The organism is Glycomyces algeriensis (assembly GCF_027622855.1).
Taxonomy (GTDB): domain Bacteria; phylum Actinomycetota; class Actinomycetes; order Mycobacteriales; family Micromonosporaceae; genus Glycomyces; species Glycomyces algeriensis.
This window is the reverse complement of sequence record NZ_JAPZVR010000001.1, coordinates 363814-420533: the sequence shown is the minus strand read 5'-3', so window position 1 is coordinate 420533 and position 56720 is coordinate 363814. Positions and strand designations below refer to the sequence as shown.

General features: G+C 71.3%; 48 protein-coding genes, 1 pseudogene and 1 riboswitch (1 of these 50 running past the window's edge). Of the genes and pseudogenes, 17 read left to right on the top strand and 32 right to left on the bottom strand.

Features of this window, described 5'->3' with window-relative positions; translation table 11 throughout:
- On the bottom strand, window positions 1-333 hold the 5' portion of the coding sequence (locus tag O2L52_RS01690; protein ID WP_270113562.1) for a TetR/AcrR family transcriptional regulator. The gene continues 267 nt to the left of window position 1, outside the view; 333 of the gene's 600 nt are visible here — the first part of the coding sequence; it begins with the start codon at window positions 331-333; its stop codon lies beyond the left edge, outside the window.
- Window positions 334-432: 99 nt separating this feature from the next.
- Between O2L52_RS01690 and O2L52_RS25375 the strand changes: the two are divergent.
- Window positions 433-1329: pseudogene (locus O2L52_RS25375) on the top strand (NADP-dependent oxidoreductase); the annotation flags it as partial.
- Between the two features lie 66 nt (window positions 1330-1395).
- Here O2L52_RS25375 and lhgO read toward each other — a convergent pair.
- The 5 genes from lhgO to O2L52_RS01660 form a co-directional block, all read right to left on the bottom strand.
- Window positions 1396-2613 (bottom strand): L-2-hydroxyglutarate oxidase, encoded by a 1218-nt coding sequence (lhgO, locus tag O2L52_RS01680; RefSeq protein ID WP_270113560.1) that lies wholly within the window; start codon window positions 2611-2613, stop codon window positions 1396-1398.
- A gap of 109 nt (window positions 2614-2722) precedes the next feature.
- On the bottom strand, window positions 2723-3496 hold the full coding sequence (locus O2L52_RS01675; protein ID WP_270113559.1) for a sulfite exporter TauE/SafE family protein: 774 nt from the start codon (window positions 3494-3496) through the stop codon (window positions 2723-2725).
- The gene (locus O2L52_RS01670) at window positions 3493-4995 is read right to left on the bottom strand and encodes an aldehyde dehydrogenase (NADP(+)) (RefSeq protein ID WP_270113557.1); all 1503 of its coding nucleotides are present in this window, start codon (window positions 4993-4995) and stop codon (window positions 3493-3495) included. The genes O2L52_RS01675 and O2L52_RS01670 overlap by 4 nt, the downstream gene beginning before the upstream one ends.
- A 1-nt stretch (window position 4996) precedes the next feature.
- Window positions 4997-5797 (bottom strand): IclR family transcriptional regulator, encoded by an 801-nt coding sequence (locus O2L52_RS01665; RefSeq protein ID WP_270113556.1) that lies wholly within the window; start codon window positions 5795-5797, stop codon window positions 4997-4999.
- Entirely contained in the window at window positions 5794-7032 is a 1239-nt protein-coding gene (locus tag O2L52_RS01660) for an L-talarate/galactarate dehydratase (RefSeq protein WP_270113555.1), read from the bottom strand. Before O2L52_RS01660 ends, O2L52_RS01665 begins: the two co-directional genes overlap by 4 nt.
- A gap of 209 nt (window positions 7033-7241) precedes the next feature.
- Window positions 7242-7306: riboswitch (guanidine-III (ykkC-III) riboswitch) on the top strand.
- A gap of 17 nt (window positions 7307-7323) precedes the next feature.
- Here O2L52_RS01660 and O2L52_RS01655 point away from each other — a divergent pair.
- Together O2L52_RS01655 and O2L52_RS01650 are read left to right on the top strand one after the other, a co-directional pair.
- Window positions 7324-7638 (top strand): DMT family transporter, encoded by a 315-nt coding sequence (locus tag O2L52_RS01655; protein WP_270113554.1) that lies wholly within the window; start codon window positions 7324-7326, stop codon window positions 7636-7638.
- Between the two features lie 2 nt (window positions 7639-7640).
- Window positions 7641-7985 (top strand): DMT family transporter, encoded by a 345-nt coding sequence (locus tag O2L52_RS01650; RefSeq protein ID WP_270113553.1) that lies wholly within the window; start codon window positions 7641-7643, stop codon window positions 7983-7985.
- Window positions 7986-8012: 27 nt separating this feature from the next.
- Here O2L52_RS01650 and O2L52_RS01645 read toward each other — a convergent pair whose 3' ends face one another.
- A complete protein-coding gene (locus O2L52_RS01645; protein WP_270113552.1) occupies window positions 8013-8642 on the bottom strand; it encodes a dihydrofolate reductase family protein in 630 nt (209 codons plus the stop codon).
- A 149-nt stretch (window positions 8643-8791) separates the two neighbouring features.
- Here O2L52_RS01645 and O2L52_RS01640 point away from each other — a divergent pair, with 149 nt between their 5' ends.
- From O2L52_RS01640 to O2L52_RS01625, 4 genes are all read left to right on the top strand, one after another.
- The gene (locus tag O2L52_RS01640) at window positions 8792-9442 is read left to right on the top strand and encodes a CGNR zinc finger domain-containing protein (protein WP_270113551.1); all 651 of its coding nucleotides are present in this window, start codon (window positions 8792-8794) and stop codon (window positions 9440-9442) included.
- Window positions 9443-9673: 231 nt separating this feature from the next.
- A complete protein-coding gene (locus tag O2L52_RS01635; protein WP_270113550.1) occupies window positions 9674-10123 on the top strand; it encodes a VOC family protein in 450 nt (149 codons plus the stop codon).
- Window positions 10124-10192: 69 nt separating this feature from the next.
- Entirely contained in the window at window positions 10193-11092 is a 900-nt protein-coding gene (locus O2L52_RS01630) for a pyridoxamine 5'-phosphate oxidase family protein (protein ID WP_270113549.1), read from the top strand.
- The gene (locus O2L52_RS01625; RefSeq protein WP_270113548.1) at window positions 11089-11274 is read left to right on the top strand and encodes a ferredoxin; all 186 of its coding nucleotides are present in this window, start codon (window positions 11089-11091) and stop codon (window positions 11272-11274) included. The genes O2L52_RS01630 and O2L52_RS01625 overlap by 4 nt, the downstream gene beginning before the upstream one ends.
- 71 nt (window positions 11275-11345) lie before the next feature.
- Here O2L52_RS01625 and O2L52_RS01620 read toward each other — a convergent pair whose 3' ends face one another.
- From O2L52_RS01620 to O2L52_RS01580, 9 genes are all read right to left on the bottom strand, one after another.
- A complete protein-coding gene (locus O2L52_RS01620) occupies window positions 11346-12434 on the bottom strand; it encodes a DUF4185 domain-containing protein (protein ID WP_270113547.1) in 1089 nt (362 codons plus the stop codon).
- 40 nt (window positions 12435-12474) lie between these two features.
- The gene (locus O2L52_RS01615; protein WP_270113546.1) at window positions 12475-13626 is read right to left on the bottom strand and encodes an SGNH/GDSL hydrolase family protein; all 1152 of its coding nucleotides are present in this window, start codon (window positions 13624-13626) and stop codon (window positions 12475-12477) included.
- A complete protein-coding gene (locus O2L52_RS01610) occupies window positions 13623-15758 on the bottom strand; it encodes a glucosidase family protein (RefSeq protein WP_270113545.1) in 2136 nt (711 codons plus the stop codon). Before O2L52_RS01610 ends, O2L52_RS01615 begins: the two co-directional genes overlap by 4 nt.
- A gap of 7 nt (window positions 15759-15765) precedes the next feature.
- A complete protein-coding gene (locus O2L52_RS01605) occupies window positions 15766-16593 on the bottom strand; it encodes a carbohydrate ABC transporter permease (RefSeq protein ID WP_270113544.1) in 828 nt (275 codons plus the stop codon).
- A gap of 1 nt (window position 16594) precedes the next feature.
- Complete coding sequence (locus O2L52_RS01600) at window positions 16595-17545, bottom strand: carbohydrate ABC transporter permease (RefSeq protein ID WP_270113543.1); 951 nt, start codon at window positions 17543-17545, stop codon at window positions 16595-16597.
- Window positions 17546-17551: 6 nt separating this feature from the next.
- Window positions 17552-18814, bottom strand: a complete 1263-nt coding sequence (locus tag O2L52_RS01595) for an ABC transporter substrate-binding protein (protein ID WP_270113542.1) — start codon at window positions 18812-18814, stop codon at window positions 17552-17554.
- Window positions 18815-18853: 39 nt separating this feature from the next.
- Window positions 18854-20665 carry a class I mannose-6-phosphate isomerase gene (locus tag O2L52_RS01590; RefSeq protein ID WP_270113541.1) on the bottom strand — a complete coding sequence of 604 codons (1812 nt, stop codon included), beginning with the start codon at window positions 20663-20665 and terminating at the stop codon, window positions 18854-18856.
- An 11-nt stretch (window positions 20666-20676) separates the two neighbouring features.
- Entirely contained in the window at window positions 20677-21561 is an 885-nt protein-coding gene (locus tag O2L52_RS01585; RefSeq protein WP_270113540.1) for an ROK family protein, read from the bottom strand.
- A 96-nt stretch (window positions 21562-21657) separates the two neighbouring features.
- Window positions 21658-22674, bottom strand: a complete 1017-nt coding sequence (locus O2L52_RS01580) for a LacI family DNA-binding transcriptional regulator (protein ID WP_270113539.1) — start codon at window positions 22672-22674, stop codon at window positions 21658-21660.
- Window positions 22675-22969: 295 nt separating this feature from the next.
- On the opposite strand from O2L52_RS01580, the gene O2L52_RS01575 reads away from it, so the two are divergent.
- Entirely contained in the window at window positions 22970-23920 is a 951-nt protein-coding gene (locus O2L52_RS01575; protein WP_270113538.1) for a threonine/serine dehydratase, read from the top strand.
- 5 nt (window positions 23921-23925) lie between these two features.
- Here O2L52_RS01575 and O2L52_RS01570 read toward each other — a convergent pair whose 3' ends face one another.
- From O2L52_RS01570 to O2L52_RS01560, 3 genes are all read right to left on the bottom strand, one after another.
- Window positions 23926-24528 (bottom strand): hypothetical protein, encoded by a 603-nt coding sequence (locus O2L52_RS01570; RefSeq protein ID WP_270113537.1) that lies wholly within the window; start codon window positions 24526-24528, stop codon window positions 23926-23928.
- A gap of 339 nt (window positions 24529-24867) precedes the next feature.
- On the bottom strand, window positions 24868-25476 hold the full coding sequence (locus tag O2L52_RS01565) for a dihydrofolate reductase family protein (protein WP_270113536.1): 609 nt from the start codon (window positions 25474-25476) through the stop codon (window positions 24868-24870).
- On the bottom strand, window positions 25464-26036 hold the full coding sequence (locus O2L52_RS01560; protein ID WP_270113535.1) for an Lrp/AsnC family transcriptional regulator: 573 nt from the start codon (window positions 26034-26036) through the stop codon (window positions 25464-25466). The genes O2L52_RS01565 and O2L52_RS01560 overlap by 13 nt, the downstream gene beginning before the upstream one ends.
- 98 nt (window positions 26037-26134) lie before the next feature.
- On the opposite strand from O2L52_RS01560, the gene O2L52_RS01555 reads away from it, so the two are divergent.
- Window positions 26135-27352, top strand: coding sequence for a trans-sulfuration enzyme family protein (locus tag O2L52_RS01555; RefSeq protein WP_270113534.1), 1218 nt, complete (start codon window positions 26135-26137; stop codon window positions 27350-27352).
- 312 nt (window positions 27353-27664) lie between these two features.
- Here the strand turns inward: O2L52_RS01555 and O2L52_RS01550 are convergent, their stop codons facing one another.
- From O2L52_RS01550 to O2L52_RS01525, 6 genes are all read right to left on the bottom strand, one after another.
- A complete protein-coding gene (locus O2L52_RS01550; protein ID WP_270113533.1) occupies window positions 27665-30175 on the bottom strand; it encodes a glycoside hydrolase family 2 protein in 2511 nt (836 codons plus the stop codon).
- Between the two features lie 62 nt (window positions 30176-30237).
- Window positions 30238-31143 (bottom strand): ABC transporter ATP-binding protein, encoded by a 906-nt coding sequence (locus O2L52_RS01545; protein ID WP_270113532.1) that lies wholly within the window; start codon window positions 31141-31143, stop codon window positions 30238-30240.
- On the bottom strand, window positions 31140-32021 hold the full coding sequence (locus O2L52_RS01540) for an ABC transporter ATP-binding protein (protein WP_270113531.1): 882 nt from the start codon (window positions 32019-32021) through the stop codon (window positions 31140-31142). Before O2L52_RS01540 ends, O2L52_RS01545 begins: the two co-directional genes overlap by 4 nt.
- Window positions 32018-33058, bottom strand: coding sequence for an ABC transporter permease (locus O2L52_RS01535; protein ID WP_270113530.1), 1041 nt, complete (start codon window positions 33056-33058; stop codon window positions 32018-32020). Before O2L52_RS01535 ends, O2L52_RS01540 begins: the two co-directional genes overlap by 4 nt.
- A gap of 12 nt (window positions 33059-33070) precedes the next feature.
- Complete coding sequence (locus O2L52_RS01530) at window positions 33071-34060, bottom strand: ABC transporter permease (protein ID WP_270113529.1); 990 nt, start codon at window positions 34058-34060, stop codon at window positions 33071-33073.
- Window positions 34061-34093: 33 nt separating this feature from the next.
- The gene (locus O2L52_RS01525) at window positions 34094-35761 is read right to left on the bottom strand and encodes an ABC transporter substrate-binding protein (protein ID WP_270113528.1); all 1668 of its coding nucleotides are present in this window, start codon (window positions 35759-35761) and stop codon (window positions 34094-34096) included.
- Window positions 35762-36112: 351 nt separating this feature from the next.
- On the opposite strand from O2L52_RS01525, the gene O2L52_RS01520 reads away from it, so the two are divergent.
- The 3 genes from O2L52_RS01520 (at window position 36113) to O2L52_RS01510 (ending at window position 39926) form a co-directional block, all read left to right on the top strand.
- Complete coding sequence (locus tag O2L52_RS01520; RefSeq protein WP_270113527.1) at window positions 36113-37327, top strand: ROK family transcriptional regulator; 1215 nt, start codon at window positions 36113-36115, stop codon at window positions 37325-37327.
- A 302-nt stretch (window positions 37328-37629) separates the two neighbouring features.
- Window positions 37630-38835, top strand: a complete 1206-nt coding sequence (locus tag O2L52_RS01515) for an MFS transporter (protein ID WP_270113526.1) — start codon at window positions 37630-37632, stop codon at window positions 38833-38835.
- 89 nt (window positions 38836-38924) lie between these two features.
- The gene (locus tag O2L52_RS01510) at window positions 38925-39926 is read left to right on the top strand and encodes an NAD-dependent epimerase/dehydratase family protein (protein WP_270113525.1); all 1002 of its coding nucleotides are present in this window, start codon (window positions 38925-38927) and stop codon (window positions 39924-39926) included.
- On the opposite strand, the gene O2L52_RS01505 is transcribed toward O2L52_RS01510, so the two are convergent.
- Complete coding sequence (locus O2L52_RS01505; protein ID WP_270113524.1) at window positions 39927-40889, bottom strand: helix-turn-helix transcriptional regulator; 963 nt, start codon at window positions 40887-40889, stop codon at window positions 39927-39929.
- Window positions 40890-40998: 109 nt separating this feature from the next.
- Here O2L52_RS01505 and O2L52_RS01500 point away from each other — a divergent pair, with 109 nt between their 5' ends.
- On the top strand, window positions 40999-41394 hold the full coding sequence (locus tag O2L52_RS01500) for a RidA family protein (protein ID WP_270113523.1): 396 nt from the start codon (window positions 40999-41001) through the stop codon (window positions 41392-41394).
- A 47-nt stretch (window positions 41395-41441) separates the two neighbouring features.
- Here O2L52_RS01500 and O2L52_RS01495 read toward each other — a convergent pair whose 3' ends face one another.
- From O2L52_RS01495 to O2L52_RS01475, 5 genes are all read right to left on the bottom strand, one after another.
- Window positions 41442-42185, bottom strand: a complete 744-nt coding sequence (locus tag O2L52_RS01495) for an alpha/beta hydrolase family protein (protein ID WP_270113522.1) — start codon at window positions 42183-42185, stop codon at window positions 41442-41444.
- Between the two features lie 115 nt (window positions 42186-42300).
- Window positions 42301-45036: a beta-L-arabinofuranosidase domain-containing protein gene (locus tag O2L52_RS01490; RefSeq protein WP_270113521.1), complete on the bottom strand. Its 2736-nt coding sequence runs from the start codon at window positions 45034-45036 to the stop codon at window positions 42301-42303.
- An 89-nt stretch (window positions 45037-45125) separates the two neighbouring features.
- On the bottom strand, window positions 45126-46751 hold the full coding sequence (locus O2L52_RS01485; RefSeq protein ID WP_270113520.1) for a glycoside hydrolase family 43 protein: 1626 nt from the start codon (window positions 46749-46751) through the stop codon (window positions 45126-45128).
- A gap of 10 nt (window positions 46752-46761) precedes the next feature.
- The gene (locus O2L52_RS01480; protein WP_270113519.1) at window positions 46762-47661 is read right to left on the bottom strand and encodes an alpha/beta hydrolase family protein; all 900 of its coding nucleotides are present in this window, start codon (window positions 47659-47661) and stop codon (window positions 46762-46764) included.
- Window positions 47662-47745: 84 nt separating this feature from the next.
- Complete coding sequence (locus O2L52_RS01475) at window positions 47746-48360, bottom strand: RICIN domain-containing protein (RefSeq protein WP_270113518.1); 615 nt, start codon at window positions 48358-48360, stop codon at window positions 47746-47748.
- A 230-nt stretch (window positions 48361-48590) separates the two neighbouring features.
- Here O2L52_RS01475 and O2L52_RS01470 point away from each other — a divergent pair, with 230 nt between their 5' ends.
- Window positions 48591-49628 (top strand): LacI family DNA-binding transcriptional regulator, encoded by a 1038-nt coding sequence (locus tag O2L52_RS01470; protein WP_270113517.1) that lies wholly within the window; start codon window positions 48591-48593, stop codon window positions 49626-49628.
- A 23-nt stretch (window positions 49629-49651) separates the two neighbouring features.
- Here the strand turns inward: O2L52_RS01470 and O2L52_RS01465 are convergent, their stop codons facing one another.
- Entirely contained in the window at window positions 49652-51451 is a 1800-nt protein-coding gene (locus O2L52_RS01465) for an RICIN domain-containing protein (RefSeq protein ID WP_270113516.1), read from the bottom strand.
- A gap of 247 nt (window positions 51452-51698) precedes the next feature.
- On the opposite strand from O2L52_RS01465, the gene O2L52_RS01460 reads away from it, so the two are divergent.
- The 3 genes from O2L52_RS01460 to O2L52_RS01450 all read left to right on the top strand — a co-directional run bounded on the left by O2L52_RS01460 (window position 51699) and on the right by O2L52_RS01450 (window position 56630).
- Entirely contained in the window at window positions 51699-52388 is a 690-nt protein-coding gene (locus O2L52_RS01460) for a hypothetical protein (RefSeq protein ID WP_270113515.1), read from the top strand.
- 254 nt (window positions 52389-52642) lie between these two features.
- Complete coding sequence (locus O2L52_RS01455; RefSeq protein ID WP_270113514.1) at window positions 52643-54706, top strand: alpha-galactosidase; 2064 nt, start codon at window positions 52643-52645, stop codon at window positions 54704-54706.
- Window positions 54707-54938: 232 nt separating this feature from the next.
- Window positions 54939-56630, top strand: coding sequence for a type 2 periplasmic-binding domain-containing protein (locus tag O2L52_RS01450; RefSeq protein WP_270113513.1), 1692 nt, complete (start codon window positions 54939-54941; stop codon window positions 56628-56630).
- Window positions 56631-56720: the final 90 nt, after the last annotated feature.

The following is a 56720-nucleotide window of genomic DNA, read 5'->3' as shown; positions in this document are numbered from 1 at the left end:
GCTCGCCTCGGCCAGGAAGGACAGGTCGCGCTCCTGCCGCTGCATCGCTGCGGCCGTGAGGAACTCGCGCAGGGCCTCCCCTGCGTCGGCGGCCTCGCAGAGCCGCTCCCCCAGGTCGCTCAGCGCCTCCATGCGGTCGATGAGGATCGCGGCGATCAGGTCGTCCTTCGTCGGGAAGTGCCGGAACACCGTGCCCTTGCCGACCCCGGCCCGGCGGGCGATGTCCGTGACCGAGGCGTCGAGGCCGTGCTCGGCGAACTCGTCCGCGGCGGCGGCCAGCAGGAGCCCCCGGTTGCGGGCGGCGTCGGCGCGGAGCGGGCGGGTGTCGGGCATGGTCCCACCATACCAAGTTGACCGGCCGGTCCGGTTAGTGCTAGCGTTCCGACACGAAGGTGACCGCACGGTCCGTTTACCGCACCCCAAGGAGCGCACATGAAGGCAGTCGTCGCCAACGACTACGGCCCGCCCGAGAGCTACACCGTCGCCGAGATCCCGGCGCCGCGGCCCGGCCCCGGCCAGATCCAGGTGCGCATCGCCGCCGCCTCGGTCAACCCCGCCGACGTGCAGGTGCCCAGCGGCGACTTCCGCGAGCAGTTCCCGCTCGAGTTCCCCCACGTGCCCGGCAACGACTTCGCCGGCACCGTCAGCGAACTCGGGCCCGGCGTCACCGCCTACGCGGTGGGCGACGAAATCTTCGGCCAAGCCGTGCCGCGGGCCCTGCGGGCCATGGCCGGCACCGGCAGGCCCTCACTCACCACCGGGACGCTCGCCGAGTACGCGGTCTTCGAAGCCGACACCCCGTTCATCGCCCGACGGCCGCAAGGGCTCAGCGTCGAGGACGCCGCGGCGCTCCCGACCGCGGGCCTCACGGTCCGCGCCATGCTGGCCACCGCCGAGATCGCGCCCGGTTCGTCGGTGCTCGTCGTCGGGGCCACCGGCGGCGTGGGCACGGCGCTGCTGCCCGCGCTGGCGGCGGTCGCGACGGTGACCGCGACGGCGAAGCCGGAGGACGCGGACCTGGTGCGCGGGCTCGGTGCGGCGGCGGTGATCGGCTACGACGCCGCCGAGTACCCCTCCGATGTGGATGCGGCGTTCAACCTGGTACTGCCCGGCGACCGGCTCACCGAGGTGGCGGCGGCGCTGCGTCCGGGCGGCCGCCTGGTGAACATCACGTTCCCGGTCACCCAGCCGGAATGGCTCGGGCGCGACGATGTCGACCTGCGGTTCGTGCTCGACATGGACGGGCGGCTCGGCGGGATGGCCGAGGTCGCCGAAGCGGCCGCGGGCGGCGAGCTGGCCGCGCACATCGGTCGCCGGTACACGCTCGACCAAGGGCCGCAGGCGGTCGCGGACTTCGCGCGGCGGCACACCTTCGGGAAGCTCGTGGTCCGGGTGTTACCAGCCGAACCCGGAGGCCGGTTCGAGGACCTGCTCCACCACGTGCTCGGCGATCGCCATCGACGAGGTGGCCGCGGGCGAGGGCGCGTTGCGGACGGCCGTGACGGGGCCGAGGCGGTGGATCCGGAAGTCGTCGACCAGGCCGCCGTCCCGGTCGAGGGCCTGGGCCCGGACGCCGGCGCCGTCGCGTTCGACGTCCGCGAAGCCGATCTCCGGGAAGTACTGCTGCGCGGTCTCCATGTAGGCGCGCTTGGAGACCGAGCCGTAGACCTCGAGGGCCCCCATGCGCCAGTGCCGGGCGGCCATCCGCCAGGCCCCGGGCCAGGCGGCGAGCCGGGCGATGTGGGCGGGGCTGAGGTCGCGCCAGCGGTAGCCCTCGGCGGCGAGCGCGAGGACCGCGTTCGGTCCGATCTCCACCGTGCCGGAGTCGATGCGGCGGGTGAAGTGGACGCCGAGGAACGGGTACCCGGGCACCGGCACGGGGTAGACGAGGCCGCGCAGGAACTCGGCCTTGGCGTTCTTCACGCGCAGGTACTCGCCGCGGAAGGGCACGATGCGGGGGCCGGGCTCGTCGCCGGCGAGCGCCGCCACGCGGTCGGCCTGGAGCCCGGCGCACAGGACCAGGTGGTCCACGGTGACCCGCTCCTCCCCGGAGGCGACGCGCACGCGCGACCCGGCCGGTTCGATCCCGTCGACGGGGAAGCCCAGGCGCACTTCGCCTCCGGCGGCGGTCACCTCGGCGGCGAAGGCGCGCGCGACGGCGGCGTAGTCGGTGATGGCGCTCCCCGGGGAGTGGATCGCGCCGAGGCCGGTCGCGTGCGGCTCGATCTCGCGCAGCTCCTCGGGGCCGACGCGGCGCAGGCCCGGCACGCCGTTGGCGACAGCGCGCCCGTAGAGGGCGTCCATGCGCGGCACCTCTTCCTCGCGCACCGCGACCACGAGCTTCCCGCACTCCACATAGGGCAGCTTGTGCTCGGCGCAGTACGCCTTGAGGAGGGCCACGCCGCGGGTGCACAAGCGGGCCTTCAGACTGCCCGGCACGTAGTAGATCCCGGCGTGCACCACCCCGGAGTTGTGGCTCGTCTGGTGGGCGGCGACGCGGTCCTCCTTCTCGAAGACCACCACCCGCGCCCCCGGGCGGCGCCGCGCCAGTTCCCGCGCGACCGCCAGACCGACGATCCCCGCGCCTACGACTCCCAGTACCTCGTCAGCCATAACGGACCTCCACGATTGCCTAAAGCGTTCCCAGCGGTCCCTTTTATAAACGCCGCCTTCGCGATCGGTGTCGACTTCAGCCGACCCTATCGTTCACTTCCGTTGCCGCTCAACCGGTCAGGGCCGAGAGCATGAGCAGGCCCGCGCCCGCGCCCGAGAGCACGAGGGTCGCGAGCTCGAACTGCCGCTGGTTCACCCGGTGCACCACCGCGCGGCCGACCAGCGCCCCGACCGCGACGGCCGGGATGAGGATGACCGCCATCAGGAGGGTGTGCCAGGAGATGAGGCCGAGGCCCCAGCTGAATGGGACCTTGAACAGGTTGACCGCGAAGAAGAACCACGCCATCGTGCCCAGGAACCGCAGCTTCGGGAAGCCCGAGAGCATCAGGTACAGGACCATGACCGGGCCCGCCGCGTTCGCCATCATCGTGGTCGCGCCCGCCGCGACGCCCGCCCCCGCGGCGGCGCTCCGGCGGGCCAGGCCGCTCGGCGGTTTCGGGTCGATCGCCTTGGGCCGCAACCGGTTCCACACCTGGATTGCGAGCATCGCCAGGAGGACGGCGCCGATGACCAGCCGCATGAGCGTGTCGTCGACGAACCACAGCACGACCGCGCCCATGACGGTGCCGACCACCACCCAGGGGGCGAGGCGGGCGAGCACCCGCCACTCCACGTGCCGCGAGTAGAAGCGGATCGCGAAGAGGTCGGCGAGGATCAGCACCGGCAGCAGCGCGCCCGTCGACTCCTTGGCCGGCAGGACGGTGGCGAACAGCAGGATCGGCAGCGAGCCCATGCCGCTGAAGCCGGTCTTGGCGACGCCGACGAGCACCGCCGCGAGGGCCAGCATGGCCCAGGCGGCGGCGCCGTCCGGGAGTGCGGTCACGGCCGGAGCCGGCCGTCCACGCGCTGCGGGACGGCGGCGTCGTCTCGCAGTTCGGGCGGCAGCACCGACTCCGGCGCGTTCTGCCAGGTCATCGGGCGCAGGAAGCGGCGGATCGCGGTGGCGCCCACGGAGGTGTGGAGCGTGTTCGTCGAGGGCCACGGGCCGCCGTGGTGCTGCGCCCACGAGACGAGGACCCCGGTGGGGAACTGGTCGAAGACGAGGCGGCCGGCCAGCGGCGTGACGAGTGCGACGAGCGCGTCGAGGTCCGGGTCGCCTTCGGCGGTGTGGAGGGTCGCGGTGAGCGAGGCCGGGAGGGCCGCGAAAGCGCGGGCGAGTTCGGCGGCGTCGCCGTAGCGGACGGCGATCGCGCTGGGGCCGAAGCACTCTTCGGCGACGGCGGGCGTGAAGTCGGCGGCGTCCACTTCGAGCAGTCGCGGGCTGCCGAAGGAGCCCTCCTGCGGGGCGGCGGCGCCGACCGCGAGCTCCTTCACGCCGGGTGCGGCGGTGTAGGAGTCGGCGATCGCGCGGTAGGACTCGGCGATGCGGGCGTTCAGCAGCGGGTGCGCGGCGGTCTCGGTGATGAGGGCCGCGGCGGCGCCGAGGAGCTTGTCGCCTTCGGTGCCCTTGGGCACGAACACGATGCCGGGCTTGGTGCAGAGCTGCCCGCCCGATCCGGTGACGGAGGCGACGAGGCCGCTCGCGATGGCCTCGGGCCGCTCGGCGGCCGCGGCGGCGGAGACGACGAGCGGGTTGACGCTCGCGAGCTCGCCGTAGAACGGGATCGGCTCGGGGCGGCCGTTGATGATGTCCAGCAGGGCCTTGCCGCCGGTGAGCGAACCGGTGAAGCCGACCGCCTTCACCGCGGGGTCGGCGACGAGGGCCGCGCCGGCCTCGGTGCCGAAGACGATGCCCACGGTCCCCTCCGGCGCGTCCACGTCCGCGCAGGCCTGCACCAGCGCCTCATAGGACAGTTGCGAGAGGCCGAGGTGCGAGTCGTGCGCCTTCACGATCACCGGGTTCCCGGCGGCCAGCGCCGAGACGGTGTCGCCGCCGGGGACGGAGAAGGCGAGGGGGAAGTTGGAGGCGCCGAAGACGGCGACGGGGCCGAGCGGGATGAGGAGGCGGCGCAGGTCGGGGCCGGGTCCCATCGGGGTGTCGGCGGCGTGGTCGATCGTGGCTTCGAGGTAGCCGCCGTCTTCGATGACGCTCGCGAAGAACTCGGCCTGGTAGGCGGTGCGGGTGAGTTCGCCGTTGAGACGGGCCTCAGGGAGCCCGGTCTCGCGCTGGCCGAGGGCGACGATGGCGTCGCGGCGCTCTTCGAGGCGGGCGGCGACGGCGCGGAGGAGGCGGGCGCGGAAGGCGCGGCCGCGGCGGTCGAGTTCGGGGGCGGCGGCCGCTGCGGCGGCGGTGATGCGGCGGACCTCGACGGGCGAGGTGGGCGCGGCTTCGGCGACGGGGGCGCCGGTGCGCGGGTCGGTGCTGGTGATCTGGGCGTTCATGTCAGGCTCCTTGGTGTGCTCGGGCCGCTTGCGGCGGCGTCCGGTCGCTGTAGCCGAGGCGGCGGGAGAGGGCGGCGGCGGTCTCGGCCACGAGGGGGCCGAAGGGGTCGCGGGCGGCGTCCATGCGGTCGGTCGGCCCAGCGATGCTGATGGCGGCGACGACCGCGCCGCTCTGGTCGAACACGGGTGCGCCGAAGCAGGTGCTGCCGGCGTCGAACTCGCCGTGCTCCTCGGCCCAGCCGCGGCGGCGCGCTTCGGTGACGGCCTCGCGGAGGCGGTCGCGGTCGCAGACGGTGGCTTTGGTGAAGGCCTCCATCGGGAGTCGCGCGATGGTCTGCTCGCGGTGCTCGGGGGCGAGCCCGGCGAGGTAGGCCTTGCCCACGGAGGTGGCGTGCAGCGGCCGGCGCGCGCCGAGCTCGGAGCGGACGTGCACGGCCTGGTGGCCGATCTCGCGGAAGACGAACACGATCTCGTCGCCGCTGTGCACGCCGAGGCTGACGGTCTCGCCGGTGCGGTGCGCGAGGTCGCGCAGGATCGGCGGGGCGATGGCGTGGACGTCCATGTTGTGCAGGGCGGCCATCGCCATCCGGGCGGCGGCCGGGCCGAGGCGCCACTGGCCCTCGGCGAGGGTCAGGTACTCGGCGGTCTCGAGGCGTTCGACGAGGCGGTAGACGGCGCTGCGGCTCACGCCGACGGCTTCGACGAGTTCGGAGGTGGTCGCCTTGCCGCGCATGGTGAGCACTTCGAGGATCTCCAGGGCCCGGTCGAGTGCGCCCTTGGGGCCCTCGGCGCGGGGTGTCATGCGGCGCCCTCGAACTGTGCGGAGCCGAACCGTTCGGTGGCCTGGGTCCAGGCGCGGGCCTGCTCGCTGAGACTGAACCCGAGGCCGGGGCGGGCGGGCACGATCATGCGGCCGCCCACGGTCTCGAGGCGTTCGTTGAACAGCGGCTCGAGCCATTCGAAGTGCTCGACCCACGGGTCGTGCTCGTAGGCGGCGGCGAGGTGGAGGTGGATCTCCATGGCGAAGTGGGGTGCCATGCGGACGCGGGCGTGCTCGCCGAGGGCCATGATCTTGAGGAACGGGGTGATGCCGCCGACGCGGGGCGCGTCGGGCTGGATGAAGTCGACGCTGCGGTGGCGGATGAGCTCGGCGTGCTCGGCGGCGCTGGTGAGCATCTCGCCGGTGGCGATGGGGGTGGCGAGTTCGCGGGCGAGGTCGGCGTGGCCTTCGGCGTCGTAGGCGTCGAGGGGCTCCTCGATCCAGGTGAGCTCGAACGGTTCCAGGTTGCGGCCCATGCGGATCGCGGTGCTGCGGTTCCACTGCTGGTTGGCGTCGACCATGAGCGGGAAGTCCTCGCCCAGGTGCTCGCGGACGGCGGCGACGCGGCGCAGGTCGATGCGAGTGTCGGGCTGGCCGACCTTGATCTTGATGCCGCCGATGCCGTTCGCGATGGCCGCGTCGGTGTTCTCCAGGACCTCTTCGATGGAGGAGGAGAGGAAGCCGCCGGAGGTGTTGTAGCAGGCCACGGAGTCGCGGTGGGCGCCGAGGAGTTTCGCCAGGGGCAGGCCGGCGCGCTTGGCCTTGAGGTCCCACAGGGCGATGTCGAACGCGGCGATGGCCTGAGTGGACAGTCCACTGCGACCGACGGAGGCGCCGGACCACACGAGCTTGGTCCAGATGCGCTGGATGTCGTTGGGGTCCTCGCCGATGAGATCGGGGGCGATCTCGCGGGCGTGCGCGTACTGGCCCTTGCCGCCGGCGCGCTTGGAGTAGCCGTAGCCGACGCCTTCGAGGCCGGACTCGGTGCGGATCTCCGCGAACAGGAACGCGATCTCGGTCATCGGCTTCTGGCGGCCGGTCAGGACCTTCGCGTCGCTGATGGAGGTCTTGAGCGGGAGGATCGCGTGCGAGATCCGCACGGAGGCGATGCGGTCGACGCTCGCCTCGCCCCGCTGGAGGGCGCTGAAGTGGCGCTCGTTGACCGCGCTGGTCTCGGTGGCGCTCGTTCGCTCGATGAAGGTGGATTCACTGGACATGGCGGCTCGCTTTCCGGTGCGGGACAGTCCCATTCATTGGGAATTCATATCGATGAATGGGACGTGACGAGCTTAGGCCAGGGCCGCGGAGCGACGCAAGGGGCCCGGTTCCGGCGCCCGGACCGAAGGCGCACGTCAGCCGCGCGGGCGGACCTCGCGGTGTGACCGCTCTGGCATTGACGTTCCCGGCGGGGCGACTACCATCGGAAGTGGGATCCGGTGACCGGGTCCGCGGACGAGGGAGCTGTACCCGCACCACGACAAGACGGCCGGAAAGTCGAGGCTGTCGTCATGGCATGGATCGTCCTGGTCGCCGCGGGGATGATGGAGGCCGTCTGGGCCACCGCACTCTCCGAATCCAAGGGTTTCAAACGGCGCAAACCCACCATCCTGTTCATTCTCGCCCTGGCGCTGAGCATGGCCGGCCTGGCCTGGGCGATGCTCTCGCTCCCCACCGGCACCGCCTACGCGGTGTGGGTCGGCATCGGCGCGTCCCTCACCCTCGTGTGGGGCTTCATCAGAGGCGAGGAGCGGTTCACCGTCGCGCGCTCGCTCCTGCTGGTCCTGCTGCTCGGCTCGGTCGTGGGCCTGAAGGCGGTGAGCTGACCATGCCTTGGATCGTCCTGGTCGCCAGCGCCGTGCTCGAAGCCGTGTGGGCGACCGCGCTCGGCGAGTCCGGCGGGCTCGCCGAGCCCGTGCCCACGCTCGTGTTCTTCACGGCCCTCATCGGCAGCATGCTCGGACTCGGCTGGGCCGCAAAGCACCTGCCGATCGGCACCGCGTACGCGGTGTGGGTGGGGATCGGCGCGGCCCTGACCGTCGCCTACGCGATGGCCACCGGCGAAGAGGCCGTCTCGGTACTGAAGGTGGTGTTCCTGATCGGCGTCATCGGGGCCGTGATCGGTCTGAAGCTGGTCTCGCACGGGCCGGAGGAGCGCGAGGCCTCCGAATAGCGCCCTTCCGGGTCCACCGGGCAGGCCCTACGTGAGGCGGTCGACGTCCGCGTCGATGTCGCCCACCGCGGGCTCGCCCGCGGTCTCGTACTCGAGCTTGACCGTGCCGTTCGCGAACACCCGCGATTCGGTCAGGCGCAGCGCGGTGGGCACCGCGCCGTCCGCGAAGACGCGCTTGCCCTGGGCGAGGACGAGCGGGTAGACCCACAGGTTGAGATGGTCGACGAGGCCGAGCCGCAGGAGCGACTGCACCAGCTCGAGGCTGCCGATGACGTGGACGTGCCCGAAGCGGTCCTTGAGGTCCGCCACGGATTCGGCCAGGTCGCCCTGCAGGAGGCTCGCATTGTCCCAGCTCAGCGGCGATTCGAGCGTGCGGGAGGCGACGAACTTGGGGACGCGGTTGATGAGCGCGGTGAAGTCGAACTCCACGGGGGCCGTGGGCCAGTAGCCGGCGAAGATGTCGTACGTGCGGCGGCCGAGCAGGAGCGCGTCCATGCCCTTGGCCTGCTCGAAGATGAAGTGCTCCTCATCGCGGTCGATGAGCGGGGCCTGCCAGCCGCCGTAGGCGAAACCGCCCTCGGGGTCCTCCTCGGGCGCGCCGGGGGCTTGGCCCACGCCGTCGATCGACATGAACTCGGTGACGATGAGCTTGCCCATCTGCTGCTCCTCTACTCGGTGGTCCTCAGGTATACCGACGACGCTACGGGCCGAAACTCATCGGGACGGCGGCATCGGGGCGACGCGGGCCCGGCGGACTCGCGGTCGCACCGGACGCAATGCTTGGAGGGTGCTGTTACCGTTAGAACATGCCTGCGCTGCTGCTTCCCGGCGAGCCGGCGCCGGTCCGGTTGATGAACACGACCTGGGCCGACCGCTCCGGCCTCCACGACGACCTCGAGTCCGCCGCCGACCTCCGCACCTGGATCGACGCGGTCGGCACCACCGCCGAGACCGGCGATGCCGACCTCGCGCGCTTCCGGTCCCTGCGCGACGCGCTGCGGCGCCTGGCCGCGTTCGCCACCGAGGACACCCGGACCGCCGCCGCCTCCCCGATGCGGGAGGTCACCGAGGCCGTGGCCGAGGTCAACCGGGCGGCCGCGCTGGCGCCGGCCTGGCCGGTGCTCGCACTCGGCTCTGCTCCCGAGTCCGGTCCCGACGCTGCACCCGACTCCACACTCGACCCTGCACCCGACCCTGCATTCGAAGGCGGCGCACTGGTGCGTCGCTACTCCAGCGAGGCCGATCCGGTGTCGCAATGCCTTGCCGCCCTTGCCGTCCAGGGCATCGAGCTGCTCACCGGCCCGGGCCGGGAAGACCTGCGCGCCTGCTACGGGCCGGGCTGCGTGCTGTATTTCGCCAAGGACCACCCGCGCCGCGAGTGGTGCTCGGCCGGGTGCGGCAACCGCGCCCGCGCCGCCCGGTACTACGCCCGGCACCGCACCGCTCCCGAGGGCTGACGCCCACCGCCTCCACACCGCACGACCATCGGTCGTGCGGTGTTTTCGCCTGCCCGCCAACAGATGGCGAGGGGCAGCGACGACCGTCACAGAATTCTAATGGTTGCACGCGTTGCAATCATTAGGAACGCATGGGAAGCTTCTTCTAACGGATCAACCGTTAGACAATCGAAGCGCGTCTGACCGCGTTCAGTCCCTTCGCGACAGTTCCTTCTCACCCGTGGAGCACCCATGACCGCAACGGCACTCAAGACCGGCCACGTAGGCATCAATGTCACCGACCTCCCCCGGTCGGTCGCCTTCTACCGCGAGATCTTCGGCCTCGGCCTCATCGGCGAGAAGACCGAGGGCGAGGACCGGTTCGCCTTCCTCGGCGACGACGACATCGTCCTGGCCCTGTGGGAGCAGAGCGAAGGCGCCTTCGACACGCGCCGCCCCGGCCTGCACCACCTCTCGTTCGAGGCGCCCGACATCGAGACCGTGCGCCGGGCCGAGGCCGCCCTCAAGGCCGCCGGCGTCGAGCTGTACTACGACGGCGTCGTCCCCCACGGCGAAGGCGCCGCCTCCGGCGGCGTGTTCTTCACCGACCCCGACGGCACCCGCCTCGAGATCTACGCCCCCACCGGCGCCGACACCGCCCCCGCGCCGGTCAAGGGCGCACCCACCTGCGGCTTCTTCTAGACGCCGATGCACGACGGCGGGGGGGGGGGGCGCGCCCCCCCCCCCCCCCACGCCCCCGAAAGGAGCACCATGTTCCACAAGGGAGAACGCGCCGTCCAGCGCCGGGTCGGCCTCGACCTCCCCGCCTGGGGCTCGGCCGGAGTGGACCCGGCGATCCCGGCGATCGCCGCCGAGTTCATCGCCCGCCAGCGCATGGTCGTGGTCGGCGCCGCCGACGACGACGGCGCGGTCTGGACGAGCGCCCTCGCCGGTCCCGAAGGCTTCGTGGAGGCCACCGGCGAACGGACGATCACCGTCGACCGCGTACCGGCCGGCTCCGATCCGCTGGCCGGACTGTTCGACACCGAACGGGACCTGGGCATGCTCGCGATCGAGCCGGCCACCCGCCGCCGGATGCGCGTCAACGGCGGCGCGCGCCGAATCGGCGACCGGCTCGAGATCCGCACCGAGCAGGTCTACGCCAACTGCCCCAAGTACATCCAGGCCCGCACGCCCGAGGCCGTGGCGACCCGGCCGGGGCCGGGGACGGCGCGCGCTTCGGCGCGGCTCACACCCGAGCAGCAGGACTGGATCGCCGCGTCGGACACGTTCTTCGTCGCCACCCGCGCCGGGGAGCTCGGCGCGGACGCCTCGCACCGGGGCGGGAACCCCGGCTTCGTCGCCCTCACCGGCGATCAAGGCCTGGTCTGGCCCGACTACCTCGGCAACTCGATGTACATGACCCTCGGCAACCTCGAGCTCGACCCGCGTTGCGGCCTGCTGTTCCTGGACTGGGAGCGGGGCCGGACCCTGCACCTGACCGGGACGGCCCGCGTCGACTGGGATCCGGGCCGCGCCGCCGAGGTCCCCGGCGCGCAGCGGCTCGTCCGGTTCGCGCTCGAACGCGCCGTCCAGATCGACGGCGCCCTGACGCTGCGGTGGGCGTTCGGCGGCTACTCCAAGTTCAATCCCAGAAAGGAAACCCCATGAAGGTCCGCGTCGACCGCTCCCGCTGCCAAGTGCTGGCCCAGTGCGTCTTCACCGCGCCCGACGTCTTCGGCATCGATGACGAGGGCGGCCTCGTGTACGACGCCGACCCCGACGATGCGTTCGCCGAGGAGGTGGAGCAGGCCGCCCGCGCGTGCCCGCTGCAGGCCATCCTCATCGACTGACCTGCGGCAGAAGGCGATCCGGGCCGGAGACTCGTGGTCTCCGGCCCGGGGGGTGTTGCGGTGTCGGGTCTCTAGAAGTGCACGTCGACGTAGCGGGGGCGGTACAGGCGGGCGTCCGTGTAGTGGTCGCTGCCTTGGAAGGTGTTCACGTTGTACGTGACGACGAGGGTGTCGCGGTCGCCGAGGTTCGGGTGGGCCTTCGCGTTGTAGGTGAAGACGTTCCCGCCGGTCTCCGGGGTCGTGTACAGCTCGGTCTTGCCGGTGTAGGGGCCGGTGATGGAGGCGCTGCGGTACATCACGATCTTGGCGCTGAGCGGTTCGGTCGCGTCACCGGTGACGAGCGTGAACTTCCCCTGGAAGCGGGAGACGCTGAACTCGTTCGAGACGCCTTCGAGGATGCGGCTGGACGCGGCCGGATCGGTGCTCCACTCCCCCTCGCCGAAGTACTCCCAGTCCGCGGTGGTCAGCGAGCCGGAGGGGACGCGGGCCAGGTGGGCGTACTTCTGCGCCTGGTTGTCCTCGACGCCGAAGACGTAGGTGTAGCCGTCCGCGGGGTCCTCGTAGATCGCCGAGCCCCAGTTGATCGTGGAGTCCGGCAGGTCGGTGACCGACACGAGGCTCATGTCGGCCGGGTCGATCGTGGCGACGGCGTTGCCGGTGAACTTGAAGTCGAACACGCCGGTGCCGGTCTTGATGAACTCGAGCAGCATGACGCGGAGCATGCCGTCCTCGACCGTGGCGTCGCCGAACCAGTACCAGCGCTGCGTCTCGTCGGCGCCCGCGACCTTGACGAGCGATTCGGGGGCGGCCTCGGTGCCGCCGGTGTGGGTGGTGAGGACGCCGTCGTCGTCCACGACGATCGAGTTGTGGAGGAACGGCGAGTCGGCGGGCCGGCCGCCGTTCGCGTCGACCTCGCCCATGAACGTGTCGGAGTAGATCCACGCGGTCGAGCCGTCAGGCAGGTCGACGCTGTACGCGGAGTCGGAGCCGGTCCAGCGCCCGGCGGTGTCGCCGTAGGTGCCGAAGCGCTCGGTGAGCTCGGTGTTGATCTCGGTGCCGGTCGGCGGGCACGCGATCGGGGCCGCCGCGGCGGCGGTCAGGGGTACGAGGGCGGTCGCCAGTCCGGCGGCCACCGCGAGGGTGATCGGTCTGCGGGTCATGGTCTGCTCCTTTGCAGGGTCATGGACGTGGAGGGGACGGTCAGGAGGCGTGCTCGGCGAGGACGCCGGCGGCGAAGCGCTCGCCGATGAGGCGCTGCACGTCCGGGCCGGGGTGCAGGTTGTCGGGCAGGGGCATCGCGGCGGCGTCGGCCTCGCCGTAGAGCGAGAGGCCGTCGAGGTAGTGGAGCAGCCGGTCGCCGTCGGCGCGGCGGCGCTCGACGACGGCGGCGAGTTCGGCGCGGATGACGCGCAGCGAGAGCTTGCCGGCCTCGGTGTCGGCCTCGCTGCCCGCCGCGATCGACCACTCCTCGGCCCGTTCGGGGTCCTGCATGGTCGGTCCGGCCGCGGTCTCGACCGGCTCGCACCAGATCGGCGAGACGACCACGATCGGCGTGCCCGGGTGGCCGTCGCGGATCGTGTCGAGGAAGCCGTCGACCGCGGGGCGGAACCCGCGCACCCGCATCACGTCCCCGCAGACGAGGTTGATGCCGATCTTCAGGCTGATGAGGTCGGCGGCCGTGTCGCGCATCGTCCTGGCGGTGAACGGGTCGAGCATGGCGTTGCCGCTGAACGCCAGGTTCGTCAGGGCCGCACCGGCTTTGAGCGCCGCGACCACCGGCCAGGTGCCCGTGGTGGAGGCGGCCCGGTAGCCGTGGCTGATCGAGCTGCCGTGGTGCACCCACCGGAGCGCGCCGCCGTCCGGCACGGCCGTGACCGGGGCGTCGGCGCGGAGGGCGAGCAGTTCGACGTGGTCGTAGTACGGGAGCCACAGTTCCAGGTCGCGCTCGGCGCCGGTGCTCAGGCCCTCGAAGCGCACGGTCGCGTCAGGACCCGGCACGATCTCGCCGTCCGGGCGCTCGAAGGTGAACACGAAGCGGGAGCCGACCGGGGCTTCGGCGGTCGCGACGACCGCGCCGCGCTCGGTGAGCTCGTAGACGCTCGGCGGCATCGGCGCCTCGGCGTCGGCGGCGATGCGCCGGGCCTGCACGTCGAGCTCGATCACGTTGGCGGCCGTGCGGATCGCGAGCCGCACTCCGGCGCTCTCCGCGCTCGTCTGCACCATGAACCGGTCCGGGATCTGCCGCCTCGCCCACTGCGGCAGGCGGTGCGGGACCAGGCCGCGCTCAGTGGCCTCGACGTCGACCGCGCCGCGGACCATCGAGGGGTGAATGTCGAAGGGCTGCAGGGTCATGCGGCATCGGTGACGGTGCCGTCGGCGACAGTGCCGTCTGCAAAAATGTCCACGATGCGGTCCCCGAGTCGCAGGCCGCGCAGGACCGCGCTCGGATCGAGGTCGGCGATGCACCCCTGCGACGTGTCGATATCGGCGGAGCCGAGCCGCGGGTCGACGCCGAAGAACGACTCGATCACCAGGGCCACATACGCTCCGGCCGAGGAGCACGCCCAGTCGATGATGTACGGCAGCTGCGGCGGGGCCTTGCGCGCGCCGCCGTTCACCGGCGGCACGGCCTCCTCGGTGAAGTGCGCCTGACCGGGCGGGCCCTGGTTCGCCGAGCGTGCCAGCCCGGGCAGCCAGTCGATGGCGACCTCGGGCGCGCCGAGCGCCACGAGGGAGCGCGCCGCGTCGGCCGGCCAGGCCGGGTACGCGCCGTTCCACTGGTGGTCCGGGCGGGGACTGAAGCTCGCATCAGGGTCCCATGGGGACAGTGACCGGAGCCAGGCCTCGGTCCGCAGCTCGCGCTGGTAGAACTCGACCATCTCGCGCCGCGTCCGCTCGTCGAGGTCGGCGGCGATGGTGGTGCCGACGACGCTGAAGTCGTAGACGTGCCGCACCGGCACGCGGGTGCCGTCCGGCTGGCGGGCCGCGAAGTGGCCGGTGCCCGGCAGGTAGAGGTCGGCCACGGATTTGACGAGCGCCTCCGCCTCCGCGGCGAGCGCGGCGGATCCGTCCGTGTCGCCTTCGGCGGCAAGGATGTCCGCCACAGTGCGCAGGTTCCACACGTTCGCCGCGTTCAGGCTCGCGACCTCGTGGGTGTAGGAGCTGACGCATTCGAGGAGGTTGTCGATCTCGCCGTAGTCGGCGAGCGGGCCCGTGCCGCGCAGCGACTGCCAGGCCAGCGCCCAGTCGCGCAGGTGCTCGCGGACGGGCCGGTCCCCGGGGGTCTCGTCGAGGAGGGCGGTGTCGCGGGTGAACCGCAGGTAGTCGTGCACGAGCCGGGTCATGGCGTAGTCGTTGACCGAGTACCAGCGGCCCACGGGCCCGCCGGTGAGCGAGGAGGTGCCGAAATGCGTGTGGATGTCGGAGGCGATCCAGTGCCGCAGCTGGGCCTTCATCGGCTCGGGGTCGAGGAGGGCGTGCGTGATGGAGCTGAGGCTGTAGTCCCAGATGAAGGTGGTCGTGGCCCAGTAGTTGGGCATGAGGGTGTCGTAGCTGCGGCCGAGCACGTTGCCAGCGAAGTCGCGCCGGAACCAGATGGTGCCGAGCGCGCCCCACCAGTAGAGGCGGCGCAGCGCGTCGGAGTCGGTCTCCAATGTGGGCAGGTGGCCGGAGAACTCGGCGTTGCCGGGGGTGAAGGCGGCTTCGAGCTGGCCGTTCCAGAACGCTTCGGCGCCTTCGATGGTGCCCGGGACGTCGGCGGCGACGCGTTCGAAGGCCGCAGTGGCGGCGTCCTCAGTGGTGCCGACGGCGTGGACGTAGCCGAAGCGGCCGGTCGCGCCGGGGGCGAGTTCGAGCTCGACGGTGACCTCGCCGCCGCGTTCGATGCCGCCGATGCCGACCTCGTGCTCCCCTGCCATCGGGGCGATGCCCGAGAGGCGGACCTCGGCTGCGGTGTCGACGCCCTGGATGCTCCACGCGGTGCCGTCCCGGTCGCTGAAGGCCAGGCGGGACGCGCCGATGGCGGCGCGGTTGCCCGCTTCGGGGGCCACCGCGTCGAGCCAGGCCGCCTCGGATCGGGCCGCGCCGGCGGCGAGGGTGAGCGTGAGGGGCACGGTCCGGGCCCGGTCGCCGGTGTTGGTGACGCTGATGTCGATCGCGACGGCGGTTTCGCCTGGGGCGCACACGGTCGTCGTGACCAGCTCGAGGCCGGGCAGGGTGGCGCTGCGGCGCACCCGGTCGGGCCGCCACTCGTGGGTGATCGGGGCGCCGTAGGACTCGACCAGGCGCCCGTCCACGAAGCACGCCGCGGTGCGGGTGAGCCCCTGGGACACCGGCGGGAAGGTGACCGCGCTGACCGCGGTGAGGTCGTGGTCGACGCGGGCCGTGCCGAGGAAGTTGGTGAGGCCGCTCGGCGCGATCATGTCGTCGTAGTGGTGCGAGACCGGGTCGGCCGCGAGGTCGTCGACGTCGGGAATGAGGCGCATGGGACTCCTAGTACTGCCCGAGGGCGAGGCCGCGGGCGAAGAACTTCTGCGTGAACAGGAACAGGACCACTGTGGGCAGTGAGACGAGCAGGCCGCCCGCGAGCACCGTGGACATCTGCGCGCCGCCGTAGGTGCTCTGCATCCCGGCGAGGCTGGTCACGATGGGCCGCACGGTGTCGGACTGGCTGAGCACCAGGCCGAGCAGGAAGTCGTTCCAGATGAAGGTGGCCTGCAGGATGAAGACCGCGACGAGCGCGCTGGAGGCCATCGGGAGGTAGACGCGGGCGAAGATGCGCCAGGTCGACGCCCCGTCGAGCACGGCCGCCTCGAAGACGCTGTGCGCGATGCCGGTGAAGAAGTTGCGCATCACGAAGGCCGAAAACGGGATCGAGATCGCCGTGTAGACGATGATCATGCCCGTCCGGGAGTCGAACAGGCCCACCCGGGAGTAGGCGTCGAACAGCGGCAGCAGGATCATCTGGAGCGGGAACACGGTGCCCCCGAAGACCACCACGAACCAGGCGAAGCCGTGCCGCAGCCGGAGCGCGACGATAGCGAACCCGGCCGCGGCGCCGACCACGACGGCGATCGCGGGCGAGACGACCGCGTAGAGCAGGGTGCTCGCCGCGCTCTCGGCGAGCCCGGAGAGGCGCACCGCCTCGGCCATGTTCGCGAGCAGCGAGAAGTCGGTGGGGATCCAGGACTCCTTGGTGGTGAACGTTTCCGGCGACTTCGCGGCGTTCACCAGGAGCAGGTACACCGGCAGGAGCCAGAACAGGCCGAGGACGACCAGGACGGCGGTGCGGACGATGCGTGCGGTGTGCTTGAACGGCATGTCAGACCCCGTGTTTGCTGGAGAGCTGCTGGCGCAGGTAGAGGATCGAGGCCGCGAGCGTGACCACGGTGAGGAACACCGCGATCGCCGAACCGAGGCCGTACTCGCTGTTCACGAACGTCTCCTTGTACATCGTGAGCGCGAGCGTCTCGGAGGCCCGGCCGGGCCCGCCCTTCGTCATGCCCTGCACGATGTCGAAGGTCTTGAGGCTCGCGACGATCGAGAGGCCGACGACGACCGCGGTGAGCGGGCGGAGCATGGGCCACAGGATGCTCCGGAACAGGCGCAGCCCGTTCGCGCCGTCGACCCGCGCCGCCTCCAGCGGCTCCTTCGGGATCGACTGGAGGCCGATCGTGAAGAGCAGCGCGTTCACGCCGACGCCCTGCCACGCGGTCGCGAGGATCATCACGACCGTGTTGAGCGGGGCGTCGACGAGCCAGCGCGGCGTGTCCTGGATGCCGAAGGCGGCGAGCGCCTGGTCGAGCGCGCCGTCGCCGGAGAGGATGAACGACCAGATCACGCCGACCCCGATGCCGGAGAGGGCGTAGGGGATGAGGAACGGCAGGCGCAGCCAGGTGCCGCCCTTGAGGTTCCAGGTGAGCAGGGCGACGCCGAGCCCGATCCCGACCGGGACGAGGAGGGTGCCGGCGACCCACAGCAGCGTGTTGAGCACGGAGCCGATGAACCCGGGGTCGTCGAACATCTCCAGGTAGTTCGCGAAGCCGACCCACTCGGGGTCGCCGAGGCCGTTGTACTCGGTGAGGCTGAGGAAGGTGGTCCACAGCAGCGGCAGGTAGAGCAGCACGGCCACGAGGATCACGCCGGGCGCGATGAACCCCGCGGCGGACCGCGCGAACGGGTCCTTGGGGCGCTTCGGTGCGGCCCGGTCGGGCCCCGAGGACCGGCGGAGCCGCTCCTCAGGGCGGTTCAGAGTGGTCTGGTCGGACGTCATGCGGTGCTACCCCTGGTCTGCCCAGTAGGCGTCGGCTTCGGCCTGGATGGTCTCCAGGAACGGGAGCGGGTCGCCCGGGTTGGCGATGAACGCGCCGAACTGCTCGAGGGCGACGGTGAGGATCGGCGTGGGCGTGGCCTCGTAGTAGCGGTCGTAGCGTTCGTACCCGTCGCCGGCGACGGTGGTGCCGAGCTCTTCGAGTATCGGGTCGGCCACGGTGGCCTGCGGGTTGAAGGCGACGTCGCCGCGGGCGGCGCTCCAGGCGGTCTGCGCGTCGGGCGACATCCACCACTCGGCGTACTCGAGGCCGAGGGTCTTCTGGGAGGAGTTCTCGGCGACGCAGAGCGGCCCGGACTCGACCGCGACGGGGGTCGTGCCGAGGTCGGGGTTCACGGCCGGGATGACGAACATGTCGTAGTCCTGGCCGGAGACCATGCCGGCGCCGTCGAGGGAGCCGTTGAAGAACGACCCGAAGTTGATCATCGCGAAGTCGCCCTGCTTGAGGCCGACGGCGGGATCGACGGTGCTGCCGGCGTCGCTGAACCAGCCGGCCTCTTGCTGTGCGCGCCAGGTCTCCATGATCTCGACGATGCGCGGGTCGGTGTACTTCACTTCGCCGGTGGCGAGCCCGTTGTAGAGCTCGGGGTCGGTGCCGGCGACGAGCTGCTGGAACCACGGGAAGGTGAACAGCGTGCTGGTCTGGTAGTACGGGGTGATTCCGGCGCCCTTGAGCTTCTCGGCGGCGGCGTCGAGCTCGGCCCAGGTGGTGGGCTCGGCGATGCCCTGCTCCTCGAAGAGGGGCTTGTTGTAGTACATGACCCAGTAGGCGACGTTCATCGGCACGCAGTACTGCTTGCCGTCGAAGGTGTAGGCCTCCTTCAGGTCCTCGGCGATCCAGCCCTCGTCCACGGCCTTGGTCCAGATGTCCGTGGTCTCGGCGACCAGGCCCTCGTCGACGAGTTCGCTGAGCGAGGGGCCGGTCTGCCAGGTGAAGAGGCCGGGGCTCTTGTCGGTGCGGAAGGACTGCTTGATGAACGCGTCGTACTGGGCGGCGTCGGAGTAGCCGGTGGTGTTGAGGCTGATGTCGACGTCACCCTCGCTCTGCGCGTTCAGCTCGTCGAAGTCGGGCTCCCAGGCGGCCTTGTTCGTGTAGAAGTCGAGCGTGCCGGTGGTGGCGCCGTCGTCGGCGCTGCCGCCGCCGCACGAGGCGAGCAGCATCGAGGCGGCAGCGGCGGCCGCGATGGCGGCGGGGATCTTCCTGGATCGCATTGCGAACTCCTTTGTTCGGTAAGGGGGTGGGGTTGCAGGTCAGGCTTCGCTGGTCCGGGTGCCGCGGACCGAGGCTTTGACGGTCCCGAAGCGTTCGCTGCGGGAGCGGGCCGTGCGGCGGATGACGTAGGGGCCGACGGCGGCCGGGACGATGAACGTCTCGGCGTAGTGGATCGTGTAGGGCGCGAACGCCCCGGTGGGGCTGGTGATCTCGACTTCGTCGCCCTCGACCAGGTTGAGCACGTTGACGGTGCCCTCCGTGTCGTGGGTGACCTCCTCGGCGAACCAGTGGCGGCGCACCTCGATGAACTCGAGCTCGTGGAGCCCGGTGCGCTCCTCGACCACATCGCCCTCGCTCGTGATCGTTTCAACCCGGTTGACGAGGTTCGCCTCGGTCCAGGCCGTATCGCGCTTCCAGACGAGGTTGCGCTCGCCGTGGTCGATGTGGACCGGGCGCGGGACGCCGTCGAGGCCGAGGCGGCCCCAGTCCCAGAGCTTGAAGGTGAAGATGAACGGGGTCGCCGAGATCTCCAGGACCATCGAGTTCGCGCCCGAGCTGTGGATGGTGCCGGCCGGGATGAGGAAGTGGTCGTGCTTCTTGGCGGGGAACGCGTTCACGTACCGCTCGGCGGGGAAGGGGCGTTCGCCTGTCTCGGCGGCGCGGAGGTCGGCGAGCATCGCGTCCCGGTCGACGCCGTCCTTGGTGCCGAGGTAGACGACGGCGTCGTCCCCGGCGTCGAGCATGTAGTACGACTCGTCCTGCGTGTAGTGCATCCCGAAGGTGCGCTGGATGTAGTCGGTGAGCGGGTGCACCTGGAGGGAGAGGTTGCCGCCCTCCATGGTGTCGAGGAAGTCGAAGCGGATCGGGAACTCGGCGCCGAACCGCGCGTAGGTCCGCTCCCCCAGCAGCGCTTCGGGTTGCGCGAGCACGAGGTCGAGGGAGGGGATCTCGACGACCGCGCCTTCGGCGTCCTCCAGCAGGAGCGAGTTCTCCTCGGGCACGCAGTCGAAGCACCACGCGTAGTTCGGCTTGCCGGGGTCGAGGTCGAGCCGCTGCTTCATCCACTGGCCGCCCCACACGCCGGGGTCGAAGAACGGGACGACCCGCAGGGGCGCGCGCGCGGCGTCGCGGAGTCCGGCGCGGAACGCCTCGCCGGTGATCATCCCGGCAGTGCGGCCGGTCGGCTCGGCGGACCCGATCGCGTTGGCGTCCAAGACGAAGTCGAGCCGGTCGAACAGGGTGGTCTTGTGCCGGTCGGCCACGCGCCACTCGACGAAGAAGCCCCGCTTGTACTTGCGCAGCTGATCCTCGTCGGGGTTCTCGGCGCGCCAGTTGGTGGCCCCGGCGCGCTGGCGCAGCTGGAGCTCCCAGCGGGCCATGTCGGCGAGCACCAGCGCGTACGGGTGCGCGAGGCGCCGGGCGACGAGGTCGGCGCCCCAGCCGAGCAGGACCGTGGGTCCGGTGGCGCCGTCGACCTCGACGGCGAGCTTGTCGAGGCGCTCGGCGTCATAGAAGGCGTCCACTGTGGCGTGTGAGAGGACGCCGAAGACGCGGTCCTCGGTGAGGTTGTCCGCGAAGCGGGCGTCGATGTGCGCGATGGGGAGCGCGGCGGCGTCCTCGACGTCGACGATCCGCCAGTCCGGGAGGGCGCCCGCGATCGCCTTGGCGAGCAGGGGGAGGTCCGCTCCGGGGTAGGCGTCGACCACGATGAGCGGCGCGCGCTCGCCCGCTTTCGCGGCGGCCGCGTCGGCGGCGGCGGCCCAGGCGCTCGCGCCGGTGAGGACGCGGGCGTCTGCCGGCAGCGGGACGGTCGGCTGCTTCTCGTACTGTCCGAGAGGGACGGTGGACAACTGCTGCTCCTTCAGTTTCGGGGATCGGCGGCGAGGGCGGCGAGGCCGCGCAGCACCGAGAGGTCGGGGCGGTCGGGGACGACGAAGGCGGGGCGGTGCGAGCTGGTCCAGAGGTGCTCGCGGACGTACGCCTCGATCGGTGCGGCGACGGCGGTCCCGGCGCGCAGGATGCCGCCGGTGAGGATCACGACGTCGGGGTCGTAGGCGTGGCAGAGCGACACGGCGGTGGCGCCCCAGGCGCAGACGGCCCTGTCGCGCAAGGCGAGTGCCGCGTCGTCGTCGGTCTCGAACAGCGCCTTGACGTCGGTGACGGCGTCGCCGCGCACCGCGAGGTCGCGGCGCAGGGCCCAGGCTCCGGCGATGGACTCGGCGCAGCCGATGTTGCCGCAGTTGCACGGGGCGCCGGCGAAGTCGACGGTGAAGTGCCCGCCGAGGATGCCCGCGTGGTCGTGCGCTCCTCTGAGGAGGGTCCCGTCGATGAGCGCGGCGGTGCCGATGCCGGTGCCGAGGCTCATGAGGACCGCATCGCGCGCTCCAGCCGCGGAGCCGGTGGCGGTCTCGCCGACGAGCGCGGCGCGGGCGTCGTTCTCGATCACGGCCCGCAGCCCGAAGGACTCCCGGGCCCAGCCGATCAGGTCGAGGCCGTCGAGGCGCGGGTGCTTGTCGTGGGCCTTGACGAGGCGGCCGGCGGCGCGGTCGACGACGCCGGGGACGGCGATGCCCACTGCGGCCGGGGCCTGCAGGGGCGTGGTCTCGGCGAGCAGCGCGGCCGCCGCGTCGCGGACCTGTTCGAGGTCTCTCGCGCCGGTGGGCACGGTCGCGGTGCGCACCGGTTCGCCCCGGTCGAGGATGCCGAGCTTGATCTCGGAACCGCCGAAGTCGATGCAGAGCTCCATCGCCCGTCTCCTTCCTGCCGCACTGCCTGTCGGTTGGTAACGTTACCAACGATTGGTGGGTTTTGGCAAACCAGCAGTTCAGCGAGGGTTTAACGCTCAGGGATGCTCGATCGTGACAGGCAGTTCGACCGTGTTCGGCTTGCTTTCGGCGGTGCCCTCGAGCCTGGCGAACAGGAGTGTCGCGGCCTCGCGGCCGAGGAGGCGCGCGTCGTGGTCGATGATCGTCACCGGGACGGGCATGAGCTCGGAGAGCTCGAAGTCGTCGAAGCTCACGACGGCCGGGCGGGGCCCGGGGAGGCCGTCGCGGATGCGCCGCCCGATCTCGCGCAGCGCGCCGATCGTGTTGCGGTTGTTGGCGCTGAAGATCGCGGTCGGCGGCTCGGGGTGGTCGAGCATCGCCCGCGCGGCCCGGCTCGCCGCGTCCACGTCCTGCTGGTCGCGGGCGATGATCGACGGGTCGACCGGCGCGCCGCGCTCGGTCATCGCCTGCTCGTACCCGCGGTACCGGCGCTCGCCGGTGAACACCGAGCTGCGGTTCCCGAGGAATCCGATGCGGGTGTGCCCGGCGTCGAGCAGGCCGATCGTGCCGCGGTAGGCGCCGCCCACATCGTCGAGCAGCACCGTGTCGACGTCGAGGCCCGGCACGCGGCGCGAGGCGAGCACCAGCGGCACGTCGCCCAGGCGCTCGGGCTGCAGGTGCGCGGCTTCGCCGCTGGTGGGCACCAGGATGAGGCCGTCCACCTGGCGGCCGATGAAGTCGCTCACGAGCTGGCGCTCGCGCCCGGCGTCCTCGCCGGTGTTGCCGAGGATGATCCGCCGCCCGTGCTCGGCGGCGACCTCCTCGACGCCGAGCGCGAAGTTCCCGTAGTACGGGTTGGCGAGGTTGGTGATCGCGACGCCGATGAGCCCGCTGGGCTGGCCGGGGCGCAGGCTGCGCGCGTTCTCGTTGCGGTAGTAGCCGAGCTCGCGCACGGCCGCCATCACCCGCGCCTGCAGGTCGGGCCGCACGTTGACCCCGCCCGCGAGCGTGCGGGACACGGTCATCGGGCTGACCCCGGCGAGCGTCGCCACCTCTTTGATCGTCGGCTGGCGCGCGCCTCGCGTTGTCGACATGCCCGCCCTCCTCTGCGTCGGCGCCAATCCTATGCGAACCCCGCCCCGCCCGCCGGTCTAGAGTCGGGCGGTCCCCCACCCCGAGAGGCCGGTACCCCCTTGCGGGAGGCGTCATTCGGCGAAGCCGACGGACATCCACAGGGCCGCCGGCACGGGCACTTCTCCCCGCCTCCAAGGGAAAACGACCGAATAAGGGCCGAGGGGCGACGCCGTCGGCCTCATTCCGCGCCCGAACGGCCGCGTCGCGCGTTACGGTCGTGCCGACCGGTCGCACGACGGAAGGAACGACCTGACGATGACCACGCGCAAGGACGTGCTGGAGGCCGCCGAGCGGATCGCCCCCTATGTGCGCGACACGCCGCTCTTTGCGGCCGACCCCGGAGAAGGCGGCTGCGAACTGCACTTCAAGGCGGAGTTCCTGCAGCACACCGGGAGCTTCAAACCGCGCGGCTCGTTCAACCGGCTCCTCACCGCCAGAGAAGCGGGCGAGCTCGACCCCCGGGTGGGCGTGGTCTGCGCGAGCGGCGGCAACGCCGGGCTGGCCGCCTCGTACGCCGCCTCCGCCCTCGGGGTTCCGGCCACGGTCTTCGTGCCCGCCACCGCCCCGGCCATGAAGGTGGCGAAGCTCCGCACGCTCGGCGCAGAGGTCCACCAGGTCGGCGAGCAGTACGCCGAGGCCTTCGAAGCGGCCCAACGGCATGTGGCCGAGACCGGGGCCGCGTTCGTCCACGCCTACGACCAGCCCGCCGTCGCCGCCGGAGCCGGGACCATCGCGCTCGAGATCCTGCGCGACCTGCCCGAGGTCACCCATATCGTCGTGGCCGTGGGCGGCGGCGGCCTGTTCGCCGGCATCGCGGCGGTCGCCGCCGAGCACGGCGTTCACGTCATCGCCGTCGAGCCCGAAAAGGCGCCGACGCTCCATGAGGCGCTGCGAGCCGGACGGCCGGTCGACGTGGGTGTCTCCGGCATCGCCGCCGACTCGTTGGGAGCCAAGCGGATCGGCGAGATCGCCTTCGCCGGAGCACAGCAGTCCCCGATCACCTCGGTCCTGGTGAGCGACGACGCGATCATCGCTGCGCGCCAGGCGCTGTGGGACCAGCGGCGTGTGGTCGTCGAGCATGGCGCGGCGACCGCGCTCGCGGGCGTCCTCAGTGGGCAATCCGGGATCGGGTCCACCGACAAGGTCGCGGTCGTGCTCTGCGGCGCGAACACCGACCCCGGCGACCTGGCCGGGGGTCATCGCTAAGGGGCTCAGTCCGACCGCTCGTTCAGCCGCCCGTTGTCGAGCTGCAGTTGGACGGTGCGGGTCCAGCCGATCGTGGCCACGGTGGCGAACCCGCCGTAGAAGAGGATCGCGAGCACCACCGGCAGCGAGGTCCACGACGAGCTCGCGGCGGCCACCACCAGCGCGTACACGGTGAACGAGAGCAGGGCCGCGGCGATGCCGCCGAAGGCGATGAAGATCTGCAGTTTGAAGATGCGATACCGGCCCGTGAGTTCGCGGATCGTGACGGCCGCGCGGTGCCCGATGTCGTTGCGGTCGTTCGCGGGCAAGCCGGCGCGGTCGACCACGTGCCGCTCCAGGAGCAGCACCGAGCGGGACCGGCTGAGGGCCGCCGCGACGAGGATCTGATGCTGGGCGTGCATGAACCACAGCGGCGCCGCGCTGAAGGCCGCGACCCACTCGCCACCGATGGGGCGCTGGCCGCCGAGGGCGATGATGGCGAGGCCGAGGTACGTGACCTGGACGGCGACGAGCGCGAGCCGCTCCCCCGCGAGGGTGGAGAGCTTCTCGCGGTCGGTGGTGTAGAGGGCGAGGAGCGCGTCCGTCCCGCCGGAGGAGTCAGTCGCCATGCGAGGGCCTTTCGGTAGGGGTCGGCACTCCCTTCGCACTGTACTGCGCCCCAGCGACTTCAGGGGCGTGCGCTGATCGGCCGGGCAGCGCCCGGGTACCCCGCGCTGGACGCTTTCGTTGTGGCAGCGGCTTTCCGGTCACGGTGAGGATCAAGCCGAGCGCCACGCGCCGAGGGCTCCCGGCGGCCCGGCACTCGCTCGACGCTCGACGCTCGACGCTCGACGCTCGACGCTCGACGCTCGACGCTCGACGCTCGACGCTCGACGCTCGACGCTCGACGAAAACACTCGAACCCATCCCATCCGACGCGCGTGCGGAAGATCGGCGAGTAGGCGTCCTCAGTTGAGGACGCGGTAGGTCACGTGGGTCACCGCGGTCGCGGCGCGGACGCTCACCTGCTCCATGCGCAGCGGCGGGACGCCCTCGAAGAGGCGCGTGCCCGCGCCCATGACGAACGGGACTATGTGGAGCCGCAGCTCGTCGATCAGCCCGGCGGCGAGGAACTGGTTGACGGTGGTCGCGCCGCCCATGACGGCGATCTCGCCGTCCCCGGCGGCCTCGCGCGCCTGCTTCAGTGCGGATTCGATGCCGTCGGTGACGAAGGTGTAGGTGGTCCCGCCGTCCATCGGCTGGGGCTCGCGCGCGTGGTGGGTGAGCACGAAGACCGGTGCGTGGTAGGGCGGGTTGGGTCCCCACCAGCCGTTCCACTCGCGGTCCCATGCGCCGCGGATGGGGCCGAACATGTTGCGGCCCATGATGAACGCCTTGGCGGCGGTCATCTGGGCGATCTCCTCGGGGTTCTCCTCGGGGGTCTCGAACATCCAGGCGTGCAGCCGATCGCCGGTGCCGCCGCTGCCGTCGTCGCCGAACGGCCGCTCCTCGGTCTGGTTGTGTCCGGCCGCGTACCCGTCGGCCGAGATCGAGATCCCGCAGATCACCTTGCCCATGTGCGCCTCCTCGTTGATGGCTGGGGGTTCAGCATCGCATCCGGGACCGACACTTCGGCGGGTAAGCGGGGCAGGACGCCGCGGCCTTCGCGCACTTCGAAGACCAGCTGGGTCTCGGTCTGGCGCACCACGGCGTGGGCGGTGACGTGCTCGAGGATGAGGTCGCGCAGTGCCTCGGGGCCTGCTACGGCCACATGGAGGAGGAAGTCGTCGTCGCCGCCGACGTGGAAGACCGTCATCACCCCGGGCAGCTCGACCAGCCGGTCGTAGAGGTGGTGCACATGCTCGCGGCTGTGGCTTCCCAAGCGCACCTTGATGATCGCGTGCAGCGGGCGGCCGAAGGCCTCGGGGTCGAGGTGCGCGGCGATACGGGTGAGGACACCGGATTCGCGCAGCGCCCGCAGGCGGTACGCGCAGGTCGACTCGGCGACGCCGGCGCGGGACGCCAGCGCGGCGTTCGTCATGCGGCCGTCGTCGACGAGCGCGGCGAGGATCGCCAGATCGGTGCCGTCCAGTGCCATCGGCTGCGGTTGTGTTTTCTTCGGCCGTTCGTCAGCCATGGTCACCTCTATCGCAGTTTCTTCATGGATTCCCGCGATCAATGCGGGTTCCTGCGGCAAGTATTGCTAGTAGTTGCGGTTCAGCCTACATTCTGCTCATGAACCCGCCACGGCTGCAATTCGACACCATCGCGGTCCACGCGGGCCGCGAGGACCTGGCGGAGCTCGGCGTGCACGCGCTCCCCATCGACCTCTCCTCCACGAACCCGCTGCCCGGGATCGAGGCGGGCGGACTCTCCTACGAGGCCATGGCGAACGGCGGGACGCCGACCGCCGAGGGCGGCTCGGTGTACGCGCGCCTGTGGAATCCGACCGTGGCGCGGTTCGAGACGGCGCTGGCTCGGCTGGAGCACGCGGAGGCCGCGGTGGCGTTCTCCTCGGGGATGGCCGCGATGACCGCCGCGCTCCTCGCGGGCGGCCGGGGGCGGCACATCGTGGCGGTCCGCCCGCTGTACGGCGGGACCGACCACCTGTTGTCATCGGGGCTGCTCGGGACCGAGACCCAGTTCTGCGCGGCCGGGGAGGTCGCGGGCGCGATCCGGCCGGACACGGCGATGGTCGTGCTCGAGACGCCGGCGAACCCGACGCTCGAGCTGGTCGACATCCGCGCGGTGGTCGAAGCGGCCCAAGGCGTCCCGGTGCTGGTGGACAACACGTTCGCGACGCCGGTGCTGCAGAACCCGGTCGACTTCGGGGCCGCGATGGTGCTGCACAGCGCCACCAAGTACCTCGGCGGGCACGGCGACGTGGTCGCCGGGGTGATCGCCTGCAGCGAGGAGACCGCGGCGGCGCTGCGGCGGGTGCGGGCCGTCACAGGCGGGCTGCTTCATCCGCTAGGGGCTTACCTGCTCCACAGGGGACTGACGACGCTGCCGATCCGGGTGCGGGCCCAGCAGGCGGGTGCGCAGCGCGTCGCCGCCTGGCTCGAACGCCACCCGGCCGTCGCCCGGGTCCACTACCCGGGGAGCGACGGCGACCCGAAGGGACTGCTGGGGCGGCAGATGCGCGGCACGGGCGCGATGATCGCGGTCGACCTGCGCGGCGGCTTCGAGCAGGCCGCGCACGTCACCTCCGCGGTGCGGCTGTTCACGCACGCGGTGTCTCTGGGCGGGGTCGACTCGCTGATCCAGCACCCGGCCGCGCTGACGCACCGGCCGGTCGCCGCCCACGCGCGGCCGGCGGCGAGCCTGGTCCGGCTGTCGATCGGCCTCGAAGCGCCCGAAGACCTCATCGCCGACCTGGACCAGGCCCTCACGCCGCCGCTGTCCATGACGGCGCGCCAGCCGACCTCGGCGCACGGCCACGCCTTCGGGTAGCGCTCCTCGGCCCGGCTTGAGGCCGAGCACCTGCCAGTGCGCATCCCTCAGGGGCCCCACCCTTTCGGGTGACATGGTCGCTCACGACCCCGGTTTTTGTCGGGCCGGGGTGCGACGGTGGACAGTATCTTCCCCTCTAGTGGTGGGTGGGGGCTTGTGGACGGCCGTTCTCGAGCTTCATTCGCGAGCCGCCCGAGCACCGGCCGTCCAGTCGACCGTCAGCCCATCACCCAGTCCTCGACGCCCCAGTCGGCCGTCAGCCCATCACCTGGTTCTCAGAAGCCCGGTCCGCCATCAGGCCATCGCCTGTCGTCAGCGCCCCAGCAGATCGTTCGCGCAGCGCAGGACCGCGGCGTATGCGGCCGGGTCCCCGGAGGCCGCAATGACGCGGATCCGGGCCGACTCCCCCGCGCGGAGCGTGAGCATCCCCTGCTCGGCACGGGCGGCGGGGTCGACCTTGTCCGCGTGGCAGAACAGGTCCCGCACCAGCGAGGTCGCGGTCACGTGCAGCACGCAGCCGTCCGCGGTCGACTCGGACTCCACTGTGTACGGCTGCGGGTCCAAGTCCTGGTCGAGCACTTCGGCACCGTAGTGGAACGCGGGCGCGAAGCCGTCACCCTCGGCGCGGATGAACTCCGCGCCCGGATCGGTGTACGCCGCGACCTCGGCCGGAACCACGATCGTCGCGCCGTCGCGCGGGTCCACCCGGGCGTCGACCACGGCCTTGGCGAGCACCGTGCCGTCGAAGGCCTCGCGGGTCACGGTGAACGAGCCCGAGTAGGCCTCCCCCGTGTCGTTCACGAGGACCAGCGCGAGCTGGTCGAACTCCGGCACGAGGCCTTCCCAGGCGTTCGCGTAGCTCTCCTCGGACGGGCGCGGCTGGAGCGTCGCCAGACGCGGCGCGTAGGCGGCGCGCAGTGAGTGCCACAGCGGCTTGCGGTGGCCCGCGAAGTCGACCGCGGCCCAGGAGACCACGGGCCAGTTGTCGTTGAGCTGCCACATGATCGTGCCCGTGTTGTGCGGGGTGAGCGACCGGTAGTGCTCGATGCCGAAGCTGACCGCGTGGGCCTGGTTCAGCTGCGTCGTCCAGTGCCAGTCCTCGATGGACCGCGGGTCGGGGAGGTGGCCCTTCCAGCCGCGCTCGAGCTTCTCGTTGCCGCGGTTGGCCTTCTGGTGCACCAGCATCTCCGCGCCGAACGGGTCGAGCGGCTCGTCGTGCACCACCGCCGCGAGCGTGGACCACGCGGGCGGGGCCTGGAAGCCGAACTCGGCGACGAAGCGCGGCCGGTAGTCCGCGTAGACCTTGTAGTCCGCGCGGTTCCAGACGTCCCAGACGTGCATCGTCCCGTACCGCTCGTCATTGGGGTAGCGGTAGTCGCCGAACGAGTACGGGCTCGCGGGCGAGTACGGGCGGGTCGGGTCGAGCTCGGCCAGGATCTCCGGCAGCAGCCCGTTGTAGTAGGCGTCGCCCCAGCCGCGGCCGCCGAGGCGGTGCGCCCAGCTCCAGTCGACCGAGCCCCAGGTGTTCTCGTTGTTGCCGTTCCACAGCACGAGCGAGGGGTGCGGGCTGAGCCTGGTGACGTTCTCGCGGGCCTCGGCCTCGATCTCCGAGCGCAGCGGGTCGTCCTCGCTGTATGCGGCGCAGGCGAACAGGAAGTCCTGCCACATGAGCAGACCGTGCTCGTCGGCGAGGTCGTACAGGTCGTCGGACTCGTAGATCCCGCCGCCCCACACGCGCAGCAGGTTGATGTTCGCCTCAAGCGCGTCCGCGACGCGCAGCGCGTACCGGTCGCGGTCGATCTCGGTGAGGAACGCGTGGTCGGGGATCCAGTTCGCGCCGCGCACGAGGATCCGCTCGCCGTTCACCTTCAGGTGGAACGGCGCCCCGGCCGCGTCGGGCGCGGTGTCGAGCTCCACGGTGCGGAAGCCGACCCGGCCAGTCCACGCGGCGGTGCCGGTCTTGACGGTGACGTCGTACAGCGGCTGGGGGCCGTAGCCGACAGGCCACCAGCGCTCGACGTCCGGCACTGCCGCGTGGACCACGGCCGAGGCCGATCCGGGGGCGACGGTTCCCTGGGCGGTCACGGCGGCGCCGTTCGGGCCGGTCACGGTCACCGTGACCGGGACGGGGTCGTCGCCTTGGGCGCGTTCGATGTCGATGTGGGCCGCGAGGGTTCCGGTGTCGCCGTCGAGGCCGACCAGCGGCCGCACCGAGGCGACCCGCGCGCCCGACCAGGATTCGAGGCCGATCGGCTTCCAGATCCCGGCCCCGGCGACGTCGACGCCCCAGTCCCACCCGAAGGAGCACGCCATCTTCCGCAGCTGGTTGTAGTCGTGGTGGTTGGTGTGCGGCAGCGCGCCGTCGCGCTCGGCGCGGGCCGCCGCCTCCGGGACCGGAGCCGCGAACGTGACGGTGAGGGTGTTCGCGCCTTCGCGCAATGCCCGCCGCACGTCCCAGCGGTAGCCGCGGTGCTGGTTCTCCGTGCGGCCGATCTCGATCCCGTTGAGCGACACCACGGCCACGGTGTCGAGCCCGTGCGCGACCAAGTCGTGGCGGGCGGAGCCGTCGTCGGTCCAGTCGAACTCGGTCGAGAACCGCCAGGCGGTGTCGCCGATCCACTGCTGCGCGGACTCGTTGTCCCCGTCGAACGGATCGTCGATCAGCCCCGCCCGCAGCAGGTCCAGGTGGGCCTCACCGGGAACGGCGGCCGGGACGCCGGCCGCGAGCGGGGCCGCCACCGCCTCGGGTGCGTCGGCGGCGAGGCCGGACGCGGTCAGCGTCCACCCCTCGTGGAGGGCGCGGAAGAACGGCGGGTGGGTCACGGTGACTCCTCATGGTCGATGGGCAGGCTTCGTGAGGGGGGACGGATCGGTGCGAGCGGATTTCAGTCGGCGGAGACGGCGGCCTTCGCCCCTGCGGCGGCCTCGCGCCACTCGCCGGCGAAGTGGTCGTAGCAAGTGCTGTTGTCGATCGCCTTGCGGTCGACGGCCGCCTCCGAGGTCACGCGCCCCGGCCGCTCCGGGTCGGGGGCGGCCAGCGCGAGGAGCTTCGTGTAGTCGTGGTGCGGGTCGAGGATGACGGCGTCGGAGGGGCCGCGTTCGACGACCCGGCCGCGGTAGAGCACGACGATCTCGTCGGAGAAGTGGCGTGCGGTGGCGAGGTCGTGGGTGATGTAGAGGACCGCGAGCTGGTCTTCACGTTGCAGGCGGCCGAGGAGGTTGAGCACGCCGAGCCGGATCGAGACGTCCAGCATGGACACCGGTTCGTCGGCGATGAGGACCTGCGCGCCGGGGGCGAGGGCCCGCGCGATGGCGACGCGCTGGCGCTGGCCGCCGGAGAGCTCGTGCGGGCGGCGGGGCGCGATGGCCTCGGCCGGGGTGAGGTTGACGCGTTCGAGCATCTCGAGGACGCGCGCCCGGGTGTCCTCTTGGGACTGGGTGCGGCCGTGGATCTTCAGGGGCCGGGCGATGTGGTGCTCGATGGAGTGGAACGGGTTGAGGGAGGCGAAGGGGTCCTGGAAGACCATCTGCACTTCGCGGCGGTAGTGGCCGTTCGGCACGGGGGTGCCGTCGTCGAGGCGGACCTCCACGGTGCCGGAGGTGGGGCGCTCCATGCGGGTGAGGATCTTCGCGATGGTGGACTTGCCGGAGCCGGACTCGCCGACGAGGGCGACGGTGCGGCCGGGGGTGAGTTCGAGGCTCACGTGGTCGACGGCGCGCAGGCGGGTGCGTTTGAGGCCCGACCGGAGCGTGTAGTCCTTGACGAGGTCGGTGATCTTGACGCTGGTCATGCTCGCTCCTCCGCGGTTTCGCTGATCTCGTCTGCGCTGGTTTCGTCGATGCCGGTGCGGATGAACGCGCCGCGCTCCCCGGAGAGGCTCGGGAAGGAGCCGAGGAGCTTCCGCGTGTAGGGGTGCTGCGCGTCGCGGTAGAGGCGGTCGGCCGCTTCGAGTTCGACGATCTCGCCTTCGAGCATCACCGCGATGCGGTCCGAGATCTCGAGCAGGAGCGGGAGGTCGTGGGTGATGAAGATGACGGCGAAGTCGAGTTCGTCGCGCAGGCGCACGATCTCGCGGAGGATGTCGCGCTGCACGACCACGTCGAGCGCGGTGGTGGGCTCGTCCATGATCATGATCTGGGGTTCCAGGAGCATGGCCATGGCGATCATGACGCGCTGGCGCATGCCGCCGGAGAGTTCGTGCGGGTAGGAGCCGAGGCGGCGGGGGTCGACGCCGACGCGGGTGAGGACGTCCTCGGAGCGTTCGCGGATCTCCTTGCGGGACATGCGGGGCCGGTGGGCGAGGAGGGTGTCCTTGAGCTGGGCGCGGACGGTGGTGACGGGGTTGAGCGCGTTCATGGCGCCTTGGAAGACCATGGAGAGGCGTTCCCAGCGGAAGGCGCGGAGCCCGGCGTCCTCGAGGGCGAGGATGTCGATGTCGCCCTGGTCGCCGTGGAAGATGATGCGGCCGGAGGCGATGCGGGCCGGCGGGCGGTGGAGGCGGTTGACGGCGTAGGCGAGGGTGGTCTTGCCGCAGCCGGACTCGCCGGCGAGGCCGAGGATCTCGCCGCGGTGGAGGGTGAGGTCGGCGTGCTTGACGGCGGTGATCGGCTCCTCGGTCTCGTAGACGACGGTGAGGTCCTCGACGGTGAGCACGGGTTCGGCGGTCATCGGACGGTCTCCTCGTCGCTGGGAGCGGCCTGGCGGGGCACCTTGCGGCCGGTGCGGGCGAGCTCGCGTTCGAGGCGGAGCGCGCGGCGGGCGCGTTTGCGGTGCAGGCGGGTGTTCTTGAGCTTGGGGTTGATGATCTCGTCGATGGAGAAGTTGATGAGGGCGAGGCCCATGCCGAACAGGGCGATCACGAGGCCGGGCGGGACGAACCACCACCAGGCGCCGAGCGGGAGCGCGAAGCCGTTCTGGGCGTAGAAGAGCATGGTGCCGAGGGTGGAGGAGTTGGAGGCGCCGAGGCCGATGAAGGAGAGGCCGGCTTCGCCCAGGAGCGCGGAGATGACGGCGAACACGAACTGCGAGGCGATGACCGGCAGCAGGTTCGGGAGGATCTCGACGACGATGACGCGCCAGGGCCGCTCGCCGGAGACCTGGGAGGCGGCCACGTAGTCGCGGTTGCGCACCGAGAGGGTCTGGGCGCGGAGGACCCGGGCCGAGCCGGCCCAGCTGGTGATGGCGAGGACCAGCGCGATCGTCCACAGTCCGCGGCTCTCGCGGGGCACGAAGCCGGAGATCACGATGACCAGCGGCAGGCCCGGGATCACCAGGCAGACGTTGGTGAAGAGGGAGAACGCCTCGTCGACGACGCGGCCCCGGTAGGCGCCGTAGATGCCGAAGAACGCGGAGAGGACCGTGGCGAGGACGCCGACGATGAAGCCGATCTGGAGCGATCCCCTTGTCGCGTAGGCGAGTTGGGCCATCACGTCCTGGCCGGTCTGGGTGGTGCCGAGGATGAAGTCGCCGGTGGGCGCGGTGAGTCCCTGGTCGCGGATCTCGGTCGGGTCGCCCACGAGGAGCGGCCCGATGAGGCCGAAGAGGGTGATGCCGCCGACGAGGATGAGGCCGACGGCGAGCCAGGGCGTCATGGTGGGCAGGAGCATCCGCCAGCCCGAGCGCGGGGCCCTGCCGGTCTCGGCGGCGGCCTCGGCCAGCAGTTCGGCGTTGTCGGCCGCGGCGGGCGCGTTCGATGGATTGGTCACGGCGGTCTCCCGTCAGTTCCGGGCGCGGGTGCGCGGGTCGATGACGCCGTAGAGGAGGTCGACCACGAGGTTGGCGCCGAGGACGGCGAGGGTGATGAAGAGGAACACGCCCTGCATGAGCGCGTAGTCGTTGTTCTGGACGGCGCCGAGGAGCCGGTTGCCGATGCCCGGGTAGGAGAACACCTGCTCGGTGATCACGGAGCCGGTGACGACGAAGCCGAGGGAGAGCGCGAAGCCGGCGACCGAGGGCAGGACGGCGTTGCGGGAGGCGTAGGAGCGCAGGATCTTCCGCGGGGTCAGGCCCTTGGCCTCGGCCGTGAGGATGTAGTCCTCGGACAAGGTGGAGACCATCATGTTGCGCATGCCCAGGAGCCAGCCGCCGATCGAGGCGAGCACGATCGTGAGCGCGGGCAGGAAGCCGTACTGGATCGCGGAGGCGATGAACTCCCAGTTCCAGCCGGGGGTGAGGACCACGTCGTAGCCGCCCTGCATGGGGAACCAGCCGAGGACGCGGGCGAGCAGGTAGGTGAGGAGCAGCGCGAGCCAGAAGTACGGCACGGCCGCGAGGAGCGTCGTGGCGGGGATGAGCGAGTCGAGCCAGGTGCCCGGCTTCCAGCCGACGAACGCGCCGAGCGCGACCCCGAGGACGGCGGCGATGATCGTCGAGAGGCCGACGAGCACCACCGTCCACGGGATCGACTGGCTGATGACCTCCGAGACGGGGGCCGGGTAGTAGCTCACCGAGACGCCCAGGTCCCCTCGGAACATGTTGCCGAGGTAGTCCCAGTACTGCGTCCACAGCGGCCTCGAGTCGTCGCCCCCGAGGAGGAGCGCGTAGGCCTTCCTGGTCTCAGGGCTGACCGCGCCGCCGCGCTGCTGGAGCTTGGCGAGCAGGATGTCGACCGGGTTGCCCGGCAGCATCCGCGGGATCGCGAAGTTCAGCGTCAGCGCCGCCCACAGGGCGATGGCGTAGAAGCCGATTTTGCGCAGGAAGTAGCTCACGAGGTCCTCCTTCGGGGGCGATTAAGCTGCTGTTCAGGAGGCCGGTTCGAGGTGCTTGAAGATCTCGGCGGCGTCCCACGCCGACCAGACCGCCGGGAAGGCGTACAGGTCGTCGTCGGAGGGCCAGCCGGTGAACTTCGCGGTGTTCCACACGCTCGTGGTGCCGCCGGTGAGGATCGGGATGAACGGCATGTCGCGCACGATCTCCGTGTGGATCGCGTCGAACTGGGCCTGGCGCGCCGGGTCGTCCGGGGACAGCAGCGCGAGCTGCGCGATCGCGTCGTCGACCACGGGGTTGGCGTAGCGCGAGTAGTTGTTGCCCGCGGTCTCGCCGACCGGGACGCCGGTGGTGAAGAAGTAGTTGTACACGTAGTACGGGTCGGGCGCGGGGCCCTGCCACAGCGAGTCGATGGCGAGCTGGAAGGTGCCGGAGCCCTTCTTCTCGGTCCACTCGTTCCACGAGGACTGCGCGGCCTTCACTTCGATGCCGGCCTCCTTCGCCTGGGAGGCGATGGTGTCGACGGCGGTGATGTAGTCGGTCCAGCCGGTCACGACCTCGACGGTGAGCGAGAGGCGCTCGCCGTCCTTGGCGTAGATCCCGTCGTCGCCCTTGGCCCAGCCGGCGCCTTCGAGGATCGAGGCGGCCTCGGTCAGGTTCGGCTCCATCGGGACCTTCGGCTCGGTGACCGAGGCGCCCACGTACTCGTCCTGGCTCGGGGTGAGCGCGAACGTCGGCGACATCTCGCTGGCGGTGTCCATGAACGCGAGGCTGTTGAGCTGCGTCCGGTCCATCGCGTAGTAGAGGGCGCGGCGCACGGCCGGGTCCGTCTGCGGCCCTTCGCATCCCTGCTCGGCGCTGGAGCAGGTGGAGAGGACCATCTGGTTCTGCCACTGCGTGTACGCGTTGTAGTTCGGGAAGTTCTCGTTCGTGTTCTGGACGTCCGGGATCGGGCCGGTCTGCCAGTCGATGGTTCCCGCGGCGATCGCGTCGGCCCCGGCCTGGTTGCCCGAGAGCGCGAGGAAGCGGATCTGCTTCACCGCGGGCTCGCCGCCCCAGTAGTCGGGGTTGGCCTTGTAGGTGAACGCCTGCGGCTTGAAGTCGTCGAGCAGGTACGCGCCGGTGCCGACGGGCTCCTCGTTGACGTCCTCGGCGGGGTTGACGTCCTTCCACAGGTGCTCGGGCACGATCGGGGTGCTCATGAAGTCCGGGCCCTTGACGAACGCGGGCGCGGCGAAGGTGAAGGTGACGTGCGTGTCGTCGACCGCGACGACCTCGCCGTCGAAGCCGCCGTTGTTGATCGCCGGGTTCGCCTTGATCATCCCGAAGGTGAAGGCCACGTCATCGGCGGTGAACGCCTCGCCGTCGCTCCACTCGACGCCTTCGCGCAGCGTCACGGAGAGCTCGGTGCCGTCCTCGTTCCAGGCCTGCTCGGTGCCCAGCAGCGGGACCGGCTCGGTGACCTCGGCCTTGTTGTAGAAGAACAGGGATTCGTAGATCGTGCCGAGGGCGCCGATCCGCGTGGGCGAGAACGGGTTGAAGTTGATCTGGTAGTCGCCGGCCTGGCCGGTGTAGGCGATGAGCGTCGAGGGGTCGCCGCTGCCTCCGGATCCGCCGGAGGAGCAGCCGGTCGCGAGCATGCCGAGCGCGGCCGCTCCCGCGAGCAGCGCAGCGGCGCTGCGCCTTCTGAGTTGGAGTGACATCATTGTCCTTTCAGGACCGTGGAGAGGGAGTTCCCACGGGACGGAGGGGTGGCGTCCGCGCCGGGCGCCGAGCTTATTATTGACTCGTTAAATTAAACGTGTCAAGAAGTAGTTCATGCAAATGAGCGAATCCTTCGGACAGGAGCCCGCACGGCCGCCACCAGCACCTGCGGGGGATGCGGTGCGTGAGCGACCGTGTACGGCCGTCGACACGGCGCGAGCCGGTGACGACGACCGGCCGCGCGCGCCGCTCCCCCGATGGAATCCGCTCGGTGCGCCCGCGCCGGGCAAGTATGGTGGTGCGGATCGGTCGGCCCAGGCAGACGGCCGCGCCACGCTCAGGAGGTCGTATTGAGGTCGTTCGGCTCGGACACCCGGATGTCCACGCTGGCCGTGGTGCTCGACCTCATCCGGGAGCGCACCACCGTCAGCCGCGTGGAGCTCGCCGAGGCCACCGGCCTGACGCAGGCGACCATGACCCACGCCGTGCGGCGGCTCATCGCACTCGGCATGGTGCACGAGGTCGGCACCGCCCGCTCGGCGCGCGGCACCCCGCGGCGGCTCCTCGAACTCCAGCCCGACGCGCGGCACATGGTCGGCGTCCAGTTCGACCGGTACACGGCCCTCGGCGTCGTCGTCGACCTCGCCGGGCACGTGGTGGCGCAGACGGCGATGCCCGGCGCCGGCGACCGCCACCCGGGCGCGGTGCTCGTCGACTACGCCGCGAGCATCGAAGCGCTGCTGCAGGACTCGGGCGTGCCGCGCGACGGCGTGCTCGGCATCGGGCTCGCGACGCACGGCCCGCAGGACCGCGACGCGGGCGTGCTGCTCACCGAGTACCCCGCGCCCGCCTGGCGCGGCTACCCGCTCGCCGCCGAGCTCTCGGCCGCCACCGGGCTGCCGGTGCGGATCGAGAACGACGCCACCGCCGCCGGCCTCGGCGTCCAGGCGCAGGGCAGCGCCTCCTCGAGCTTCGCCGTCGTGTTCATGTCCGGCGGCATCGGCTCCGGCGTCATCCTCGACGGCTTCCCCTACCGCGGCGTGACCTCGAACGGCGTCGAACTCGGACACATCTCCGTCGACGCCCGCGGCGAGGTCTGCGGCTGCGGCAACCGCGGCTGCCTCGAGATCATCGGCGGCCCGAACGCCGTGGTGCGCAACGGCCAGGCGCACCAGGGCCTGAGCGCGCGGCTCGACCTCGACGGCGACCAGCTCGACGCGTTCATGGGCATCGGCCGGGCCGCCCTCGCCGGCGACCCCGACGCCGCCGGGCTCATCGACGACTCCGCGCAGATGCTCGCCGTCGCCACCGTCTCGCTCGTCAACATGTTCGACGTCGGCCGCGTCGTGCTCGCCGGGCGGGCCTTCGCCGAACTCGGCCCGCGCTACCGGGACGCGATCCAGGAAGTGCTCGACCGCTCCGTGTTCATGCGCCAGGTCCACAACGTCCAGGTCGAACTCGCCGACGACGTCTCCCAGGCCCCCGCCATCGGCGGCGCCGCCATGGTGCTGCGGAACTTCCTCGAGTCCTCGGGCCTGCGCGACCGCGACGCCGCGGGCACCTGAGGCGGCCCGCTCCCCTTCCGCGGGAGGCCCATAGGCCCGTCCATCGAGTCCGGGCGAGGCGATGACCGAGTCGGCATGTTCGGCGCGAAGCGAAGGGGCGCACCGGCATGCAGGCGCCCAGGCAACGCCGCGAGCGGGCGAACGGGCCGGACGGCGGCCTTCCGAATGCACCGGAAAGGCCCTAGACTGAGGCCGCCCCGAATGCACGGCCCCCTTCACCTCGGCGACTCGAGCGGTCCCCGTTCGGCGCACCCGCCGCCCGTTCCCCCGAACGGCGCCCCAAGCGACCGAGGTGAACCCCGATGTCCATACTGTCCGATTTCGACAGACGATCCGTGGCGGCGCTGCTCGCGCTCGCGACCGCCGCGTTCTGCTACGTCACCGTGGAGACCGTCCCGGTGGGGCTGCTCTCCGAGATCGCCGCCGACCTCGACGTCTCCCCCTCCCGCGTGGGACTGCTGGTCACCGGCTACAGCATCACCGTCGCCGTGCTCACGCTGCCGCTGGTGCGACTCGTCGCCAACGTGCCGCGCCGCCCGCTGCTCCTCGCCCTCATGGCCGTCCTCGTCGCCGCGACCGCGCTCTCGGCCGCCGCCCCCACCTACGAGCTGCTGTTCGCCGCGCGCGTGGCGACCGCCCTCAGCCAGGCCGTGTTCTGGGGCATCGTCGCCCCGGTCGCCGCCGGGATGTTCCCCGCCCACGTCCGCGGGCGCGTCATGGCCGTCGTCTTCACCGGCGGGTCCATCGGGCCGATGCTCGGCGTCCCCGCCGGGACCTGGCTCGGCCAGGCCGCCGACTGGCAGACCGCCTTCCTCGCGTTCGCGGGCCTCGGCATGATCTCCCTCCTCACCCTCGTGCTCGCCCTGCCCGCCAAGCCGACCCGCAACGAGCACGCCGGACGCGGCACCACCCCGGACGCCCGCCAGTTCGCCCTCGTCCTCGTCACCAGCTCGCTCGCGGTCGCCGGGTTCTTCGCCGCGTTCACCTACACCTCGACGTTCGTCACCGTCGTCGCCGGGATGTCCGCGGCGCTGCTCGGGCCGCTCCTGCTCGCGCGCGGCCTGGCCGACTTCGGCGGGATCGCCGCCGGCGGCGCCCTCTCCGACCGGAACCAGCGGCTCGCCGTGATCCTGCCCGTCGGCCTGCTCTCCGCCGCGATGCTCGCCATGTTCGCGCTCGGCACGAGCCCCTGGGCCGCCGCGGCCACCATCGTGGTCACCGGACTGGCGATGGGCGCGCTCATCCCCGCCCTGCAGAACCGGGTCATGGAGTTCGCGCCCGGCAGCACCGACACCGCCTCGGCCGGGAACTCGATCGCGTTCAACATCGGCATCGCCCTCGGCTCCTCGCTCGGCGGCCTCACCCTCACCCAGGCGGGGCCCCGGGGCACCGCGCTCACCGGGGCGGGACTCGCATTGGCGGCCTTGGTCTTCGCGGTGTCGATGAAGGCCAGCTCGCGGATCGAGGCCGCACCGGCCCCCGACCGCGCCGGAGCGGGCGAACGCTGAGCGCGCCGGGACCGCCGGCGAACCCCTGGCGAGGGCACCGCACCGCCGGTACACTTCGCCGCGTCGCGACCCGATAGGAGAACCACAGCATGCGCATCGTCGTCATCGGCGGCTCCGGCCACATCGGCACGTTCCTCGTCCCGCGCCTCGTGCGCGCCGGACACGAAGTGGTCAACATCAGCCGCGGCACCAGCACCGCCTATGCCGACGCGCCCGAATGGGCCCAGGTGCGCCAGGTCGTCGCCGACCGCGAACAGCAGGACGCCGAAGGGGTCTTCGGCGCCACGGTCCGCGGCCTCGAACCGGACGCGGTCGTCGACCTCGTGTGCTTCACCCTCGCCTCCGCGACCGCGCTCGTCGAGGCCCTGCGCGGCACCGACGCGCACCTCGTCCACTGCGGCTCGATCTGGCGGTACGGCAAGAGCCGCAGGGTCCCCATCGACGAGAGCGGCGCCGGGGCCGAAGCGCCGCTCGACGAGTACGGGGTCCAGAAGGACCGGATCGCGCGGATGCTCAAGCAGGAGACCGCATCCGGCGGGCTCGCCACCACCTCGCTGCACCCGGGGCACATCGTCGGCCCCGGCTGGCACCCGATCGGCCCGCTCGGCAACCTCGACCCGGCCGTCTGGACCGCCATCGCGAACGGGGAGCCGCTCCAGGTCCCCGGCAGCGGCGCCGAGACGATGCACCACGTCCACGCCGACGACCTCGCCCAGGCCTTCCAACTGGCCGTCGAGCACCGCGACGCCGCCGCGGGCGAGGACTTCAACATCGTCGCCCCCACCGCGCTCAGCGTCCGCGGCTACGCCGCCATCGCCGCCGCCTGGTTCGGCCGGACCGCTACCCTCGAACCGGTGACCTGGGACGAGTTCCGCGCCTCGACCACGGCCGGGCACGCCGACGCCTCGTGGGGCCACCTCGACCGCAGCCAGTGCTTCAGCATCGAGAAGGCCAAGGCCCGCTTGGGATACGCCCCCGCGTACGAGCCCGACGAGGCCGTCCGCGAGTCGCTGCGCTGGCTCGTCGACAACGGGGAGCTCGACCTGCCCGTGCCGTGCGTGCTGGGAAGCGAGCCGCCGCCGCCCCGGTGATCACCGGTATCGGTCCGCGAGTGCCGCCGCGCGGGCGTGCAGTGCGGCGCGCAATGACTGCGGCGCAAGGGCTTCGGCGTCATCGCCGAGTTGCCACAGCGCCCATTCGGCGTGCTCGGCGTCCTGGTAGGTGACCTCCAGGCGCACCCGGCCGTCCGGCCCGGGGGCCTCCGCGCGCACGGCGACCGCCGACTGCAGGAGGTCGTCGCGGCGCTTCGGGTCGACACTGACCTGCACCGTGAGGTGCCCGTCGGCGAGGAACCGCGCGCACCGCTCCTGCCAGATCCGGTCAAGATCGACCCGGTCCGGCCGTTCGGCCGGTTCCGGAAGCGCTTCGGCCGCAAGGCAGCGCGAGAGCCGGTACGTGCGGTCCGCGCCGGAGCGCGTGGCCAGCAGGTAGGCGCGGTCGCGCACGGTGACCAGGCCCAGCGGGTCCACCGTGCGCCACTCCGGCGCCGCACCGGCCGCCGCGTAGTGGAGCCGCAGGCGGCGCCCGGCGAGCACGGCCCGCCGCACCTCGTGCATGACGGCCTCGGGGACCGCTTCGGCGGTGTGCCGCCGCGAGAGCAGGTCCGTCTCGGGCTCGACGAGGAACCTCCCGGCCGCGTCGCCCACGGTGGACTGGGCGCTCTCCGGCAGCGCGTTGACCACTTTGCGCATGGCCGAGGCCAGCGCCGAGCCGAGGCCGAAGGCCTGCTCGCCGCGTCCCGATCCGGCGGTGATGAGTGCCAGGGCCTCGTCGTGGTTGAGCCCGGTGAGCTCGGTCCGGAAGCCGGGCAGGAGTGCGAAGCCGCCGTGGCGGCCCCGTTCGGCGTAGACCGGGACACCTGCGGCGGAGAGCGCTTCGATGTCGCGCAGCACGGTGCGGGTGGAGACCTCGAGTTCCCCGGCGAGGGTCTCGGCGGTCATCCGGCCGCGCTGGCGCAGGAGGAGGACCAGGGAGACCAGGCGGTCGGCGCGCATGCGGAAAACTGTACCGGAATACCTGACACTAGGTGTCGTGATTGGGTGCGAAGCTCTGTTCCACGGCGGCAGGTTGCCGCCGGTGTACATGAATGGAGCCGTTGTGGCGATGGAACGAACTGCGGTCAACCCGGTGGACTGGTCGCTCGAGCTGGGGTTCAACCAGGGCGAGCTGGTGTCGGGCCAGACCCGGACGCTGTACTGCTCGGGGCAGACCGCGATGGACGGCGAGGGCAGGCCGCAGCGCGAGGGCGACATGGCGGCGCAGCTCGCGCTGAGCCTGGACAACCTGGAGGCGGTGCTCGCCGGGGCGGGGATGTCATTGGCGAACCTGGTGCGGCTCAACGTGTACACGACGGATGTCGACCAGCTGTTCCCGCACTACGGAGTGCTGGCCGCGCGGCTCGGCGCGGCGCGCGTGGCGCCGGCGACCACGATGCTCGGGGTGGCGCGGTTGGCGGTCCCCGGCCAGATGGTCGAGCTCGAGGGCACTGCCGTCGCTTAGGGCCCGCCGCTCCTCGTGCCGGGTCGGCCGGCACGAGGAGCGCCTGATCACATGTGGCGCAGGAGGAACGCTTCGGTGAGCTCGAGCAGGTGCTCGCGGGCGGGCACGGTCTCGAAGCCGTGGCCGACGCCGTTGAGCTTGTGGTATTCGAGCTGCGAGCCGTAGAGGCCGTGGTAGCCGTCGAAGACGCCGGGGCCGAAGACGTTGTCCTCCGAGCCGGCGGCGAGGAGCACGGGGCCGGCGTGGCCGCGGGCGTCGGCGAACGCGTCGATGGTCTCGGCGTCGTCCGCGTAGCGCTTGAAGATCGGGGTGCCGCCGAAGTCGTGGAGGCCGTGCTCGGCGATGATGGCCTGCCGCTGCCTGGTGACCTCGGGGTCCACGGCGATGGCGGCCGGGGCCCACAGGGCGAGGGCGCGGACCTGGCGCTTGGCGGCGGCGAGCGAGGCGGTCAGGCCGCCGAGGCTCATGCCGAGCAGGGAGAGCCGCTCGGCGTCGACCCCGCTGTGGTCGCCGACCGCGTCGAGCACGGCGAGGACCTGCGAGACCTGGTCGGTGACGGTGATGTCGCCGTACTCGCCGTCGGATTCGCCGCCGCCGGCGAAGTCGAAGCGGTAGGCGGCGACGCCGCGCTCGGCCAGGCGCCTGCCGAGGCGCACGAAGGTGTGCCCGAACTCGGTGCGGTTGCCGGAGAAGCCGTGGCACAGGACGACCGCGGGGGCGGAGGCCTCCTGCGGGAGGTGGAGGGTGCCGCGCAGCGTGCGGCCCTCGTGCTGGACGTTCAGGGGTTCCATGCCGCGAAACGTAACATTCCGAAAAGCTTTCGCCTGGCCGGTCGGCAGACCGCTCCGGGGGCGGGCCCGGCCGCGGTGAGGAGCGGTCGCCGCGGCCGGGCCCACGTGGAGGAGGTCAGACGAACCGCCAGAGGTGGTCGGCGGCGCCGGTGTCGTCCCAGGTGACGACCTGCGCGCCCTGGGTCTTCGACGCGTTCTGGACGCCGAGGACCTTGCCGCCGTTGGCGCACTGGATGCGGAAGGCGCCGTTGGACCCGTAGCGCAGGCGCCAGCGGTGGTCGCTCGTGCCGTTGTCGTCCCATTGCATGACGCGGGCGCCCGCGGCGGTGGAGGCGTTCTCGACGCCGAGGACCTTGCCGCTGTTGCCGTTGCGCAGCTTGAAGTAGCCGCCGGTGTCCATGACCGCGGTCCAGAAGTGGTCGGCGGTGCCGGTGCTCCCCCACTGGACGGCCAGGCCGCCGTTGGCGGTGGACATGTTCTGGATGCCGATCACCATGCCGCTGTTGACGTTCTGGATGCGGCGGGCCCCGTCGGGGACGAAGCGCCAGAGGTTGTCGGCGGTCCCGTTGTCGGGGTCCTGCACGGCCTGGCCTCCGGCGGCGGTGGCGGCGTTGAGGATCGCGAGGAGCTTCCCGGTGTGGGCGTTGCGGATCTTGTGTCGGCCGTCGCCGGTGTCGACGACGGTCCAGAGGTGGTCGGCGGTGCCGGTGTCGCCCCACTGCACGATGCGGGCGTTGTCGGCGGTCGACATGTCCTGCACGCCCAGCACGAGGCCGGAGTTGCGGTTGCGGAGCTTCACGTTCGCGCCGGAGGCCACCACCTCCCACTTGTGGTCGGCGGTGCCGGTGTCGTTCCACTGCAGGGCGAACCCGCCTGCGGCCGTTGACATGTCCTGCACCCCGAGCACGAGGTTCGAGTTGGCGTTGTAGAGCTTGAACGCGGGTGCGCCGGTCGATCCGCCTTCGCCGGAGGCGTTCCAGTAGACGGTGTAGTTGTGGCCGTGGGCGTCGTAGAACGGGCCGAGGTTCACAGTGGAGCCGTCGGCGGTGGCGGTGAACGCGAGCGAGGAGGTGCTGGTCCGCTCGATCGAGTCCGGGTCGAGCGTCGGCAGGGTGCCGAGCGTGGTGCTCCCGTAGTCGCCCGAGAGGACCGTGGGCCCGAAGACCACCGCCGCGACGTTCTCGTCGTCGTTGGCCGCCTGCATCTTCACGCTCATCGGCAGCTTGACGGTGACCACGTCGCCGGAGGCCCAGGTGCGGGTCAGCGCCGCGTAGGTGCCCGGGGTCGCGGTGACGGCCTGGGCCTGGCCGTTGACGCTGACGACCGCGCCCTGGGTCCAGGCGGGGATGCGCAGCCGCATCGTCCAGGACCCGCTCGCGCTGCCGGTGACGGTGAGCGTGGTCGTGTCGCTCACGGGGTACGAGGTGGACTGCACGACGGTGATGCCGCGTTCGGTCCAGTTCAGGCGGGAGGGCGTGTAGAGGTTGACGTACAGGGTCGTGTCGGCCTTGAAGTACACCGAGTCCATGAGCTTGGTGAACGTCTCGAGGCCCGTGCCCTGGCAGCACCAGAACGAGTTGTAGTCGGTGCTCCAGGTGCCGCCGCCCCAGGCCGGTCCGACGCCGCGGCGCCCGCCCGGGTTCAGGGGCGTGAAGTAGGTGATGTGCCCGTGCGGGTCGGCCGGGTTCTGCCAGCCGATGAGGTGGTTGAGCAGCGCCCGCTCGTAGTAGTCGAAGTAGGCGGCGTTGTTCGGGTCGAGGAGCCACAGCTCGCGGGTGAGGCGGAGCATGTTGTAGGTGTTGCAGCCCTCGCACGTGTCGGTGTCGAGGTACCCGGCGATGGCGTTCGGGGCGCGGAAGTGCTCGGCCTCGCTGTTGCCGCCGATCACGTACGTGTGGGCGCCGACCACGATGTTCCAGAAGTTCCGGGCGATGTCGCGGTAGCGGGTCGTGCCGGTGGCCTTGTACTCGCGGGCGGCCCCGATCACCTTGGGCACCTGGGTGTTCGCGTGCAGGCCGTTCAACCGGTCCTGGTTGCCGGCGAGCGGGTCGAAGACCGCCGCGTGGTCGAACCGCTTCGCGGCGGTGAGCCAGCGCTCGGTGCCCGTCTGCTGGTAGAGGTCGGCGAGGACGGTGTTCATGCCGCCGAACTCGACGCGCAGCACGTTCTGCATCTGCGTCGCGGAGAGCCGCGCGGTGCGGGCGTCGACCCATCCGGCGAGGCCCAGGAGCACGTCGCGGGCCTGGGTGGAGCCCATGAGCCGCCACACGTCGAGGAGGCCGGCGAGGGTCTTGTGGATGACGTAGTACAGGACGTCGCCTCTGGTGCCGTTCTCGAGGCCGTCGAAGTTGGATTCGGGGAACCCGCTGAGGTACCCGGCGGCGAATCCGGCGGCGGCGTTGTTGGCCTGGCATTTGGCGAGTTCGGCGACCATGGTGTTCGCCTTGTCGCGGCAGGTCGTGTCGCCGAGCACGGCCCATCCTTGCGCCCACGCGGTGAGGAAGTGGCCCTGCATGTGCGTGCGGAAGGGGAAGTCGGGGGCGTCCCAGCCGCCGTTGGGGGCGGCGCCCCCGGTGGACAGCCGGTGGGTGGCGCGGAAGTTGTAGAGCAGGCGGTTGACGTCGACGAACCGCAGGTACGCGAGGGTGCGGTTCTGGTTGTCGAGCCAGCGGCCCGCGTTCAGGGTGACCTGGCCGAGGGGGAATTCGTAGGCGGCGGCGCCGATGTCGGGCCGGGCCGGGGCGAGCGCGGCCTGGGCGTGGCCGCCGCCGATGCCGGGGGCGGCGGTGGCCACGGCGGCGACGCCGGCGGCTTGGAGGATGCGGCGGCGGGAGACGGGGGACGTGGTCATGAGGGGTACCTCCGAAAGGGAATGTTACCGTGAACCTACGCTAGCAAAGATCGACACGTTTGAATACCGTGTGGATCTTCGCTTGCGGCTCAGGGGGTCGTGACGTCGAAGCGCCTCACGGTGACGGCGCCGCCGAGGGCCTGCGTGGCGTGGTTGAAGACGGCGAACCGGTAGCCCATGAAGAACGTCCAGTTGCTGTTGAGCGTGAACGCCGGGCCGAGGCGCACGAAGTTCGAGCCGTCCGTGCTGTACGAGAACAGGGCCTGGCGGCCCGCGCCCGGGCGGATGTCCGCGGCGACGCGCAGCCAGATCCGGGCGTCGCACAGGTCCGCGGTCGCGCGCTGCGTGCCGGTGCCGGTGGTGTTCCAGCTCGAGTCCATGGTCAGGCCGTCGGTCATGACCGCCCGCAGGACGCCGTTGTCGCGCCGCACGCCGATCCAGGCCGACGCGTCGCGGAGCATCGCCAGACCGGTGCGGTCGCCGTCCCTCATGGCGGAAAGGTCGAGTTCGACCGTGGCCGTGGAGCTCGGGCCCTGGATGCGGTGGGTCAGGGTGTTGCGGGCCGAGTAGAGGTCGTTGGTGACCGTGGCCGTCTGGAGCCGGAGCCCCGACCCGGAGGTCCACTTCGTGTTGTCCGGGTTGTGGTTCCACTCCCACTTGGCCGCCAGCGCGGCGGTCGTGAAGGTGTCCGAGCCGGTCATCGGCGGCACCGGGTGCGGCGTGAGGTTCGGGAACGGGTAGGTCTGCCCCCAGGCGCCGTTCACCGTCTGCACCTGCGGCCAGCCGTCCGAGGTCCAGCTGATCGGCGCCATCGCCGGCATCCGCCCGCCGGGGTAGGCGTCGACGAACCCCATGTAGTACCAGGCGCCGCCGGGGGTCGAGATGAGGCCGCCCTGGTGCGGGACGCCGCCGCCGGGGATCGGTCCCGGCATGTCGAGCAGCACCTGCCGCAGCGTGTAAGGGCCCCAAGGGGACGAGGCCTTGAGGATGTACTGGCCGTTGGCGGGGCGGGTGAGGAAGATGTAGTAGCTGCCGTTGATCTTGTAGAAGCGGGCGCCCTCGAGGGTGCCGATGTTCGAGGGCGTGGAGAACACCTGCTGGTTGCGGACCTCGGTCCGGCCGTCCGCGGAGAGCTGGGCGACGGAGATCTGGGTGTTGCCGTAGGCGACGTACATCGTGTTGTCGGTGTCGACGAGCATCCCGGCGTCGTAGTAGGCGCGGGGCAGCTCGGCGTGGCGGGTCCAGGGTCCGGCGGCGCTGGTCGCGGTGTACATGTAGGAGCGGGCGAAGTCGATCTGGCCGAGCCAGTAGAACCGGCCCTCACTGGCGCGGTGGGCGAGGGTGGAGGCCCAGATGCCGCGCACGTAGCCGCGGCCGCCGCTCATGTCGTACTTCGCGCCGAAGTCGAGCCTCGGCACGGAGTGGCCGATGAACTCCCAGTTGACGAGGTCCCGGGAGTGGAGGACGGGCGCGCCGGGCGAGTAGTGCATCGTGGACGCGGTCATGTAGAAGTCCGCGCCGACGCGGATGACCTCGACGTCGGCGAAGTCCTGCCACACGACCGGGTTGGTGTAGCCGGTCTGCTGGGCCTCGGCCTGGCCGAGGGCGTACGGGGCGTAGACGGCCGCGGCGGCTCCGGCGGCCAGCCCGGCGCCCGCGATGAACAGGCCGCGGCGGCTGGTGGCGAGGTCGAGGGCGTGGTGGATGCGGTTCACGGTGTGCTCCTCAGTCGAGGTCGGCTTCCCAGGCGATGCCGCCGCCGGAGGCGTCGGCGGCGAGCCGGTCCCGGGCGGCGGTGTCGCCGTAGAGGCTCCATCGCATCCAGTCGAGGCTGGTGGCGACGGTCTGCGGGTAGGTGGGGCCGTTCCAGATGTACTCGTCGTGGCCCTGCCCGGTGTGGGTCATGAAGGCCTTCGGGGAGGGCAGTTCGGCGTAGGCCTGGCGGGCCAGGTCGTAGTGGGTGAGCGTGTCCTGGTCGCCGTGCACGAACAGGACCTTGGCCGCGACGGCCGGGGCGCCCATGTCGATGCAGGCGAAGGGGATCGCGGCTTTGACGCGGCTGTCGGGCCAGGCGGTGAGCAGGCCGTGGGTGGTCATGCCGCCCAGGGAGTGCCCGGCGACGCCGACGCCGTTGGTGGTGTCGATGCGGCCTTCGAACGGGTCGCAGGAGCCTTGCTCCCCGAGGGCGAGCGTGCGGGTGAGCACTTCGGTGACGTCCTTGGACTGGTTGCCGTTGTAGACGTCGCCGACGTTGCCCTCGGCGCCCGTGGTGGTCGTGGGGAACACGGGCGCGGGGACGATGAAGCCGGCTTCGGCGAGGGGCCGGATGATGACGCCGTAGCTCTCGGGGTTGCCGCCGAGGCCGTGGCTGAACTCGCAGACGGGGAAGTTCCCGGCCGCGAGCGGGGCGTCGCGCACGGGCTCGCCGCCCGGGGCGCCGGCGGCGGGGTAGAAGACGCGGGTGGTGAGGCGGCGCGGGCCGCGGCTCCAGGCGAACTCGCGGACGCCGATCGCGAACCTCGTCGCGGGCGCCTGCCGGGCCGTGGCCGCCGTGGGGGCGATCAGGGACGCGGCCACCGTGGCGGTCGTGGCGGCGGTGAGGCTCAGGACGGTTCTGCGCTGCATGGGGTCGCTTTCTCTCGGCGGACGGGGAAGGGGCGGGGCGGCCGGTTCGGTATCGCTCGATGGCGCCGGCCGCCCCATGGGGGATCAGACCTGTGCGTCCTCGCGGATGTCCGCGATCACGGTGTCGGCGCCGCACGTGGCGCCGACGGGGTTGAGCTGCCACTGCTGGTTCGTGGCGCCGGTGACGGTGTACTGCACGATCGGGGCGCCGGCGGTGGTGGACCAGTTGTGGACGTCGAGGGCTTTGCCGGAGTGGCGGCTGACGATCGAGTAGTAGCCTTCGGCGTTCTCGGTGACCTTCCACTGCTGGTTGGTGCCGCCGACGTCGGTGAACTGGGCGATGGCGGCCCCGTTCGCGGTGCTGAAGTTCCAGAGGTCGAGCACGAGCCCGGAGTGGCGGGCCTGGATCTTGTGGTAGCCGTTGCCGACGTCGATGAACCGGAACTGCTGGTTCATGCCCTCGAAGTTCGTGTACTGGGTAAGGGTCGCGCCGGTCGCGGTCGAGGCGCCCTGGATGTCGAGGACGAGGCCGGAGTGGCGCGATTGGACGGTGTACCAGTCGCTGGCGGTCGGCTGGGCTTCGGCGCGCTGGGCGCCGAGGCCGAGCAGGCCGGCCGTGGCGAGCACGGCCGCCACCGCCAGGGCGGTGAGGACGCGGGCCCACCGGTGGAGGGCGGCGAGGTCGGGTGCCGGTTGCATCGATGACTCCTTTATGGATTCAGTGGCGGAGCCGCGCGGTCTGCGGGCGCGGGCTCGGAGGGGTCGGCACTAGTCGCCTCCCGCGGGGTCGAGGGCGCGAGGCGGAGCGAAACTTTCGATTGATAAATCGAAAATTCCGAATATAAGTTACCGATAACGCTCGCTGGATGTCAAGGGACGGCCGCTCCTCGACCCGGAACGGCACACGCAACCGCAGCTAGAATCCACGAATGACCTCCTCCACCGACTCCCCCGCCGCGCCGGAAGGCGAGCCGTTCACCATCGCGCAGCTCGCCGAACGCGCCGGCGTCTCCGTGGCCACCGTCTCCAAGGTCGTGAACGGGCGGCTCGACGTAGCGCCCGATACCCGGGAGCTCGTCGAGACCCTCATCCGCCGGTACGGCTACCGCCGCCAGAAGCGCCCCTCGCGCCCCGCGCCGCTCATCGAGCTCCTGTTCCACGAGGTCCGCGGGCTGTACCCGGTCGAGGTCATCAACGGCGTCAGCGCCGTCGCGCGCGCGAACGGCCTGGGCGTCGTCGTCTCCGAGCTCGGCGGCAGCCACGTTCCGGGCCGCGGCTGGGTCGAGGACGTCCTGGCCCGCCGCCCCGTGGGGGTCATCCCCGTCTTCTGCGGTGTCACCGCCGAGCAGCGGGAGCGCTTGCGCACCAGGGACATCACGATCGTCGCCGTGGACCCGACCGGCGAACCGGGCCACGACGACCCGTCCGTGGGCACGAGCAACTGGAACGGCGGCCTGGAGGCCACGCGGCACCTGCTCGAGCTCGGGCACCGCCGCATCGCCGTCATCACCGGCCCCGAGCGGGTGCTGGCCGGCCGGGCCCGGCTCGACGGCTTCCGCGCCGCGATGGACCTCGCCGGCGTGCCCGTCGACCCGGAGCTGGTGTGCGTGGGCGACTTCCAGATCGAGGACGGCCGCGACCACGCCAGGACCCTGCTGCGACTCCCCGACCCGCCCACGGCGATCTTCGCGTGCAACGACGGATCGGCGCTCGGCGTCTACCACGCCGCCGCCGAACTGGGCCTGCGCGTGCCCGACGACCTCAGCGTGGTCGGCTTCGACGACCTGCCGAAGGCCAAGTGGATGATCCCGCCGCTCACCTCGGTCCGCCAGCCGCTGCACGACATGGCCGCCACGGCGGCGACGATGCTGCTCGACCTCGCGGCGGGCCGCACGCCGCCGAAGCGGCGCGTCGAGATCGCCACGGAACTCGTCCTGCGCTCGAGCACGGCTCCGCCCGCCCGCTGAACCGCGGGCGGGCGGAGCCTCGGTCAGCCGAGCGTCCAGCGCTGGTTCGACTGGCCGTGGCAGGTCCACAGCACCGCCTGAGTGCCGTTGGCGGTGGCCGCGCCGTTGACGTCGAGGCACAGGCCCGAGAGCCCGTTCCTCACCGTGCCGTCGGATTGCAGTGTCCAGCGCTGGTTCGCGCCGCCGTGGCAGGACCAGATGATCACGGGCGTGCCCGCGGTCGTCTGGTTCCCTGAAGCGTCGAGGCAGCGCCGGGACCCTCCGCTGTAGACGGAGAGCTCGCCACTGGCGCTGAGCGTCCACTGCTGGTTGGCGGCGGTGTGGCAGTCCCAGATCTGGACGCGGGTCCCGTTGGCCGTCGCCGAGTTCGGCACGTCCGCGCAGCGCCCCGACGCCGCCGAGCGCAGCTGCCCGGTGTCCTCGCCGCCGCCCCCGGTGGCCGGGGTGAGGTAGACCGAGTACGCGTCGTTGCCGTTCTGGATGTTGAACGGCACGGTGATCGAACCGCCGGCGGTGCTCACGTCCTGGTTGTACACGACCTGCGGCGCGCTCAGCGTCCCCTCGGGGTTGCGGTTGACGGTGACGTGGACGTTCCCGCCCTCGGTCAGCCACGGCACCGAGGACAGCCCGTTGAAGGTGACCGAGGTGGACCCGGTGGCGCCGTTGATGTTGCCCAGGACCGCGACCGCCCGGCGGGCGGCCTCGTCCTTCGACGCCGCGATCGCGGTGCCGTTGACCTGGCCGGAAGTCTGCAGGAGCGTCCCGGTCATGTCCGCATAGGACTTCATGGCCCACCAGTTGCCCGTGGTGGTCCAGGTGCCGTTGACCTGCGTCAGCAGCCCGGTCAGGTTCGGGGTGAGGCAGCAGATCCAGTTGCCGCGCATGGCGTTGTCGTAGTCGGACTGCGCGAACCGGGCCAGGTACCAGGCGGTCACGTTGGCGGTCTGCATGTTCTGCGGCTGGTACTCGTTGGCGGAGAGCGGGAGTGCCGGGATGCCGTTGGCGGCCAGCGCGGCGAGCGTGGACTGGCCCACCCGCACCGGGTCGTCGACGTTGCCGAGGGTGTGGTTGGCGATCATGTCCGGCAGGGTCCCGGCGGCCTTGACGTGCGAGAGGAAGGTCTGCCACTGCTCGGGGCGGCGGTCGGGGGTGTAGGCGAAGGAGGGGCCCACGATCTCGGCGTCGGGGTCGACGCGCTGGATGGTGCGGACCGCGGTGTCCCACATCTGGAAGTACTGGGCGCTGTTGACCCCGCGCGTCCAGAAGATGTCGATGTCCGGCTCGTTCCAGACGTCGTAGCTGATCGGCAGACCGGTGTCGCGGAGCTGCCCGACGACGGTCTCGAGGAAGGTCACCCAGTTCGAGCAGTTGCCGTTGTCGCAGGGGTACATGGTGTTCGCGCCCTGGCCGCCGTAGGCGCCGTACATGTCGCTGAGGATGGCCTGGTACTGGGCGTTGTAGGGGGCGGCGGTGAAGCGGCGCGCCTGGGAGGTGATCGAGTTGAGGATGGTCTGGGTGGCCGGGCCGTTGCGGTAGCCGTCCTCGATCCAGCCGCGGGTCATGTGGCCGCCCGCGCGGAAGGCGTTCATGCGCAGGGGGTCGAGGAGGGAGGCGGGCGGCTGGGTGCCGTCCCCGTTGACGCCGTAGAGGAAGCCGAGTCCGACCCCTTCGGACGGGCCGGCGTTCGAGGCGAGGTTGACGGTGAGTCCGGTCTGCGCCTGCGCCGCTTGGGGGGCGAGGAGTTGGGCGGACAGGACCATCAGGAAGGCGATGAGGAGCGCGGCGGCGCCGCGACCTCGTGATGTGAGCGCTCTCAGTCTCATTCGAGCTCCAGGTTCGGGTACTTCGCGGGTTGGGGCGGCCGGGGCCGGGATGCGTCGCGGCTGCGGGCGGCGCACGGGTGCGGCGCCGGGGTTGGAGTGGAGCCGGCGCACACCGCAGGTGTCGAAACGTTCGACATTGAGGACGAACGTTTCGTTCCCCCCACCATAGACAGTTGTCGATATCTGGTCAACCCGGAGCCGCCGCGGTGTCGGCGTCGGTGTCGGCATGAGCGGTTAGGCTCCGGCCATGCCGAACTCCTCGTACCTCTGCACCGCGGAGCAGGACTCCCTGTACCCCTCGACCACGGTGGCGGGCTTCGCCTCTGCTACCGGCGTCGTCGCCTACGACGTCCGCTGCGTGCCACTGCTGTGGCTCGCCCTGTTCCGCCCGGCGGACATCAGGACGCAGACCATCGTGATCAAGGCCGACCGGGACGCGTACTACGCCGAGTGGGACCCGGCGACCGGCGACTTCGTGGAAGTGCCCGGCGGCAGGAAGGACGAGGTGGTCGAGGCCGTCGCGCCCCTGGCAGCCAAGGACCGGGCGCTCGCCCAGCTCGACGCCGCCCTGCCGGCGCTCAATCGGCTGTTCGAATACGAAGGGCCCCTCGACGACCACGCCGCAATGCTGCGCGAGGCGGTGGCGGCCGCGCCGGGCGGGTTCGTCACGATCGAGCTCGACGAGATCGAAGCGCTCTGGGAGGAGGGCACCTTCCAGCCCGCGATCCGCCGCGCGCTGGCCTCCATGGAGGCCGTGGTCGACCCGGAGTCGGAGCGCGCCGGCCTCATCGAGATCGCGCAGCTGCGGGCCGGCCGGCCGTTCCCGCCCGCGCGCATGCTCCTCGGCGAGCACGAGGGCGTGGACGACGACTTCTGGAACCTGTCCCGCCTCCTCGGCACGGGCTTCAGCGCCGTGCCGTGGGAGCCGAACGCCTGAACGCGAAGCGGGGCGCACTCCGCGCCGGATCCGTGGCTCAGCAAATAGATCATATCTATCGAGGCCAGTACGCGCCCTTAGCGGACCGTTATGCCCGCTTCATGGCGGAATAGCGATAACTCGTGCCCGATTTGCCGGTGCCCGACGCAAGATTCATCGGTCTTTTCGGGCCTCGACCCTTGTACACTTCCGGGCTCCCGGCTAGCTTGATTCGTTGAAGGATCAACACATCTCTATCCAGAGTGGAGTCATCTGTGGCACCGACCGCCCCGCGCCGAGCCGACGAGGCATCGACCTTCGAGTGGGCCGCCCCCGGACTGCACCTCGGCTTCGACTTCGGCGACGACCGGTCGGTGCGACTCGTGCGTCTGGCCACCGGTCCCGACGCGGCTTCAGCGGCCGCCCCCTGGCCGGTCGTCGACGTGATCACCAATACCGGTGAGCAGCGCGCCAGGAATGATCAGAGCCTCTTGCATTCGAAGGCCGGCCAGCGGCTGCGCTATGCCGGGCACGAGTCGCTCGACGGCGAACTGCGGATCAGCCAGCACGATGCGGAGACCGGCCTCGAGGTGACGAGCGTGTTCCGGGCCGCCGGTCCAGGCCTGCAGATCCGTCATACCGTGCGCAACGGGTCTGAGCGCGACCTCGTGCTGCTCTCGGTGAGCTCGGCGGTCGTCGCCGTGCCCGACACCGGCGAGCAGGAGCTGCTGTGGGGCGAGAGCGAGTGGCTGGCCGAGGGGCGCTGGCACCAGCGTCCCGTCAAGGAGCTGCTCCCGGAGGTGAATGTCGCGTTCCACGGCCAGTTCTCGCGCGGGATCTTCCCGGTGACGGGTCACGGGAGCTGGTCGACCGGTTCGTTCCTCCCCACCGGTGTCTTGGCGAGCGCCGCCGGGCCCTCGCTCGCGTGGCAGGTCGAGACCAGCGCGGGCTGGCACTGGGAGGTGGCGCAGACCGGTCCCACGAACACGATCGGCGTGCACGGCGCGACCGACTTCTACCACCAGTTCGCGCAGCGGCTGGCCCCCGGCGAGGAGTTCACGAGCGTGCCTGCCGGACTGTGCGTGGCGGACCGCGGCCGGGACGCGGCCTTCGCGGCGCTCACGGACTACCGGCGCGCGATCCGCCGGATGCGGCCGGTCGACGCGCGGCTGCCGATCGTCTACAACGACTTCATGAACACCCTCATGGGCGAGCCGTCGACGGAGAAGCTGCTGCCGCTCATCGAATCCGCGGCCGCGGCGGGAGCGGAGTACTTCTGCATCGACGCCGGATGGTTCGCCGCGCCCGGCAGCGCCTGGTGGGTCAGCGCGGGCGAATGGCGTGAAGGCTCCGGGCGGTTCACCGGCGGCCTGCTGTCGGTCGTCGACGCCATCCGCGCCAACGGCATGCGCCCGGGTCTGTGGCTCGAACCCGAAGCGGTGGGCGTCGACTCGCCGATGGCGAAGCGGCTGCCCGAGGACGCGTTCTTCCAGCGGTACGGCGAACGCGTCATCGCGGCGGGGCACTACCAACTCGACTTCCGCCATCCGGCGGCACGCGCGCACCTCGACGAGGCCGTGGACCGGCTCGTGGACGAGTTCGGGCTCGCGTTCTTCAAGCTCGACTACAACCGGAACATCGGTGCCGGGACCGAAGTGGACGCCGACGCTCCAGGAACCGGCCTGCTCGGACACACCCGGGCCTTCCGCGACTGGCTGCTCGGCGTGCAGGACCGGCATCCGGGGGTCCTGTTCGAGAACTGCGGTTCGGGCGCGCTGCGCATGGACTACAACATCCTGTCGGTGGCCCATCTGCAGTCCACCAGCGACCAGCAGGACTTCCTGCGGTACCCGCCGATCGCCGCGTCGGCCCCCGCGAGCGTCACGCCCGAGCAGGCCGGGAACTGGGCCTATCCCGCCGCGTCGATGAGCGCGGAGGAGACGGCGTTCGCGATGACGTCCGGCGTCATGGGCCGGCTCTACCTCTCCGGGTTCCTCAACGAGCTGAGCGCCGAGCAGTCCGCGCTGGTGCGCGAAGCGATTGCGCTCCACAAGGACTGGCGCCACCGCATCGCGGCGTCGGTGCCGTCATGGCCGCTCGGGCTGCCCGGCTGGGAGGACGAGGTCCTGGCGCTGCGCCTCGACGCGGGCGCCCAGTCGCTGCTGGCGGTGTGGTCGCGGGGCGAGGCCGCCGAGATCGGGCTGCCGGAACTGGAAGGGCGGACGGTCGAGCAGGTGTACCCGGCCGCGCTGCCGCAGTGGGCGGTCCGCACCGGCGGGGGCGCGCCGGTGCTCGAGGTGCCCGCCGGCCCGGCCGCGCGCCTCTTCGAGATCCGGTAGCGAATGATCTGATGACCCATTGGCGGGATTTAGCATCTGGCAATGAAAAGCCAGCGTTTGCCGCATAACGGCTCCGCATCGATCTCGCAAGACTACGGAATCATCTGATCTTTCCGGGTCTGAGGCCTTGCCTCAGGGGCCCCACCTCGCTACCGTTTGTTTGAAGGCATATCCAAATTTAGATCCCTCGCTGCCACCCGTCCCTCGCGGCAGCACGACCGAAAGGCCACCGATGCCCGACTCCTCCTCCGCACCGCTGCGGCGCCGCTCCCTCTTCAAGGTCGCCGGTCTCGGCGCCGTCGGCGCCGCGGGACTGCCCTTCGCCGCCGCCTGCTCCGACATCCAGACCGGCGAGGGCTCCACGCAGGCGACCGAGGGCTTCGACTTCCTGCCCGAGTACAAGGAATGGCCGCTCCCGGCCGAACCCGACCTGGTCGGCGACCCGCCGAACCACCCCTCCGGGTTCACCTCGTACCCCGAGCCGGTCGAGGCCGTCACCGAGGTGCCCTCGAACAGCGGCACCTACGAGATCACCGTCCCGTTCTGGGGCGAGGCCCCCTCGAACGACGACCCCTACTTCGCGGCGCTCCGCGACGCCTGGGGCGGCACGACCGTGAACCTCCGCCAGGCCGACGGCAACACCTACGCCGACACCTCGGTCCAGTGGCTCAACGCCAACGAGTACGGGGACGGCATCCTGCTCTTCAGCTGGATGCTCGGCTCCCACACGAACTTCCCCGAGACCGTCGTCAACTCGTTCTACGACCTGACCGACATCCTCAAGGGCGACATCTCCGGGCGCTGGCCGCTCCTGGCCGGCCTACCGACCCAGTCGTGGGCGCAGTCGGTCTGGTCCACGGACGCGAGCGACCCCGAGAGCGCGCGCCTCTACGGCATCCCCTCCACCTTCAGCGGCGGCCCGGGCAACGCGCTGTTCACCCGCGTCGACCTCATGGAGGCCGCGGGCATCGCGATGCCGACCACGGTCGAAGAGCTGCTCGAGGCCTGCCGGGAATGGTCGGACGACGCGAACGGCAAATGGGCCTTCGGCGGCGTCGACTGGATCCTCCCGCAGCTGTTCGGCCTGGTCGGCGACGAAGGCTGGTCCTGGGACGACGAGCAGGGCAAGCTCGTCAACGACTGCGAGAAGCCCGAGTTCACCGAGATGCTGGAGTTCCGCCGCACCCTGTGGGACGAGAAGCTCATCCACCCGGACGCCCCCACCGGCACGCTGGACAACGGGGCGCTGCAGATCGCCGGGACCACGCTGTTCTCGCAGGAGAACCCGGTCCGCTGGTACGACTACACGACCAAGGTCAGGGACGGCCAGGCCGAAGGCGCGATCGTGCCGGTCCCGCCGATCGGCGCGAAGGGCCGCAAGCCCACGCTCAAGGCGAGTACCTCCGTCGACGGCTGGACCTTCCTGAACAAGGACCTCTCCAAGGAGCAGGTCGAAGAACTCCTCGACGTCGCCAACTGGTGCTCGGCGCCCTACGGCACCAAGGAGAACGAGCTCCTGGAATACGGCGTCGAAGGCGAGCACTTCGAGTACGACGCCGGCGGCAACCCGGTCCACACCGAGCACGGCCAGAAGATCGTCCAGGCGCCGGTCAACCTCAAGCAGTACTCCGGCAAGGTCCAGCGGTTCCTCACCGGTATCCCCGAGGTCGTCCAGGCGCACTTCGAGTTCAACGCCCTGTGCCAGGAGTTCATCGTCCCGAGCATCTTCGAGGGCGTCCGCATCGAGGCCCCGGCCGCGTCGAAGTCCGCCTCGCAGACCCTGAACGACCAGCAGAACGACATCGCCTTCGGGCGGGCCGAGCTCTCCACGATCCCGGACATGGTGCAGACCTTCCTGGACAACGGCGGCGAAGAGGCCCGCACGTTCTACACCGACATCTACAAGAGCCTCAACGAGCAGTGACGGGCGCCGGGGGGGCCCCCCCCCCCGGCGCCCCCCCCCCCCCCCCCCCCCCCCCACCGCAGTAGTCCGGGACCCACCCGGCCACCCATA

Bases quoted from the DNA above. Each gene is read 5' to 3' on its own strand.
- lhgO (WP_270113560.1), bottom strand. From the start codon at position 2,613: ATGGCTGACGAGGTACTGGGAGTCGTAGGCGCGGGGATCGTCGGTCTG.
- O2L52_RS01670 (WP_270113557.1), bottom strand. From the start codon at position 4,995: ATGAACGCCCAGATCACCAGCACCGACCCGCGCACCGGCGCCCCCGTC.
- O2L52_RS01665 (WP_270113556.1), bottom strand. From the start codon at position 5,797: ATGACACCCCGCGCCGAGGGCCCCAAGGGCGCACTCGACCGGGCCCTG.
- O2L52_RS01660 (WP_270113555.1), bottom strand. From the start codon at position 7,032: ATGTCCAGTGAATCCACCTTCATCGAGCGAACGAGCGCCACCGAGACC.
- O2L52_RS01655 (WP_270113554.1), top strand. From the start codon at position 7,324: ATGGCATGGATCGTCCTGGTCGCCGCGGGGATGATGGAGGCCGTCTGG.
- O2L52_RS01650 (WP_270113553.1), top strand. From the start codon at position 7,641: ATGCCTTGGATCGTCCTGGTCGCCAGCGCCGTGCTCGAAGCCGTGTGG.
- O2L52_RS01645 (WP_270113552.1), bottom strand. From the start codon at position 8,642: ATGGGCAAGCTCATCGTCACCGAGTTCATGTCGATCGACGGCGTGGGC.
- O2L52_RS01640 (WP_270113551.1), top strand. From the start codon at position 8,792: ATGCCTGCGCTGCTGCTTCCCGGCGAGCCGGCGCCGGTCCGGTTGATG.
- O2L52_RS01635 (WP_270113550.1), top strand. From the start codon at position 9,674: ATGACCGCAACGGCACTCAAGACCGGCCACGTAGGCATCAATGTCACC.
- O2L52_RS01630 (WP_270113549.1), top strand. From the start codon at position 10,193: ATGTTCCACAAGGGAGAACGCGCCGTCCAGCGCCGGGTCGGCCTCGAC.
- O2L52_RS01625 (WP_270113548.1), top strand. From the start codon at position 11,089: ATGAAGGTCCGCGTCGACCGCTCCCGCTGCCAAGTGCTGGCCCAGTGC.
- O2L52_RS01620 (WP_270113547.1), bottom strand. From the start codon at position 12,434: ATGACCCGCAGACCGATCACCCTCGCGGTGGCCGCCGGACTGGCGACC.
- O2L52_RS01615 (WP_270113546.1), bottom strand. From the start codon at position 13,626: ATGACCCTGCAGCCCTTCGACATTCACCCCTCGATGGTCCGCGGCGCG.
- O2L52_RS01610 (WP_270113545.1), bottom strand. From the start codon at position 15,758: ATGCGCCTCATTCCCGACGTCGACGACCTCGCGGCCGACCCGGTCTCG.
- O2L52_RS01605 (WP_270113544.1), bottom strand. From the start codon at position 16,593: ATGCCGTTCAAGCACACCGCACGCATCGTCCGCACCGCCGTCCTGGTC.
- O2L52_RS01600 (WP_270113543.1), bottom strand. From the start codon at position 17,545: ATGACGTCCGACCAGACCACTCTGAACCGCCCTGAGGAGCGGCTCCGC.
- O2L52_RS01595 (WP_270113542.1), bottom strand. From the start codon at position 18,814: ATGCGATCCAGGAAGATCCCCGCCGCCATCGCGGCCGCCGCTGCCGCC.
- O2L52_RS01585 (WP_270113540.1), bottom strand. From the start codon at position 21,561: ATGGAGCTCTGCATCGACTTCGGCGGTTCCGAGATCAAGCTCGGCATC.
- O2L52_RS01580 (WP_270113539.1), bottom strand. From the start codon at position 22,674: ATGTCGACAACGCGAGGCGCGCGCCAGCCGACGATCAAAGAGGTGGCG.
- O2L52_RS01575 (WP_270113538.1), top strand. From the start codon at position 22,970: ATGACCACGCGCAAGGACGTGCTGGAGGCCGCCGAGCGGATCGCCCCC.
- O2L52_RS01570 (WP_270113537.1), bottom strand. From the start codon at position 24,528: ATGGCGACTGACTCCTCCGGCGGGACGGACGCGCTCCTCGCCCTCTAC.
- O2L52_RS01565 (WP_270113536.1), bottom strand. From the start codon at position 25,476: ATGGGCAAGGTGATCTGCGGGATCTCGATCTCGGCCGACGGGTACGCG.
- O2L52_RS01560 (WP_270113535.1), bottom strand. From the start codon at position 26,036: ATGGCTGACGAACGGCCGAAGAAAACACAACCGCAGCCGATGGCACTG.
- O2L52_RS01555 (WP_270113534.1), top strand. From the start codon at position 26,135: ATGAACCCGCCACGGCTGCAATTCGACACCATCGCGGTCCACGCGGGC.
- O2L52_RS01545 (WP_270113532.1), bottom strand. From the start codon at position 31,143: ATGACCAGCGTCAAGATCACCGACCTCGTCAAGGACTACACGCTCCGG.
- O2L52_RS01540 (WP_270113531.1), bottom strand. From the start codon at position 32,021: ATGACCGCCGAACCCGTGCTCACCGTCGAGGACCTCACCGTCGTCTAC.
- O2L52_RS01525 (WP_270113528.1), bottom strand. From the start codon at position 35,761: ATGTCACTCCAACTCAGAAGGCGCAGCGCCGCTGCGCTGCTCGCGGGA.
- O2L52_RS01515 (WP_270113526.1), top strand. From the start codon at position 37,630: ATGTCCATACTGTCCGATTTCGACAGACGATCCGTGGCGGCGCTGCTC.
- O2L52_RS01510 (WP_270113525.1), top strand. From the start codon at position 38,925: ATGCGCATCGTCGTCATCGGCGGCTCCGGCCACATCGGCACGTTCCTC.
- O2L52_RS01505 (WP_270113524.1), bottom strand. From the start codon at position 40,889: ATGCGCGCCGACCGCCTGGTCTCCCTGGTCCTCCTCCTGCGCCAGCGC.
- O2L52_RS01500 (WP_270113523.1), top strand. From the start codon at position 40,999: ATGGAACGAACTGCGGTCAACCCGGTGGACTGGTCGCTCGAGCTGGGG.
- O2L52_RS01495 (WP_270113522.1), bottom strand. From the start codon at position 42,185: ATGGAACCCCTGAACGTCCAGCACGAGGGCCGCACGCTGCGCGGCACC.
- O2L52_RS01490 (WP_270113521.1), bottom strand. From the start codon at position 45,036: ATGACCACGTCCCCCGTCTCCCGCCGCCGCATCCTCCAAGCCGCCGGC.
- O2L52_RS01480 (WP_270113519.1), bottom strand. From the start codon at position 47,661: ATGCAGCGCAGAACCGTCCTGAGCCTCACCGCCGCCACGACCGCCACG.
- O2L52_RS01475 (WP_270113518.1), bottom strand. From the start codon at position 48,360: ATGCAACCGGCACCCGACCTCGCCGCCCTCCACCGGTGGGCCCGCGTC.
- O2L52_RS01470 (WP_270113517.1), top strand. From the start codon at position 48,591: ATGACCTCCTCCACCGACTCCCCCGCCGCGCCGGAAGGCGAGCCGTTC.
- O2L52_RS01465 (WP_270113516.1), bottom strand. From the start codon at position 51,451: ATGAGACTGAGAGCGCTCACATCACGAGGTCGCGGCGCCGCCGCGCTC.
- O2L52_RS01460 (WP_270113515.1), top strand. From the start codon at position 51,699: ATGCCGAACTCCTCGTACCTCTGCACCGCGGAGCAGGACTCCCTGTAC.
- O2L52_RS01450 (WP_270113513.1), top strand. From the start codon at position 54,939: ATGCCCGACTCCTCCTCCGCACCGCTGCGGCGCCGCTCCCTCTTCAAG.